The 48,333-nt window shown below is 63.5% G+C and carries 39 protein-coding genes and 1 tRNA gene (1 of these 40 running past the window's edge); 24 read left to right on the top strand and 16 right to left on the bottom strand.

Going from position 1 to position 48,333, the window contains the following annotated elements; genetic code table 11:
• Positions 1 to 228: 228 nt before the first annotated feature.
• On the bottom strand, positions 229 to 1,173 hold the full coding sequence (locus OKW20_RS25165; RefSeq protein WP_429176550.1) for a LysR family transcriptional regulator: 945 nt from the start codon (positions 1,171 to 1,173) through the stop codon (positions 229 to 231).
• Positions 1,174 to 1,495: 322 nt separating this feature from the next.
• Here OKW20_RS25165 and OKW20_RS25160 point away from each other — a divergent pair, with 322 nt between their 5' ends.
• Both OKW20_RS25160 and OKW20_RS25155 read left to right on the top strand, forming a co-directional pair.
• On the top strand, positions 1,496 to 3,091 hold the full coding sequence (locus OKW20_RS25160; RefSeq protein ID WP_429176548.1) for a GMC family oxidoreductase: 1,596 nt from the start codon (positions 1,496 to 1,498) through the stop codon (positions 3,089 to 3,091).
• A gap of 241 nt (positions 3,092 to 3,332) precedes the next feature.
• On the top strand, positions 3,333 to 4,334 hold the full coding sequence (locus OKW20_RS25155) for a Tim44 domain-containing protein (protein WP_429117316.1): 1,002 nt from the start codon (positions 3,333 to 3,335) through the stop codon (positions 4,332 to 4,334).
• Positions 4,335 to 4,396: 62 nt separating this feature from the next.
• Here the strand turns inward: OKW20_RS25155 and OKW20_RS25150 are convergent, their stop codons facing one another.
• Positions 4,397 to 5,305, bottom strand: coding sequence for a LysR substrate-binding domain-containing protein (locus tag OKW20_RS25150; RefSeq protein ID WP_429176546.1), 909 nt, complete (start codon positions 5,303 to 5,305; stop codon positions 4,397 to 4,399).
• Positions 5,306 to 5,414: 109 nt separating this feature from the next.
• On the opposite strand from OKW20_RS25150, the gene OKW20_RS25145 reads away from it, so the two are divergent.
• From OKW20_RS25145 to OKW20_RS25105, 9 genes are all read left to right on the top strand, one after another.
• Positions 5,415 to 5,903: a DMT family transporter gene (locus tag OKW20_RS25145; RefSeq protein WP_429117297.1), complete on the top strand. Its 489-nt coding sequence runs from the start codon at positions 5,415 to 5,417 to the stop codon at positions 5,901 to 5,903.
• A gap of 254 nt (positions 5,904 to 6,157) precedes the next feature.
• On the top strand, positions 6,158 to 7,363 hold the full coding sequence (locus tag OKW20_RS25140; protein WP_429176545.1) for an MFS transporter: 1,206 nt from the start codon (positions 6,158 to 6,160) through the stop codon (positions 7,361 to 7,363).
• Positions 7,364 to 7,466: 103 nt separating this feature from the next.
• Positions 7,467 to 8,945: an aldehyde dehydrogenase family protein gene (locus OKW20_RS25135; RefSeq protein ID WP_429176544.1), complete on the top strand. Its 1,479-nt coding sequence runs from the start codon at positions 7,467 to 7,469 to the stop codon at positions 8,943 to 8,945.
• Positions 8,946 to 9,063: 118 nt separating this feature from the next.
• Positions 9,064 to 9,984 carry a polyphosphate kinase 2 gene (gene ppk2 / locus OKW20_RS25130; RefSeq protein ID WP_043619495.1) on the top strand — a complete coding sequence of 307 codons (921 nt, stop codon included), beginning with the start codon at positions 9,064 to 9,066 and terminating at the stop codon, positions 9,982 to 9,984.
• Positions 9,985 to 10,106: 122 nt separating this feature from the next.
• The gene (locus OKW20_RS25125) at positions 10,107 to 10,949 is read left to right on the top strand and encodes a MurR/RpiR family transcriptional regulator (protein WP_429176543.1); all 843 of its coding nucleotides are present in this window, start codon (positions 10,107 to 10,109) and stop codon (positions 10,947 to 10,949) included.
• A 292-nt stretch (positions 10,950 to 11,241) separates the two neighbouring features.
• Positions 11,242 to 12,705 carry an MFS transporter gene (locus tag OKW20_RS25120; RefSeq protein ID WP_043619493.1) on the top strand — a complete coding sequence of 488 codons (1,464 nt, stop codon included), beginning with the start codon at positions 11,242 to 11,244 and terminating at the stop codon, positions 12,703 to 12,705.
• Positions 12,702 to 13,361 carry an aspartate/glutamate racemase family protein gene (locus tag OKW20_RS25115; RefSeq protein ID WP_429176542.1) on the top strand — a complete coding sequence of 220 codons (660 nt, stop codon included), beginning with the start codon at positions 12,702 to 12,704 and terminating at the stop codon, positions 13,359 to 13,361. The genes OKW20_RS25120 and OKW20_RS25115 overlap by 4 nt, the downstream gene beginning before the upstream one ends.
• A gap of 132 nt (positions 13,362 to 13,493) precedes the next feature.
• Entirely contained in the window at positions 13,494 to 14,084 is a 591-nt protein-coding gene (locus OKW20_RS25110) for an ankyrin repeat domain-containing protein (protein WP_429176540.1), read from the top strand.
• Between the two features lie 27 nt (positions 14,085 to 14,111).
• On the top strand, positions 14,112 to 14,615 hold the full coding sequence (locus OKW20_RS25105; RefSeq protein ID WP_429117278.1) for a YHS domain-containing (seleno)protein: 504 nt from the start codon (positions 14,112 to 14,114) through the stop codon (positions 14,613 to 14,615).
• 27 nt (positions 14,616 to 14,642) lie between these two features.
• Here the strand turns inward: OKW20_RS25105 and OKW20_RS25100 are convergent, their stop codons facing one another.
• Positions 14,643 to 16,862: an adenylate/guanylate cyclase domain-containing protein gene (locus tag OKW20_RS25100; RefSeq protein ID WP_429176537.1), complete on the bottom strand. Its 2,220-nt coding sequence runs from the start codon at positions 16,860 to 16,862 to the stop codon at positions 14,643 to 14,645.
• Positions 16,863 to 17,032: 170 nt separating this feature from the next.
• Between OKW20_RS25100 and OKW20_RS25095 the strand changes: the two genes are divergently transcribed.
• Genes OKW20_RS25095 through OKW20_RS25085 form a run of 3 tightly spaced genes read left to right on the top strand, consistent with a single transcriptional unit; the run spans position 17,033 to position 20,352 of the window.
• Positions 17,033 to 18,451, top strand: coding sequence for a DUF1254 domain-containing protein (locus tag OKW20_RS25095; RefSeq protein ID WP_429176536.1), 1,419 nt, complete (start codon positions 17,033 to 17,035; stop codon positions 18,449 to 18,451).
• Between the two features lie 16 nt (positions 18,452 to 18,467).
• Positions 18,468 to 19,490 carry a DUF1254 domain-containing protein gene (locus OKW20_RS25090; protein WP_429176534.1) on the top strand — a complete coding sequence of 341 codons (1,023 nt, stop codon included), beginning with the start codon at positions 18,468 to 18,470 and terminating at the stop codon, positions 19,488 to 19,490.
• A 34-nt stretch (positions 19,491 to 19,524) separates the two neighbouring features.
• Positions 19,525 to 20,352, top strand: a complete 828-nt coding sequence (locus OKW20_RS25085; RefSeq protein WP_429176531.1) for an alpha/beta fold hydrolase — start codon at positions 19,525 to 19,527, stop codon at positions 20,350 to 20,352.
• A gap of 48 nt (positions 20,353 to 20,400) precedes the next feature.
• Here OKW20_RS25085 and metH read toward each other — a convergent pair whose 3' ends face one another.
• The 4 genes from metH to OKW20_RS25065 form a co-directional block, all read right to left on the bottom strand.
• Positions 20,401 to 24,171 carry a methionine synthase gene (gene metH / locus OKW20_RS25080; RefSeq protein WP_429176529.1) on the bottom strand — a complete coding sequence of 1,257 codons (3,771 nt, stop codon included), beginning with the start codon at positions 24,169 to 24,171 and terminating at the stop codon, positions 20,401 to 20,403.
• Between the two features lie 164 nt (positions 24,172 to 24,335).
• Complete coding sequence (locus tag OKW20_RS25075) at positions 24,336 to 25,490, bottom strand: AGE family epimerase/isomerase (protein WP_429176577.1); 1,155 nt, start codon at positions 25,488 to 25,490, stop codon at positions 24,336 to 24,338.
• Between the two features lie 9 nt (positions 25,491 to 25,499).
• Positions 25,500 to 25,994, bottom strand: a complete 495-nt coding sequence (locus tag OKW20_RS25070; RefSeq protein ID WP_043614812.1) for a heme-degrading domain-containing protein — start codon at positions 25,992 to 25,994, stop codon at positions 25,500 to 25,502.
• Positions 25,995 to 25,999: 5 nt separating this feature from the next.
• Positions 26,000 to 26,896 (bottom strand): ROK family protein, encoded by an 897-nt coding sequence (locus OKW20_RS25065; protein WP_192450917.1) that lies wholly within the window; start codon positions 26,894 to 26,896, stop codon positions 26,000 to 26,002.
• A gap of 240 nt (positions 26,897 to 27,136) precedes the next feature.
• Between OKW20_RS25065 and OKW20_RS25060 the strand changes: the two genes are divergently transcribed.
• A tRNA-Arg gene (locus tag OKW20_RS25060) sits at positions 27,137 to 27,213 on the top strand.
• Between the two features lie 54 nt (positions 27,214 to 27,267).
• Positions 27,268 to 27,804, top strand: a complete 537-nt coding sequence (locus OKW20_RS25055) for a GNAT family N-acetyltransferase (RefSeq protein WP_429176525.1) — start codon at positions 27,268 to 27,270, stop codon at positions 27,802 to 27,804.
• Positions 27,805 to 27,811: 7 nt separating this feature from the next.
• Here OKW20_RS25055 and OKW20_RS25050 read toward each other — a convergent pair whose 3' ends face one another.
• Positions 27,812 to 28,714, bottom strand: coding sequence for a LysR family transcriptional regulator (locus OKW20_RS25050; protein WP_429176523.1), 903 nt, complete (start codon positions 28,712 to 28,714; stop codon positions 27,812 to 27,814).
• Between the two features lie 112 nt (positions 28,715 to 28,826).
• On the opposite strand from OKW20_RS25050, the gene OKW20_RS25045 reads away from it, so the two are divergent.
• Both OKW20_RS25045 and OKW20_RS25040 read left to right on the top strand, forming a co-directional pair.
• Positions 28,827 to 29,549 (top strand): SDR family NAD(P)-dependent oxidoreductase, encoded by a 723-nt coding sequence (locus tag OKW20_RS25045; protein WP_429176520.1) that lies wholly within the window; start codon positions 28,827 to 28,829, stop codon positions 29,547 to 29,549.
• A gap of 284 nt (positions 29,550 to 29,833) precedes the next feature.
• On the top strand, positions 29,834 to 30,103 hold the full coding sequence (locus OKW20_RS25040) for a hypothetical protein (protein ID WP_429176517.1): 270 nt from the start codon (positions 29,834 to 29,836) through the stop codon (positions 30,101 to 30,103).
• 41 nt (positions 30,104 to 30,144) lie between these two features.
• Here OKW20_RS25040 and OKW20_RS25035 read toward each other — a convergent pair whose 3' ends face one another.
• The 3 genes from OKW20_RS25035 to OKW20_RS25025 form a co-directional block, all read right to left on the bottom strand.
• Positions 30,145 to 30,513, bottom strand: a complete 369-nt coding sequence (locus OKW20_RS25035) for a VOC family protein (protein ID WP_429176514.1) — start codon at positions 30,511 to 30,513, stop codon at positions 30,145 to 30,147.
• A 125-nt stretch (positions 30,514 to 30,638) separates the two neighbouring features.
• Positions 30,639 to 30,800 carry a Thivi_2564 family membrane protein gene (locus tag OKW20_RS25030; protein WP_089044368.1) on the bottom strand — a complete coding sequence of 54 codons (162 nt, stop codon included), beginning with the start codon at positions 30,798 to 30,800 and terminating at the stop codon, positions 30,639 to 30,641.
• A gap of 155 nt (positions 30,801 to 30,955) precedes the next feature.
• Complete coding sequence (locus OKW20_RS25025; protein ID WP_429176511.1) at positions 30,956 to 31,678, bottom strand: META domain-containing protein; 723 nt, start codon at positions 31,676 to 31,678, stop codon at positions 30,956 to 30,958.
• Between the two features lie 208 nt (positions 31,679 to 31,886).
• Between OKW20_RS25025 and dxr the strand changes: the two genes are divergently transcribed.
• Positions 31,887 to 33,062 (top strand): 1-deoxy-D-xylulose-5-phosphate reductoisomerase, encoded by a 1,176-nt coding sequence (gene dxr / locus OKW20_RS25020; RefSeq protein ID WP_429176509.1) that lies wholly within the window; start codon positions 31,887 to 31,889, stop codon positions 33,060 to 33,062.
• 45 nt (positions 33,063 to 33,107) lie between these two features.
• Here dxr and hemA read toward each other — a convergent pair whose 3' ends face one another.
• From hemA to OKW20_RS25000, 4 genes are all read right to left on the bottom strand, one after another.
• Positions 33,108 to 34,322 (bottom strand): 5-aminolevulinate synthase, encoded by a 1,215-nt coding sequence (gene hemA / locus OKW20_RS25015; RefSeq protein WP_043614792.1) that lies wholly within the window; start codon positions 34,320 to 34,322, stop codon positions 33,108 to 33,110.
• A gap of 328 nt (positions 34,323 to 34,650) precedes the next feature.
• A complete protein-coding gene (locus OKW20_RS25010) occupies positions 34,651 to 35,448 on the bottom strand; it encodes an FAD binding domain-containing protein (RefSeq protein WP_043614790.1) in 798 nt (265 codons plus the stop codon).
• 10 nt (positions 35,449 to 35,458) lie between these two features.
• Positions 35,459 to 37,804, bottom strand: coding sequence for a xanthine dehydrogenase family protein molybdopterin-binding subunit (locus OKW20_RS25005; RefSeq protein ID WP_429176505.1), 2,346 nt, complete (start codon positions 37,802 to 37,804; stop codon positions 35,459 to 35,461).
• A gap of 100 nt (positions 37,805 to 37,904) precedes the next feature.
• Positions 37,905 to 38,393, bottom strand: a complete 489-nt coding sequence (locus tag OKW20_RS25000) for a (2Fe-2S)-binding protein (RefSeq protein ID WP_034802397.1) — start codon at positions 38,391 to 38,393, stop codon at positions 37,905 to 37,907.
• A 431-nt stretch (positions 38,394 to 38,824) separates the two neighbouring features.
• On the opposite strand from OKW20_RS25000, the gene OKW20_RS24995 reads away from it, so the two are divergent.
• The 4 genes from OKW20_RS24995 to OKW20_RS24980 all read left to right on the top strand — a co-directional run bounded on the left by OKW20_RS24995 (position 38,825) and on the right by OKW20_RS24980 (position 46,986).
• Positions 38,825 to 39,082 carry a glycine zipper domain-containing protein gene (locus OKW20_RS24995; protein WP_034802400.1) on the top strand — a complete coding sequence of 86 codons (258 nt, stop codon included), beginning with the start codon at positions 38,825 to 38,827 and terminating at the stop codon, positions 39,080 to 39,082.
• A 214-nt stretch (positions 39,083 to 39,296) separates the two neighbouring features.
• Entirely contained in the window at positions 39,297 to 40,526 is a 1,230-nt protein-coding gene (locus OKW20_RS24990; protein ID WP_429176502.1) for an MFS transporter, read from the top strand.
• Positions 40,527 to 40,790: 264 nt separating this feature from the next.
• The gene (locus OKW20_RS24985) at positions 40,791 to 42,704 is read left to right on the top strand and encodes an autotransporter assembly complex protein TamA (protein WP_429176499.1); all 1,914 of its coding nucleotides are present in this window, start codon (positions 40,791 to 40,793) and stop codon (positions 42,702 to 42,704) included.
• A gap of 103 nt (positions 42,705 to 42,807) precedes the next feature.
• Positions 42,808 to 46,986 (top strand): translocation/assembly module TamB domain-containing protein, encoded by a 4,179-nt coding sequence (locus OKW20_RS24980; protein WP_429176497.1) that lies wholly within the window; start codon positions 42,808 to 42,810, stop codon positions 46,984 to 46,986.
• A gap of 212 nt (positions 46,987 to 47,198) precedes the next feature.
• Here the strand turns inward: OKW20_RS24980 and OKW20_RS24975 are convergent, their stop codons facing one another.
• Positions 47,199 to 47,693 carry a MerR family transcriptional regulator gene (locus OKW20_RS24975; RefSeq protein WP_429176494.1) on the bottom strand — a complete coding sequence of 165 codons (495 nt, stop codon included), beginning with the start codon at positions 47,691 to 47,693 and terminating at the stop codon, positions 47,199 to 47,201.
• 233 nt (positions 47,694 to 47,926) lie between these two features.
• Here OKW20_RS24975 and OKW20_RS24970 point away from each other — a divergent pair, with 233 nt between their 5' ends.
• Positions 47,927 to 48,333 carry the 5' portion of an APH(3') family aminoglycoside O-phosphotransferase gene (locus tag OKW20_RS24970; protein WP_429176492.1) on the top strand. Its footprint extends 385 nt past the window's final position, so 407 of the gene's 792 nt are visible here — the first part of the coding sequence; its start codon is at positions 47,927 to 47,929; its stop codon lies beyond the right edge, outside the window.

Genomic DNA, 48,333 nt, shown 5'->3' with positions numbered 1-48,333 from the left:
AGCAGCGCCGCCGCCCTCGTCAGTGATCGGGCTTATAGACCCCCATCCCCGAACACGTCAACAGCAACCTTCAAAAAAACTTCAAAAATCGACAACTCACTGATTATAAACAATAATTCCAGCTGTTGATAAACTAGGTCGATTTTGATCCGCGAGACCACGGTCTTTCGGCTCGCAAATCACCGCCCTTTGGTTGTGGGATCTTATATCGCCACAATCTGGCAGGATTTAGGAGCGCGACAGGCGCCGAACGTCAGTCGTCGGCAGCGCCATTTCGCGGCTGAAATGACCGCGGTTTTCCCTGACACTCTGCATCAGGAATTCACGCACCGCCCTCACCCGCGGCACGGCCACCAGATCCCTATGGCAAACCAGCCAGTAGGTGCGCTTGAGTTCGATCTCTTCCGGCAGGACGATCTCCAGGTCCTCTTCCTGTTGCGCGATGAAGTGCGGCAAGACGCAAAGGCCCAGCCCCTGTCGCACCGCCTTCAATTGCGTCAGGATGCTCGAACTCTGGAAATGGGCATGCAGGCCCGGCTGCAGCTCCCCCAGGTAATCGAGACCGGGCGCAAAAATCATGTCCTCGATATATCCGACGAAGCGGTGGGCCGCGAGATCGTTGCGCCCAGTGATCGGCGGATGCTTCGACAGATAGCTGCGCGCGCCATAGACATGCAGCGTATAGGGGGTCAGCACCTCTGATTGGTAAGGCCCGGCCTTCGGCGCCGTCAGCGCCACCTGGATATCCGCCTCCTTGCGCGACAGCGACATGATCTGCTGGATCGCCAACATTTCCAGGGAGACGTTCGGATAGCGCGCCGCAAAGTCCGCCAGCCGATCGGCCAGGAAGAAATTGCCGAAGCCTTCGAGCGTGCTCAGCCGGACGACGCCGCGCTGTGCCGTCAGGCCGTCATTGATGTCGAGCTGCAACTGTTCGGTCTCGCGCTCGATCCGTTCGGCGGTTTCGACGAAGCGCTGGCCCATGCCGGTCAAGACGTAGCCGCGCGGATTGCGCTCGAACAGCTTGACCTTCAGCGCGAACTCCAGCCGGTCGATGCGACGCGACACTGTGGCATGGCTGGTCCTCAGGCGCCGCGCCGCCGTCGACAGCTGCCCAGTACGGGCCACTGCCAGAAAGAACTGCAGATCGTCCCAGGTGAAATTCGGATTCATGCTCACTCCCTGTCTGTCCGAAAATGAACAGATCCTGTTTCGCAATTTACGGTTCCGCACGCTTGCATCCAAGCGGTTTTTTCCCGATGGTACGTGCCAGAGCGGACATCTGAGGAGCATGTCTGGCCAAATATGAACAGAGCGAAACGAACGCCCCCGGCGGCCACCATCCGGCGCCGGAGCATTCCCGCGTTCATTCGCGACGGCTGGCGGTTTGGGAAGAGGGCAGGACGCGAAGGGATGCGGCGCCGGGGCGCGGCTGAAGGAGCGATCTCGCCCGAACCCGGATCTGAAGGTCGCGCCGTAGATATCGAGGGAGAACATGGACATATACGACTTCATCGTCGTCGGAGCAGGTAGCGCCGGCTGCGTGCTTGCCAACCGCCTTTCGGAAAACCCGCGGCACCGCGTGCTGCTGCTCGAAGCCGGCGGCCGCGACAACTACCACTGGATCCACATTCCCGTCGGCTATCTCTATTGCATCAACAATCCGCGCACGGACTGGTGTTTCACGACCGCAGCCGAAGAGGGCCTGAACGGCCGTTCGCTCGGCTACCCTCGCGGCAAGGTGCTCGGCGGCTGCTCGTCGATCAACGGTATGATCTATATGCGCGGCCAGGCGCAAGACTACGACCACTGGCGGCAGCTCGGCTGCACCGGCTGGGGCTGGGACGACGTGCTGCCGCTGTTCAAGAAATCCGAGGACCATTATCGCGGCGCGAACGCAATGCATGGCGCCGGCGGCGAATGGCGGGTGGAAAAGGCGCGCGTGCGCTGGGACGTGCTCGACGCATTCCAGAAGGCGGCAAGCGAAGCCGGCATTCCCGAGACGCGGGATTTCAACCGCGGCAGCAACGAAGGCTCCGGCTACTTCGACGTCAACCAGCGCTCCGGCATCCGCTGGAATACCGCAAAGGCGTTCCTGCGCCCGGCCCAGAAGCGCGGCAACCTGACGGTCCTCACCAAGGCGCATGTGCGCAAGCTGATCATCGAGGGCGATCGCGTCGCCGGCGTCGAATTCCAGCACGACGGCACAGTCAAGCGCGCCTCGGCCACACGCGAGACGGTGCTTTCCGCCGGCGCGATCGGCTCACCGCACATCCTCGAACTCTCCGGCATCGGTCGCGGCGACGTGCTGCAGGACAACGGCATCGCGCTTCGTCATGAGCGGGCCGGCGTCGGCGAAAACCTGCAGGATCATCTGCAGCTGCGCATGGCCTACAAGGTGACAGGCGTACCGACGCTCAACGAAAAGGCAAACTCGCTGTTCGGCAAGGCGTCCATCGGGCTTGAATATCTCTTGAAACGTTCCGGACCAATGGCGATGGCGCCGAGCCAGCTCGGCATCTTCACCCGCTCAGGGCCGGAAAAGGAAACGCCGGATCTACAGTATCACGTGCAGCCGGTGTCGCTCGAAAAGTTCGGCGAGCCGGTTCATTCCTTCCCGGCTATCACCGCCAGTGTGTGCAATTTGCGTCCGGAAAGCCGCGGTTCGGTGCATCTCAAAGGGCCGGACTTTGCCGCCGCACCCGACATCCGGCCGCGCTACCTGACGGCGGAGGCCGACCGAAACGTCGCGGTCAATGCCATCCGGCTAACGCGGCAGATCGTCAGGCAACCTTCCTTCGCCCGCTTCAACCCGGTCGAGTTCAAGCCGGGGCCTTCCTACGAGACCGAGGAGGACCTGAAGCGCGCCGCCGGCGACATCGGCACGACGATCTTCCATCCGGTCGGGACTTGCCGCATGGGCGCCGATCCCGACAGTGTCGTCGATCCGGAACTGCGTCTGCGCGGGCTCAAGGGATTGCGCATCGCCGACGCTTCGGTCATGCCGACGATCACCTCGGGCAACACCAATTCACCGACGATCATGATCGCCGAAAAGGCGGCGACGATGATCCTCGCGGCCAATCGCTAGGTGTCTGGCGCAAGAGCGGGCGGCGTTCGGGCGCCCGCCGAAGATGCTGATTCCACGCCGGATTCGGCCACGTAGCGGCGTCGGATAACGGTAAACTGGCCGAAAAACGACGCGAAAAGCTTAAATCTCAGGCGTCGAGCCCCTATATCAGGCCCTGATGGCTCGGTTTGAGCCCAAGCAAGATTTAGGGGTTGTGATGGCAATGCAGCGATTTGGGCGTTTTGGACGAACTCTGGCAATGATGGCGATCGGCATGGTCGTCGCGCTGACCGTTGTGGACGTCGCCGAAGCGCGGCGTTCGGGCGGCGGCTTCGGTAGCCGCGGCACCCGCACCTTCTCGCAGCCGGCAACCACCAACACCGCGCCGACGAGCGCGGCACCGATCAACCGTTCGATGACGCCGCGCCAGGACGCAGGCCCCGCCGCCGCCACTCCGGCAGCCGGCCAGACGCGTCCGAACGCCGCCCAGCCGAACGCCCGCCCGGGATTCTTCAGCGGCTTTGGCGGTTCGCTGCTCGGCGGCCTGATGGTCGGCGGCCTCATCGGCATGCTGATGGGCGGCGGCTTCGGCGGCGCTGCCGGATTCCTCGGCCTGATCGTGCAAATGCTGCTGATCGGCGGCCTGATCATGCTCGCCATGCGCTTCTTTAACCGCAACCGCCAGCAGACGGCCTATGCCGGTCCGTCCGAACGCTCGTCGGGCCAGCAGCCTTCGAACGGCATGCCGTCGTTCAAGATCCCGAGCATCGGCGGTGGCCAGGCAAGCGGCCAGCCGCAGGCGCGGCCCCAGGCTGCCCCTCAGGCAGCGCCCGTTGCCGACGGCCCGACCGATGAGATCGGCATCCAGGGCTCCGACCTCGAGCAGTTCGAAAAGATGCTGAAGGACGTACAGGCCGCTTATGCTGCGGAAGACTACGGCACGCTGCGTCGCCTGACGACGCCGGAAGCCATGTCCTACCTCGCCGAAGAGCTCAGCGACAACGCCACGAGCGGCGTCAAGAACGATGTGCGCGATGTGCACCTGGTTCAGGGCGACGTCGCCGAGGCCTGGTCGGAAAACGGAACGGAGTTCGCGACCGTCGCCATGCGCTACGAGAGCATCGACGTCATGCGTGACCGCACCACCGGCAAGGTAATCAGCGGCGATCCGGACAATCTGACGGAAGCCGTCGAACTCTGGACCTTCGTGCGCAAGCCGGGCGCCGAATGGCAGGTTTCGGCGATCCAAGGCGTCAGCCACTGACGCGCTAAACAAAGCCTATAAGAAAGGCCCGGTCGGCATCGCCGCACCGGGCCTTTTCGTTTTCACGCGTCACACGGCGGCGGGGCCGCAGTCGACGGCGCCAGAACACCGGCGATCAGGTCCCGCAGCCAGCGATGGGCCGGATCGCCGTCGCGCCGCCGGTGCCAGATCTGCCGGAAGGCGAAGGGTGGGATCGCGAAGGGCGGCGGGAAGATGGCAAGCTCCCCGGCCTTTTCGTCGCGGGGCAGGATACGGCGCGCAACCGTCAGCACGAGGTCTGTTCCGGCAACGAGACCGGGCGCCGCACTCCAATGGGGCAAGGCCAGCGCGATGCGGCGCTTGTGTCCGATAGCCGAAAGCGCGAGGTCGATCTCGTTGCCGGTATCGCCGCGCAGCGAAACGAGGATATGCGGCCGCTGCAGATAGGTGGAAAGATCCATCGTCGTTTCGCCACCGAGGCTCGCACAGTCGGCCAGGCAGGCGAAGTGCTCCTCAAACAGCAAGGATGTTCTCAGATCCTCGGCAAGCGTCGGGAAAACCCCGAGCGCCAGATCGATCTCCCCGTCGACGGCCTGCGCCATCATCACTTCGCGGCTCGTCTGGCTGACAATGAGATCGACGTTCGGCGCCTGCCGGCGCAGCACTGCCGTCAGTTGCGGCAGCAGCACAAGTGCGGCGTAGTCGGACATCGCCAGCCGGAAGACATGGCGCGCGCGCGCCGGATCGAACGGCAGAGACCCTATGAGCTGACGCATATGCGCAAGCGCTTCGGCAAGCTGCGGCGCGATCTCCAGCGCCCGCACCGTCGGCTCGAGCCGGCCGCCGTGGCGCACCAGCAACGGGTCGTCGAACAGTGCGCGCAACCGCGCCAGCGCATGGCTGACGGCAGGCTGGCTCTTGTTCAGCCGGATCGCCGCGCGCGAGACGTGGCGCTCCGCCAGGAGGGCGTCGAGCACCACGAGCAGGTTCAAGTCGATTGCGCCAAGATTATTCATCGCACGAATATAGCACGTGCAAAATTGGAATTTCCATTCTCAAGATAGATGGCGGAGGATTGCGGCAACAAAAAAGGAAAAAACAATGCCCAATCTCTCCTCCCTCCTGTTGCTTGCCGTGGCGATCTTCGCCGGCGCCGTCGTCCCCCTCCAGGCCGGCGCCAATGCCAACCTTGGCCGCCTCCTTGGCCATCCGCTCTGGGCGACGGTCGTCTCGCTCGGCGTCAGCCTCGCGCTCATCCTGCCGATGCTGATTGCCTTCCGGGCGCCGTTGCCCAACCTGGCTGCGGCATTCAAGGGTCCGTGGTGGGTCTGGATCGGCGGGCTCGCCGGCGTGATCTACATTACCGCGGCCCTCCTCCTTGCGCCGAAGCTCGGCGCGGCAAGCTTCATTGTTGCCGTCATTGCCGGCCAGATGGTCATTTCCATGCTGATCGACCACTACGGCCTGATGGGTTTTCCGCAAAAGCCAGTCAATGCGGCGCGGCTGACCGGTCTGTTCTTCATCGTCGGCGGCATGGTGATCACGCAGATCGCCAATGTCACGCCGGCCTTGGCCAACGCACCGCGATAGCGCAGAGCCGCCTATCAATCGCGGCAGCCATCACCATGAGGCTGCCGCTTGTCACCTGAGAAGCCCCCATGGTAGATGGCTGGCCATGTCGAGCGAACCCCATTTGATGGCCTGATTAGCCCCGCAAGGCGGGGCTTGCATCTGTGAGCCCAGAACCGTCCGCCTCTCGCGCGGGCTTATCCTGTTCGCGTCGATCTCATCAAACCTGCCAATGCAGCAGACCCGAGATCGATGGCGTCTCATCGGGCTCTCCTATGGAAATTTCCAATCTTTGGGGCGATGCCGCCTTCCGGCGCATCAGCCTCGTCCTCACCGTCGATTCCTTCTGCTCCTGGATGCTCGTCGCCGCGTTGCCGCTCGTCGTCGCAACGCGTTTCGGCGCCGGTGCGGAACTGGTCGGCAGTCTTGCCTTGCGCCTGTTGCCGAGCCTCCTGCTTGCGCCGATCGTCGCCGCGCTCCTGCGGCGGAGCGGCCCGAGGCTTCCGGTGCTGTGCTCCCTGTTGATGACCGCCGTCGCCATTCCCGGCCTTTCATTCGCGCCGGACGCGATGACAGTGCAGATGACCGTCCTGGTCATCGGCGCTGCGGATGCGGTGATCACACCGGGCCTCCTGATGCTGCGCGCCGCCGTCGTTCCCGCCGGCCGCAACATGGAGGCCAATACCGCCTTCCAGGCGATCGACCGCTTCGGCAAGATTTTCGGACCGCCGGCAGCGGGTCTCGCAGCCGCCTCCATCTCGATCGAGGCAACGCTTGCTGCGCTGGCGCTCGCCCAGATCGCAGCGGCCCTTCTGCTCGTGCTTCAACCACGCGATAAGCTGAAGCAAGAGAACGCGGCCCCCTCGCACGCTTCGGGCTTCGGACGGGAAATCCTTGCGACGTTCCGCGAAAACCCCGTGCTCTGGGCTTTGCTGCTACCGGCCTTCGGCTACATGGTCTCGCTCGGGGCGCTACAGCCGTTCCTGTTCTGGCTCAATCGTGACCAGTTTCATCTGGGTTCCGAGATGTGGACCTTGCTGCTGGCGGCGCAGGGTGCCGGCGCCCTGATCGGCGCCATCGTCTCGCATCGACTGGCAGGAGCTTTGACCAGCACGCAGGCGCTGCTTCGCGCCTATCTCATCTCCAGCCTGCTCGAGGGCCTTTCGACCTTCGCGCTGATTTTCGCGCCCAACTATCTGGTCGCGAGCGCACTGCTGATCGTCGGTGGCATACCGGAGATGATCGCCTTCGCCACCTACTTTACCCTCGTGCAGCGCTGCCTGCCTCTGGAGCGCCAGGCCGTGTTTTACGCCGTCAGCTTGCCACTCATGGATGCCTGCTTGATCGCCGGCATTGTCTCGGGAGCCTTGTATACCAGCGATCTCGTGACGCTCGGGCAGTTCTGGCTCTTTGCCAGCGCCTGCGCCGTGCTGCCGGTTTTGCCGTTCCTTGCGTGGCGCGGGTCGGCGACCAACCGTTAGAGCCGTCTCCCCGCGGGAAAAAGATCAACGCCAGCCGTAACTTACGGCTGGCGCGTTTCACTTTCACTGGCCATACTCGCACCGGGCTATAAAGGGGTATTGCATGCAGGACCGGTTGTTCATCGACGGAAAATGGGAAAAACCGCGCCGCGGCGGCACGCTCGACGTGATCGATCCGGCGACGGAAGAGGTCATCCATCGTGCACCTGCCGCAACCTACGAAGACGTGGACCGGGCCACAAAGGCGGCCCGCATCGCCTTCGACAGCGGTCCCTGGCCGAGACTGTCGGGAACCGAGCGCGCCGCCTATCTTCGCGCGATCGCTGCCAAGATCGAAGAGAAGCGCCACTCGCTGGCCCGGCTCGAAGTCGCCGACAACGGCAAGCCGCTGCCGGAAGCATTGTGGGACATCGACGATGCCGCCGGCTGCTTCCGCTATTATGCCGGGCTCGCCGAGGAACTGGACGCCAACCCGGAGGAGGCGATCACCGTTGGCGACAGCCGCTTCACGTCACGTGCCGTGCGCGAACCGCTGGGTGTCGTCGGCGCAATCACACCCTGGAACTATCCGCTGCTGATGGTGTCATGGAAGGTGGCGCCGGCGCTCGCCGCCGGCTGCACCATCGTGCTCAAACCGTCGGAGTTGACGCCGCTGACAGCGCTTGAGCTCGGCGTCATCGCCGAGGAAGTCGGACTGCCCGCCGGCGTACTCAACATCCTCACCGGCACGGGCCAGGACGCCGGCCAGCCGCTGACCGAGCATCCGCTGGTCGACAAGCTTGCCTTCACCGGCTCCGTGGTCACCGGCCGCAAGGTGATGATGGCCGGAGCCCAGGACATCAAGAACGTCAGCCTCGAACTCGGCGGCAAGTCGCCCTTCGTCGTCTTCGCCGACAGCGATATCGACAAGGCCGTCGAATGGATCATGTTCGGCATCTTCTGGAACCAGGGCCAGGTCTGCTCGGCGACCTCACGCGTGCTCGTCGAGGAGGCGATCTACGAGACCGTCGTCAAGCGCCTTTGCGAGGAGGTCAAGAAGATCACCATCGGCAACGGCATCGATGACGGCACCCTGCTCGGGCCGATCGTCTCCAAGGGCCAGTACGACAAGATCATGGGCGCGATCGACCGCGCCCGCCAGGACGGCGCCACCGTGGCTGCCGGCGGAGGCCGCCCGGCCGGCCTCAACAGCGGCTACTTCATCGAGCCGACGGTGCTCACCGACATGCGCGAGGACAGCTACGTCTGGCGCGAGGAGATCTTCGGCCCGGTGGTCTGCGTCAAGCCGTTTGGCGAAGAGGCAGACGCGATCCGCATGGCCAACGACAGCCGCTTCGGTCTTGCAGCCGCTGTCATGTCGGCCGACAGGGACCGCTGCGAGCGCGTCGCCCGCGCCTTTCGCGCCGGCATCGTCTGGATCAACTGCTCGCAGCCGACCTTCACCGAAGCGCCGTGGGGCGGCTACAAACAATCGGGCATTGGCCGCGAACTCGGCCGCTGGGGGCTTTCGAACTATCTGGAGACCAAGCAGATCACCAGCTTCGATGCCGACGAGCCCTGGGGCTGGTACATCAAGGGATAGTGCCGATCGGAGGGTGGAGGTACCAGCGTCAAATTCCCTTCATGCGGCTGTGAAATAAGCCGACTAACGATGGCATCATGCAAAGCTGTCGTGGAGCACACGGAATCCGGAGGGTCAGATGAACAGGTCGAACGACGAGATCGAAACGCAGGACTGGCTGGAAGCGGAACTGGCCGACACGCTCGACGAGGATTACGAACTCGAGCTTTCCGAGCCGGCGCTGTCGGAAGAGATCCGCAAGATCTACCGCAAGAACCATCCGCCATCGATCCCGCGCATCGACTACTTCCGCTCTCTACTCAGACTGCAATCAGAACTGATCAAGCTGCAGGACTGGGTGGTCCATCACAAGGAAAAGGTGGTGGTGATCTTTGAGGGCCGTGATTCCGCCGGCAAGGGCGGCGTCATCAAGCGCATTACCCAGCGGCTCAATCCCCGCGTCGTGCGCGTCGTCGCGCTCCCGGCACCGTCCGACCGCGAAAAGACGCAATGGTACTTCCAGCGTTACGTGCCGCACCTGCCGGCCGGTGGCGAGATCGTGCTCTTCGACCGCTCCTGGTACAACCGCTCCGGCGTCGAGCGCGTCATGGGCTTTGCCACCGAAAATCAGGTCGAGCAGTTCTTCGACGACGTGCCGGAATTCGAGCGCATGCTGGTTCGCTCGGGCATTCGCCTGGTCAAATACTGGTTCTCGATCACCGACGAAGAGCAGCAGATGCGCTTCCTCGTGCGCATCCATGATCCGCTGAAGCAGTGGAAGCTTTCGCCGATGGACCTGCAGTCGCGGGTGCGCTGGGAAGCCTATACCAAGGCCAAGGAAGAGACCTTTGCCCGTACCAACATTCCCGAAGCCCCGTGGCATATCGTCGAAGGCAACGACAAGAAGCGTGCCCGGCTGAACTGTATCGACCATCTATTGGCGCAGATCCCCTACGAGGACGTGCCCCACGAGGAAATCTCGCTGCCGGAACGCGTCTTCAACCCGGACTACGAGCGCAAGGTGCTGCCGCCGGAACTCTACGTGCCGTCCAAATACTGACGCGCGCGAGCAACTGCCCGCGTCGGCCGCAGTTGAAAGCGGGGCGGCATCCGCCCGCCTCGCTTGCAATATCCCCGCGAAAATCAGAGATTGCCGTGAAACGCCAGTTTCATGGACATCGCATGAGCCCGAAAGAACGTTCCTTCCTCACCCGTGTTCGCCAAGTGCTGCCGGAGCTGCATCCGGCCGAGCGGCGGCTGGGCGATTTCCTCTGCGATTTTCCAGGCGAGGTCGCCAGCTACTCCGCCCAGGAACTGGCGGCGCTGGCGCATGTGTCGAAGGCGACGGTGTCGCGCTTCATCCAGCGGCTCGGCTACGACAATTACGAGGAAGCGCGCCGGCATGCCCGCGCCGACAAGCAGACGGGGTCTCGCCTGTTTCTCGCGACCGCCACCGACAGCGGCGGCGAGCAGTCGCTCACCTCGCACGTGGCACAGGGCGTCGCCAACATCGAAGCGACGTTCCTCGCCATTTCCGAAACCCAGGTGACGGCGGCGGCCACCGCCATTCTCGGCGCCCGCAAGGTCTGGGTTATCGGCTTTCGCGCCAGCCATTCCTTCGCCACCTATCTGCAATGGCAGATGACCCAGGTGGTCGAGCACATATCGGCCATCCCCGGTGGCGGCCAGACGCTCGGCGAGCATCTGGTCAGCATCGGCAGCGACGACATCGTCATCCTTTTCGGCCTGCGCCGGCGCGTCACCTTGATCGAACCGATCCTTGCGCAGCTCGAAAAATCGGGCGCACGGCTGCTCTATATCACCGACGAAGGCGTTCCCTTCCTCAACCAGGCGGAATGGCACTTCCGCTGCCAGACGCTGGCGCCGGGGCCTCTGTTCAACCATGTCTCGGTGATGGCGCTCTGCCATCTGCTCACCACCCGATGCATCGAAATCGCCGGCCCCGCCGGCCGAAATCGCCTGCGCGGCATCGAGGCGATCAACGACGCGCTCGACGAACTGTGAGCGCCGATTGGGCATTTGCCTGAAACGGCAGAACATTTTTCAAGCAGACGAAATCTGAGTTTCAACCGCTCGTTCGAGCGCGATCTGTCGCCAAGCTTTTGACGGAAAACGAGAAACTCTCGTTTCTCGTAGGATGGCACGAAATCTGCTTTCCCTAACCTGGGTTGCGAACGGCCATTTCCTTTCGCAGCGCGTCATAGAATCTCCTATGAAACTGAGATTTCATGATGTAGATTTCATGAAACTGAGTTTTCACATTTTCACGTTGTTAAGCCATAAAGGGGAACGAACCATGGCAGCGGAAAATATGGTACCGTCCGGCAGGTCATCGCCGGTCATCAGACAGTTGGAATCAGCCTTCACCAAGATCGGCGTCACCGGCGCCCACAAGCAGATCCTCGCCCTCGTGCTCATCGGCTGCCTGTTCGACAGCTTCGAGCAGAACACCATCGGCGTCGCCGGCCCGATCCTGAAAGAACATTGGGGCCTTACCGGCACCGACATCGGCTTCCTCAACACCATCACCTTCGGCAGCGCCGCGATCGGCCGCCTGCTTTCCGGCATTCTTGGCGACCGCTACGGCCGCCGCGTAATGCTGACCATCAACCTCCTGCTCTTCACCATCGGCTCGGCCGCCTGCGCCATGGCGCCGAATTTCGCCACGCTCTGCTTCGCCCGCGCCATCGTCGGCTTCGGCGTCGGCGGCGAGATCTCGACGGCCGTCACCATGCTGTCGGAGTTCTGCTCGCCGAAATTCCGGGGCACGGCAGCCGGCCTCGTCAATGTCGGCGCCGGCGGCTTCGGCAACTTCCTCGCACCCGCCTTCGGCCTGATGATCTTCACCCTCTTCCCGGGTGAAAACAGCTGGCGCTGGCTGTTTGCCTCGCTCGCCTTGCCGGCCCTGCTCGTCGTCTTCTACCGCCGCTTCGTGCCGGAGACCCCGCGTTTCCTCGCTTCGCAGGGCAAGATCGACGAAGCCAACAAGGTGCTCTCCATCCTTGCCTCCGGATCGCTGCGCCCGCGCAATCTCAAGGTCCAGGAGTACCTCACCAAGGATCACCTGAAGGATGAGGAACCGGCCAAGAGCGACTGGAAGGAACTCTTCCGCGCCCCCTTCATCGGCCGCACGATTCCCGTCGCCATCGCCATCCTGATGAGCTATGGCGCCCAGCTTTCGGTGCTGACGCTGATGCCGATCATCTTCGTCTCCATGGGCTATACGCTGCAGGGCAGCCTGCTCTACAGCATGATCATCCAGAGCGGCAGCGTGCTCGGCGCCATCGCCGCCTCGATGTTCGGTTACTACTTCCCGCGCAAGAAGGTGCTGACGCTGGGTGCGGTCTTCGCCTGCCTCGCGGCAGTCTCGATCGCCTATCTCGGCACCAACATCTATCTGGTGCTGATGTTCGGCGCGATCTTCCAGTTCTTCGTGCTGCTGCTCAACACCTCGATCTGGATCTATGCGCCGGAACTCTTCCCGACCCGCATCCGCGCCTTCGGCGTGGCGCTGATCTTGGCTACCGGCTCGGCCGCAGGGTCCTTCGTCCCCACCATCGCCGGCGCCCTCTTCGACGTCTACGGCATGGTCGGTGTCTTCGGTCTTGCCGCCGGCATGTATGCCGTCTTCGCCTTCTGCATCCAGCTCGGGCCCGAGACCTACGGCATGTCGATGGAAGACCTCACCCAGCCTGCCGATGCCGACCTGGCGAAGGCTGACACTTCTGAAATCAAAGTCGGCGTGGAACTGAGAACGTGAGCGCACATATCCTTCTGATCAACCCGAACAGTTCGCGTGCCACCAGCGACATGATGGTCGCCATCGCACGCCGGGCAGCATCAGGACGCATGGCCGTGGCAGTTGCCACGGCCATGCGGAACCCGCCGATGATCGTCACACCGGAGCAGCTGGATGCGTCCGCTGCCGAGGTCGTCGAGATCGGCGAGAAGCATGAAGCCGGATGCCTCGGCATCGTCGTCAGCGCGTTTGGCGATCCCGGCCTTGCCGCCCTCAAGCACCGCCTCGATATCCCCGTCATCGGTATCTGTGAGGCCTCGATGATCGAGGCCTCACAGGGTGGCCGCAAGTTCGGCGTCGCCACAACGACGCCGGAACTGATCCAGGCGATCGACGACCGCGCCCGCGATCTCGGCGTCTGGGAGCAATATACCGGCATCCGCTGCACCTCGGGCGATCCGCTGGCGCTTTCCGCCCACCCGGATCGGCTGCTTTCGGCTCTCGGCGAGGCGGTCCGCCAATGCATCGAGCTCGATGGCGCAGACGCCGTCATCATCGGCGGCGGCCCGCTCGGCCAGGCGGCCGACGCGCTCCAGCCGATGTTCTCCACGCCGATCATCGCGCCCATTCCGAGCGCGATCGGCCGCATGCTCGACCTGATGCAGGTCGCCGCCTGACAGGCATTCCTCCTCGCAGACACCCAAAAGGAGTATGGATCGGGCGGCGCTAATGCCTGTTTCCGCCGGCCGCCCTGTGGTATTTTCGCCCTTCCTAATTGGCGAGACCGAAGCTGGGGCGGAGGTTACGCGATGAAATCTCTCTTTGCTTGCCTGGCCGCGGTGGCGTTCTTCGCCGCGGCGGCGAACGCGGGTCCCTTGCATGACGCGGCACGGGACGGCGACACGGAACGCGTCAAACAGTTGCTCGATCAGGGAACCGACATCACCGAGCCCGATGCGGCCGGTGAGCCGGCACTGTTGATTGCCGCACTCAAGGGCCGCGCCGAGGTCGTCGCCCTTCTCATCGACCGCGGCAACGACATCGAGATCCGCAACAAGGGCGGTCTGACCGCACTGCACGCCGCGGCCTATGGCGGCGATCTCGAAACCGTCAAACTGCTCGTCGCCAAGGGCGCTGACGTCAACGACGTCGCCAACTTCTACAAGATGTCGCCGCTGCATGCGGCAGCCGAAGAGGGCCACGCCGAGGTGGTCGCCTTCCTGCTTGCCAACAAGGCCGATATCGAAGCCAAGGAGCGCAACGGCTACACGCCGCTCACCCAGGCCGGCTGGCGATCCTATTGGCCGGCCGCCGAACTTCTGCTGAAGGCCGGCGCCACCTGCCAGAAGGCCGAACTGGTCGGCGACTGGCTCTACGGCGAATGCACGAAACGGCAGTAAATCAGATCCGGAAACGGAGGAAACGGCATGTCTCGACACTCCATACGATTTGCAATCGCGGCGACCGCGGTCCTGCTTGGCTTCGCCATGCCGTCGCTGGCGGAAGAGCCCGTCAACACCGGCTACTTCGGTGACGTCGCAATCAAGGGCTACGATCCCGTCGCCTATTTCACCGAGAACAAGGCGGTCGAAGGATCGCCGGAGTTCAGCTACCGCTGGCTCGGCGCCACGTGGCAGTTTGCCAGCGCCGAACACCGTGACCAGTTCATCAAGGAGCCGACCCGCTATGCGCCGCAATATGGCGGCTACTGCGCCGATGGTGTTTCCTTCGGCACGGTCACGACCAACATCGATCCCAAGGCCTGGCGCATTATCGAGGACAAGCTCTATCTCAGCTACGATCCGGGTGCGGCCGACGGGCTGGTGAAGAACCCGAACAAGGTGGTCGATTCGCGCAAGCACTGGTCCGAGGTCGAGCAGACGCTGCTGACCGAGAAGGCCAACATCAACTGGACGCAGCCCCGGCCCTGAAGGCCGGCGGCTCGACGATGACAACCGTCACTTCTCGATCGAGAAGAACTTCAGCGACTGCGGCGTGACATTGATGTAGTCCGCCGTGCGCTCGCCCTTGGCCGTATTGCGGTAGACGTAGCCGCAGACCATGCGGTCGAGGAAATAGCCGTCGTATTTCTCGCAGAGCTGGTTGCCCTTCACCTCGATGCGGCCGGTGATGTTGGTGTTGCTGGTCCGATAGGCGGTATTACCGTCCTTGTCGAAGAACTGCGCGAAGCTCGTGCCGTTCTTGTGGACCCCGACCCAGGACTTGTCGGTGGTCAGTTGCTTCAGTTCTGCCGGGCCGAGCCGATCACTGGCGGCACCGACAAAGCCGAAGGGCCATTCCGGTATGCCGGCGACACGCAGGCCGAAGAGATGCCGGTAGAGATCCTCCTCGCGCCAGTAATCGTAGAGATAGCCGTAATAGGTGAGGTTTGTATCCGGGAAGAGCTTCAGCAGTTCTGCCGCCTCGGCCGCCGCACTTTTCTGGTCGCCGCGCTGGGCATAGGCGGAAGCCAGATACTCGCGCACGCCTTCCGCCTTCGGCAGCGACTGGCTCGCCGCCTCGATCAACGGGATCGCCCGCTCCAGGCGGCGCGCCGTGTAATAGACGATGCCGGCCAGAAGCTGCAGGCTCGAGGATGGCGACGGATCGAGCCGCAAGGCCCGATCGATATCCTCTATCGCCTGCGCGTGTTCGCCGGTCTGGGCAAGTATCAGCGCGAGATTGGCCAGGGCTTCCGCATCGTTCGGCTGCGCCGAGACGGCCCGGAGTGCCGATTCCTTTGCCTCCAGGGCGCGGCCGTCGACGAGCTGCAGCAGCGCCAGCACCGTATGGGCGCGGGCATTGTTGGCGTCGAGCTTCAAGGCCTGGCCCGCCGCGTCATAGGCGATCTTGCGCGCCACGGCCGCCGACCAGAGATAGTTGTAGTCGTTTCGCCAGACGTCGACGGCGACACGCGCGATGCCGGCATGGGCGTCGGCGAAATCCGGATCGAGATCGATCGCCCGCTGATAGTAGGACAGCGTCTGGCGATAGGTATCGACATCGCGCCAGATCAGGCCCTGCTGTTCCGCCCGCATGTAGTTGTCATAGGCCTCGAGATTGTCCGTCGGGATGCGCGCCAGCTGGTCGCGTTCGCCCTCGCTGAGCTTGACCTCGAGGGCTGCGATAATCTTGCCGATCACGTCGTCCTGAACCGCGAACAAGTCGGTATACTGCCGGTCGTAACGTTCCGCCCAGAGCGAAAGGCCGCTCATCGCATCGATGAGCTTGACGTTGATGCGCAGCCGCTGATCGGCCCTCTGCAGCGTGCCCTCAAGCACGTAGTGCACGCCGAGTTCAGCAGCCACGTCCTGGATCTTGTCGGCACTGCCCTTCAGCGCAAACACGGAATGACGGGCGATGACGAAGAGGCCGGACACCTTCGACAGCTCGGTGATGAGATCGTCGGTCAGCCCCTCGGCCAAGTGGTCGTGGTCACTGTCGCCGCTGACATTGATGAAGGGCAGAACGGCGACGGATGGCTGGTCCGGCAAGGGATAGGCGAAGCGCTGTGCCGGCCCTTGCGACCCGATTAGCGTCCACGGCTGCCACCAGGCCATTGCGGCAATCAGCACGAGCGCTCCCAAGCCGATCGCCGCAGCTTTCAGCCGGCCGCCCGCACGCCGGTCGTTCGCGGTGATCGTCTTGCCGGCGGCGTTCGGTTCGAGCAGCACACGATAGACGCGGATCGGCTCAGAAAGCCCCTTCACCGATTGGCGTCCGAGCGAGGCAAAGCCGACCTTCAGCTTGGAAACAACCTGATCATAGGCCGTGCCGGAGATGGCGATGCCGCCCGGCTCCGCCAGTCCTTGCACCCGGTCGGCAATGTTGACGCCGTCGCCGTGGATGTCGTCGCCCTCGACGATGATATCGCCGAGATTGATGCCGATGCGGAAATCGAGCCTTTCGCCGTTGGCCCCCTTCTCGTTTTCCGCAGCCGCCTTGCGCTTCTGGATTTCGACAGCACACTGCGTCGCATCGACGACGCTGCGGAATTCGACCAGGAGACCGTCGCCCATCGTCTTCACCAGACGCCCGTGATGCTCGCGGAAAAGCGGTTCCAGGATATTGGAAAGGTCCGACTGGAAACGAAGGCGCGTGCCTTCCTCGTCCAGCCGGCTCAAGCGGCTGTAACCGACGACATCCGCGATCAGGACGGCAGCGAGACGGCGCTCCATCGACGAGCTCTCAGCGTACGACGTACTCCAGCGACAATGTTACCGCAGCTTGGCGGGCGGCGCCATCGGCGCGCATGGGCGACACGCTTCGCCCGCACCGTAACCGTTACGTACTTGCAGGACCTCGCTGAAGTGCCACGATTACAGGCGATCATCCGAGGGAATATGCCATGCTCAAAAGACGGTCACTACTGATGCTCGGCGCGCTTGCAACGGCACTGCCGGCACTCAGAATGACAGATGCGGGCGCTGCCGATAGCGGCCTCACGGCCGAAGAGGCGCGCGCCATCGCCAAGGATGCCTATATCTACGGTTTCCCGCTCGTCGACAGCTATCGGGTGCAGCATTCCTATTTCGTCGATCGCGGCGGTGCGGAGTTCAAGAGCGGCTGGAATACGCTCAACAACACCGCACGGGTTTACACGCCCGAGGACAAGGCGATCCAGACGCCAAATTCCGATACGCCCTACTCCTTCCTCGGCGCGGACCTGCGTGCCGAGCCGTTGGTCCTGACAGTGCCGGCAGTCGAGAAGGAGCGCTACTACTCGCTCCAGTTCATCGACATGTACACGTTCAATTTCGCCTATGTCGGCAGCCGCGCCACCGGCAGCGAGGCCGGCAGTTACCTGCTGGCGGGACCGGGCTGGAAAGGCGATACCCCGCCGGGGATAAAGGCGGTGATCCGTTCGGAAACGGAATTCGCTTTCGTGCTTTACCGCACGCAGATGTTCGATCCCGCCGACATCGAGAACGTCAAGAAGATCCAGGCGGGCTACAAGGTCGAGCCGCTGTCGAGCTTCCTCGGCCAGCCGGCACCGACGCCAGCCCCGGTCGTCGATTTCATCGCCCCGTTGAGTCCCGAGGAAGAGAAGACCTCCCCGGAGTTCTTCAAGGTCCTCAACTTCGTCCTCGGTTTCTGCCCGACAAATCCGTCGGAAACGGACCTGATGGAACGCTTCGCCAAGATCAATGTCGGAGCCGACAAGAGTTTTGATTTCGCAACCTTCCCCGCCGAGATGCAGCGGGCGATCGAAGCTGGCATGGCTGACGCCTGGGCCGCCTTCAAGGAATACAAGGAAACCGAACTCGACACCGGCAAGCGAACCAGCGGTGACAGCTTCGGCACGCGCGAGTATCTCAACGGCCGCTATCTCGACCGCATGTCGGGCGCGGCGCTCGGCATCTACGGTAACTCCAAGGACGAGGCGGTCTATCCCGCCTACTTCACCAGCGACGACAAGAAGCCGCTTTCGGGCGAAAACCGGTACACGTTGCGCTTCGAGCCCGGGCAACTGCCACCGGTCAATGCCTTCTGGTCGCTCACACTCTATGAGTTGCCAGCCAGCCTGCTCTACGCCAACCCGCTAAACCGCTACCTCGTCAACTCGCCGATGCTTGCGGGGCTGAAAAAAGATGCCGATGGTGGCGTGACGCTCTACATCCAGCACGACAGCCCTGGACCTGACAAGGAAGCAAACTGGCTGCCGGCGCCAAGCGGCCCGTTCTTCACGGCCATGCGGCTCTACTGGCCAAAGCCGGACGCATTGGACGGTAAATGGAAAGCGCCGCCGATGCAGCGCACCAACTGATCAAAGGAACCCGATAATGATGCACGCCCGTTCACTCTTCGCAGCCGGCGCGCTGCTGATCGCTGGAACAACCCCCTCCTCCGCCGCCGACCCGGTGACCGTCGGTGTCGACAACTTCATTCGCGCCGAAAGCGACATGTATGCGGCGAGCATGGTCAAGGACGGCGCCTTCGGCAAATTCCTGCACAGGCGCGAACCAGCCTCGATCGACAATCAGACCGTTATCCGCCTTAACCGCGACACACTCTATTCGTCGGCCGTGTTCGATCTCGATGCCGGGCCGGTCACCATCACCCTGCCGGACGCGGGAAAACGCTTCATGTCGATGCAGGTGATCAACGAGGATCACTATGTACCCGAGGTGGTCTACGGCGCCGGCGAAACGACGCTGACCAAGGAAAAGGTCGGCACGCGCTACGTGGTCGTCGGCATCCGCACCCTCGTCGACCCGGCCGATCCAAAAGACCTTGCCGAAGTCCATGCCCTGCAGGATGCGATCAAGTTCAAACAGGACAAGGAAGGCAAGTTCGAGATTCCCGCCTGGGATCCCGCCAGCCAGAAGAAAGTGCGCGAGGCGCTGCTGGTCCTCGGCTCGACCATGCCCGACTTCAAGAAGGCCTTCGGCACCAGGCAGGAGGTCGACCCGGTCCGCCACCTGATCGGCACGGCTACCGGCTGGGGCGGCAACCCGGACAAGGACGCGACCTATCTCAACATCACGCCCGCCAAGAACGACGGCAAGACCATCTACAAGCTCAATGTCAAGGATGTACCGGTCGATGCCTTCTGGTCGGTCAGCGTCTACGACGCGCAAGGCTTCTACGAGAAAAACGCTTACAACGCCTATGCGATTAACAACGTCACCGCGAAAAAGGCCGACGACGGCAGCGTCTCGATCCAGTTCGGCGGCTGCGATGGCAAGATCGCCAACTGCCTGCCCGTGGTCGATGGCTGGAATTACACGGTGCGGCTCTACCGGCCGCGCAAGGAAATCCTCGATGGCACCTGGCACTTCCCCGAGCCGCAGCCGGTAAACTAGACTTGGCGTGAATCGGGCAGCGGAGGCCACATGCATGGAACACAGCGATGACAACCTAGCGGCCTTCGCCGAGCATGGCGCAACGCCCCTGCCCGCAGCAACGGTTGAAGGCCATGTCGAGCGTGACGGCGCACGGATCTGGTATGCAACCTATGGATCGGGCGAGCCGGTGATCCTGTTGCACGGCGGCCTTGGCCACAGCGGCAACTGGGGCTTTCAGGTCCCGGCCCTGCTTGAGACTGGCCGCCGCGTCATCCTGATAGACAGCCGCGGCCATGGCCGCAGCACCCGCGACCGAAAGCCCTACACCTACGAACTGATGGCGGCGGACGTGCTTGCCGTGATGGACAGGCTGGATATTCAGAAGGCCGCCATTGCCGGCTGGAGCGATGGCGCCTGCATCGCGCTCACCCTCGCTTCACAGACGCCGGAACGCGTCAGCGGCGTCTTCTTCTTCGCCTGCAACATGGATCCAAGCGGCACCAAGGACATCGAGCCGAGCCCGGTGCTCGACCGTTGCTTCAGTCGCCATGCTGAAGACTACCGCGCGCTGTCGGCAACACCTGACGATTTCAGCGCCTTCGTCGATGCCGTCAGCGAGATGCAGAGGACTGAGCCGAACTACACGGCGGAAGATCTCGGCAAGATCCATGTGCCGGTCGTGATCGTCCAAAGCGAAAACGACGAGTTCATCAGGCACGAGCATGCAGACCATCTCGCCCACAGCATTCCCGGCGCCGCATTCATCCTTCTCGATGGCGTCAGCCACTTCGCACCGCTGCAGCGGCCCGATCGCTTCAATGCCGCGCTCACAGCTTTTCTGGTCGCGCTCGACGACGAGCCCGAAGGCAACGCGCAATGACGACAGTGACGAGCCCTTATCGGCTCGTCACCACGCCCTCCGGCGACGCTATTCGGCCGCTTCGGTCTCCGGCATCGGTACATAGTTGAGGATCGGCGACAGCCAGCGTTCGACCTCGCGCACCGGCATGCGCTTACGCTCGGCATAGTCCTCGACCTGATCGCGCTCGACCTTGGCGACACCGAAGTAATAGGCTTCGGGATGGCCGATATAGAGGCCGGAAACCGACGAACCCGGCCACATCGCATAGCTTTCGGTCAGGCTGACGCCGATCGTTGCTTCCGCGTCGAGCAGGCGGAAGAGCGTCGCCTTTTCCGTGTGATCGGGCTGGGCCGGATAGCCAGGCGCCGGACGGATACCGGCATAGGGCTCTCCAATCAGCTCCACGGGCGTAAACGTCTCGTCGGCCGCATAACCCCAGAGTTCCCTGCGCACGTATTCGTGCATGCGCTCGGCGAAGGCTTCGGCAAACCGGTCCGCCAGTGCCTTGACCAGGATCGACGAATAATCGTCGTTGGCGCGCTCGAAGCGCTCGGCGATCGCCACTTCCTCGATACCGGCCGTCACGACGAAGCCGCCGACATAGTCGCTGGAGCCGCTATCGGCAGGCGCGACGAAATCGGAGAGCGCCACGTTCGCGCGACCGTCGCGCTTCGAAAGCTGCTGGCGGAGCGTAAAGAAGGTCGCAAGCTCTGACGCGCGATCCTCGCCGGTAAACAGCCGGATGTCGTCGCCGACCGAACCGGCCGGCCAGAAGCCGACGACCGCCTTCGGCGCGAACCATTTTTCGTCGATGATCTTCTTGAGCATCGCCTGCGCGTCGTCGAACAGCTGCCGGGCCGCCGCCCCTTGTGCCTCGTCGTCGAGGATCTTCGGGTAGACGCCCTTCAGCTCCCAGGTCTGGAAGAACGGCGTCCAGTCGATATAGCGGGCGAGTTCGGCGAGATCCCAGCTTTCGAACACACGCGTGCCGAGGAAAGACGGCGCCTTCGCCTGGTAGCTCGACCAGTCGATCCGGTGCTGGTTGGCGCGGGCCTGCGACAACGGCAGACGGCGCTTTTCCGCCTCGTTGCGGGCATGGGCGTCGGCAACCTTGCGGTACTCGGCTCGCACCGTCTCCATGTAGCTGTCGCGCGCTTCCGGCGACAGCAGGCTCGAAACGACGCCGACGGCGCGGCTGGCGTCAGTGACGTAGACCGTTTGGCCGCGGTCGTAACGCGGATTGATCTTGACCGCCGTATGCACGCGGCTGGTGGTCGCGCCGCCGATCAGAAGCGGCACGTCGAAGCCTTCGCGCTCGAGTTCGGAGGCGACATGCACCATCTCGTCGAGCGACGGGGTGATCAGGCCGGAGAGGCCGATGATATCCACCTTCTGCTCGCGCGCCACTTCGAGGATTTTCGCCGAAGGCACCATGACGCCGAGATCGATGATCTCGTAATTGTTGCAGGCAAGCACGACGCCGACGATGTTCTTGCCGATGTCGTGCACGTCGCCCTTGACTGTGGCCATCAGGATCTTGCCGGCGCTCTGGCGCGCCTCGCCGCCATTGGCAAGCTTCTCCGCCTCCATGTGCGGCAACAGAACGGCAACCGCCTGCTTCATGACGCGCGCGGATTTCACCACCTGCGGCAGGAACATCTTGCCGGACCCGAAGAGATCGCCGACGACGTTCATGCCGGCCATCAACGGGCCTTCGATGACGTGCAGCGGCCGGGCGGCCGCAAGCCGCGCTTCTTCGGTATCGGCCTCGATGTACTCGGTGATGCCGTTGACGAGTGCGTGTTCGAGGCGCTTCTCCACCGACCATTCGCGCCAGGAGAGATCCTTCTCGCGGCCTTGAGCCCCGCCCTGGCCGCGATAGCGCTCGGCGATCTCAAGCATGCGCTCGGTCGAATCGGCGCGGCGGTTGAGCACCACGTCCTCGCAGGCCTCGCGCAGATCCGGATCGATCGCGTCGTAGACGGCCAGCTGGCCGGCATTGACGATGCCCATGTCCATGCCCGCCTGGATGGCATGGTAGAGGAACACCGCGTGCATCGCCTCGCGCACCGGCTCGTTGCCGCGGAACGAGAAGGAGAGGTTCGAGACGCCGCCCGACACATGCACATGCGGCAGGGTCTTGATGATCTCGCGCGTCGCCTCGATGAAGTCGACGCCGTAGTTGTTGTGTTCCTCGATACCCGTCGCAACAGCAAAGATGTTCGGATCGAAGATGATGTCTTCCGGCGGGAAACCGGCCTGCTCCGTCAGCAGCTTGTAGGCGCGGGTGCAGATCTCGACCTTGCGCGCCTGCGTATCGGCCTGGCCGACCTCGTCGAAGGCCATGATGACGACGGCGGCGCCATAGGCGCGGCAAAGCCGGGCGTGGTGCAGGAACGCCTCTTCGCCTTCCTTCATGGAAATGGAATTGACCAGCGGCTTGCCCTGAACGCATTTCAGGCCCGCCTCGATCACCTCCCATTTCGACGAATCGATCATCACGGGCACGCGGGCGATATCCGGCTCGGAGGCGACGAGGTTCAGGAACTCGACCATCGCCTGCTTCGAATCGATCAGGCCTTCGTCCATGTTGATGTCGATGATCTGGGCGCCGTTTGCGACCTGGTCGCGCGCGACATCGAGCGCTGCCGAGTAGTCGCCGGCAGTGATCAGCTTGCGGAACTTCGCCGAGCCGGTGACGTTGGTGCGCTCGCCGACGTTGACGAAGGGAATGTCAGAGGTGAGCGTGAACGGCTCCAGGCCGGAGAGCCGCATCAGCGGCTCGACCTTGGGGATCTCGCGCGGCGGATGCTTGGCAACCGCCCTGGCGATCGCGCTGATATGGGCGGGCGTCGAGCCGCAGCAGCCGCCGACGATGTTCAGCAGCCCATCGCGCGCAAACGCTTCCACCTGCGCCGCCATCTGCTCCGGCGTCTCGTCATACTGGCCGAACTCGTTCGGCAGGCCGGCATTGGGATAGGCGCAGACGAAGGTATCGGCAACGCCCGAGAGTTCGTCGATATGGGCGCGCATGGCATTGGCGCCGAGCGCACAGTTGAGCCCGATGGTGAAGGGTTCGGCGTGGCGCACCGAGTGCCAGAAAGCGGTCGGCGTCTGGCCCGACAGCGTGCGGCCCGAGAGATCGGTGATCGTGCCGGAGATCATCACCGGCAGGTCGATGCCCTTCTCCGCGAAGACTTCCTTGGTCGCAAAGATCGCCGCCTTGGCATTCAGCGTGTCGAAGATCGTCTCGATCAGGATGATGTCGGCGCCGCCGTCGATCAGGCCGCGGATCTGCTCGGCATAGGCGACGCGCAAATCGTCGAAGGTGACGGCGCGATAGCCGGGATTGTTGACGTCGGGCGAAATCGACGCCGTGCGGTTTGTCGGCCCGAGTGCGCCGGCGACGAAGCGGCGGCGGCCGTCTTCGGCCTCTGCGCGCTTGGCGGCGCGGCGCGCCAGCCGGGCGCCATCGCGGTTGAGCTCATAGACCATGTCCTCCATGCCGTAATCGGCCTGGGCGATGCGGGTCGAGGAGAAGGTGTTGGTTTCGAGGATATCGGCGCCGGCGATCGCATAGGCGTAGTGGATGTCCTCGATCGCCTTCGGCTGCGTCAGCGTCAGAAGGTCGTTGTTGCCCTGCTGGTGACAGGCGCAGCCGCCGAATCGGTCGCCTCGGAAATGCTGCTCGATGAAGCCGAGCTGCTGGATCTCCGTGCCCATCGCACCATCCATGATCAGGATGCGTTCGCGCGCAGCCTGGGCCAGCGCCCGCTTGATCTCGGAGCCATCCGGCTTGGAGGAAACATCGCCGAAAAGGGCGTCGATGGCGGACATGGGAAATCTCCCGTTCTGAAAACGACAAACACGAAGCCAAGTCAGTCACATAAAGATATCTTTATGTCAACATATGAAGCAATCACATTTGCCCCTCGGAGCAAAGAAAATGGCCCGCCGCAATTGCGACGGGCCACAACGAGAGCGAACTCTGGATCGGCAAATCAGAGCCGGGCCAGGCAGTCCTCGGTTTCATAAATGGCGCAAAGGATGTGGTAGAAGCTGCTCGCCGGCGCCGGCTCCTCGACGAAGCTGCCGTCGGCCTGCTGCTTGTCGCGCCAAAGGCCCGCAACCGGCGTCGCCAGGAACGTCTGGAGGGCCGCCGCTGCACGTGCGGCCGAAGCAAGATAACGCTCGCGCTCGGCACCGTTGGTGAGTGCGGCAAAGCGAACGGCCGCCTTCAGCCACTCGGTCTGCGGCCAGAGCCGCGCGATCGGATCGGCGACCGACAGGTCGTCGAGAAGCGTCATGATCGCAACGTTGCGGTTCGCACAGATGCCGTGCGCCTCGCCGATATCGAACAGCCGCCGCGCCTTGACGATCGCCTCGGCACTGCCGCGGCGTTCCGCCCAGCGCAAAAGCAGCCACGCCCATTCGAACAGGTGACCAGGCTCGACGATACGGCCCTTGTCGCCTGCCATCGGCGCCCAGTCATGATCGAAGAATTCACGCAAAACACCGCTCTCGGCATCGATGAAGTAATCCATCGCCAGATGCGCAATTTCATCGGCGAGGTTTGCCCAGCCCACCCGATCGAAGCCCTCGACCGTCTCGCTCGCCAGGCACGCCTCGAAGAGGTGCATATGCGGATTGGAGCAGAGCGGCAGGCGCGGAGGATTGTCTTCCTCGAAGCCGGCAACCGGATGCTTGACGTGCGCCTCTATCCGCGCGCGAAGGTCATTGCTGCGCTCGATCATCTCGGCTTTGCGGGCCGGCACGACCTCGCCCAGATAGGCGAAGGCGAGCAGCGCGAAAGCCTGGTTGTAGAGGTCGAATGACGGATCGAGCAGATTGCCGTCGGCATCGGCGAGCGCACCGTAAAAGCCGCTCGACTGCTTGAAAACGCGATCGAAATAGGCAAGCCCGCCTTCGGCGGCACCCCGCCAGTCGCCTGTCCAGCCGCGCCGGCCGGCTTCCGCGAAGCAGTAAACCTGCCGGGGCTGAACGCGCGCACGCCGGTTGGCGCGGGTCAGCTCGCCCGCCATATCGATCGTCTCGACGAAGCCGCCTGAATGATCCACGCCCTTGTCCCGCCAGAGCGGCAGAGCCTTGTCCGCCAGCCAATCCGACAGCACGCGTGATTGCGAAAGAATATCCAATGCCAATTCTCAGTCCTCGAGCTTCAATGCGCCGTGATCCTTGCCGAGCAAGGCCGAGAGCGCTTCGACCACCATGTTGTGGTCCTCGCGTTGCGGCAGGCCGGATACGGTGACGGCACCGATACAGCCGGTGCCCTTGACGACGATCGGGAAGCTGCCGCCATGCGCTGCATAATCGGCATCGGCCAATCCGAGCTTCGCCTGCAGATTGGTCTGTGCCTTGGCAAGCTCGCGACCGGTGGCGTAGCTGCTCTTGAACAGCCGGAACACGGTGTTGCGCTTGCGGCGCACCCAGTTCGGATTGTCAGGCGTCGCCCCGTCGAGCGCGGCATAAAACACCTGCATCGAGAAGAGCGTGATGTCGATGACGACGCCAAGCTTGCGCTCAGCCGCCATCTTGCGCAGCAGCGTGCCAAGCTCCCAGGCCGTATCGAGATCGAAGCGCTCGAACTGCAATTCCTGTTCCTGCCGCGCGATGCGGGCGAGGTCCTTGTCAATATTCATGGGGTTCAGTCCTTCCAGAGCCAGGCCGCGCCGCGCACGCCGGAGCTGTCGCCGTGCAAGGCCTTGCGAATGGGCGTTTCGAACGTGTCGCCGAAGAGGTAATTGACCACGCGCGGCGGAACGTCCTGATAGATCTCGTCGACATTCGACATGCCGCCGCCAAGCACGTAGACGTCCGGGTCGACGATATTGGTCAGCAGCGCCAGGCTGCGCGCCAGCCGGTCGACGAAGCGCTCATAGACGCCCGTTGCCACCGGGTCGCCCGCCCGCTTTGCCTCGATGATGTCGCGCCCGCGCTTTTCAACACCGGTCGTGAGACGGTAGTCCAGTTCGACGCCAGTACCGCAGGCATACATGTCGAGACAGCCGTGCTTGCCGCACCAGCATTTGTGGCCGGGATATTCGTCCTTCGTCATCCATGGCAGCGGATAGTGGCCGATCTCGGCGGCAACGCCCTGGTAGCCGGCATGCACCTTCTTGTCGATCGCAAGGCCGCCGCCATGGCCGGTGCCGACGATAACGCCAAAGACCACGTGCTCATTCTTGCCGGCGCCATCGACCGCCTCCGAGACCGCCAGGCAATTGGCGTCGTTGGCAAGCCGGACCGGGCGGCCAAGCGCCGTTTCGAGGTCGCGACCAAGCGGTTTGCCGTTGATCAGCACCGCATTGGAATTGCGCACGATACCGGTGCGCGGATTGGGGCTGCCGGGAATGCCGATGCCGATCGAGCCCTGTTCGCCCGCCGTCTGCTCGGCGGCGGCAACGAGATCGAGAACGGCGCGAATGCAATCGTCATAGCCGCTGGTCGGGGTCGAGACGCGATGACGGGCGCGCGTTTCGCCATCGCGGCCGAGCGCGATGACTTCCATTTTCGTGCCGCCCCAATCTATTCCGATGAACATATCTGGATCAGGTCTCTGATGAAGGTCTCAATGGGGAGCGCCAGCTTCCTCGGGCCGGCGCTTGCTTTGCTTAGCATTCGGAAGACGTGGAAGACCAGCCCCCGTTTCATCGTCGTTTTCAAGCCTGCCGGCGCATGCAACATCCCGCCCCGAGGAGACGGGGCCGCCCGCATTTCCTCGGGCACGCACGCAAAAACACTTGGCGAAGAGCCCTTGCTTTTGTATGGGTGCTATCCAAGTGGTCCCGTAGCTCAGCAGGATAGAGCACCAGATTCCTAATCTGGGGGTCCCGCGTTCGAATCGCGGCGGGATCACCATTCTCCAAGACCCCTGTTAATCGAACTGGACGCGGCGCGCGCCGTGCTGACGCCGTGGATGACATTAAAGCTACCCCCTCCGGAGAAAACACGGTCCAGCTGCTCGTGACCTATATGGAAATGCTCGAGCGCCCGGCGGGCGACGCGTTTCCGGCACCGATCGCGCACGCGGTGGTTACGTCCGAACGTCCGGATGCCGCCGCATTTCTTTCGCTCTATCGCGCCGTCGGCGAACCATTGCGCTGGGATCAGCGCCTGCGCATGCCCAAAGCCACTCTCGACGACTTTCTCAGCAGCCCCTCGACGAACCTCTACATCCTCCGGCTGGATGGCCGCGCGGTCGGGCTTTGCGAATTCGACCGCGCCGATACCAAGGATGTCGAGCTCACCCATTTCGGCCTGATCCCGGATGTTTACGGCCAAAGGCTGGGGCCATTTCTGCTCGATAGCGCGCTGCGCGCCGCCTGGGACCGTGGTGCAAAGCGGATCTGGCTACATACGGACGAATGGGATCATCCCAAGGCGCAGGCTACCTATCGCCGCGCCGGCTTCAGCATCTTTGCGCAGAAGTTCGAAGAGATCGTGCCCTAACGCACGCTCATCGAAGCGGCTGCCACGCCGGGCCGCGCCAGGCTTTGAGTTCCTGCAGAAACACCTGCAGCCGCGATGGCAGGAAGCGCCGCGTCGGATAGACCGCATGCACAAAGACATCCGGCGCCGACCAACCCGGAAGCACGCGCACGAGCTTGCCGCTCGCAAGCAGGCTGTCGCAGAAGATCGGCGGCAACCGGCCTATGCCGTGGCCACGCTCGGTCATGGCGCTCGCCGACTGGATGTCATGGACCGACACCGCTCCGCTCACACGCAGCCTGGCCGTTTCACCACCTTTGACCAGATGCCATTCTGCCTCGTTGCCCCGCGCATTGACCAGAACGCAGCGATGGCCGCTCAGGTCCTCGGGGCGCGATGGGGTGCCATGTTGGTCGAGATAGTCGGGCGCGGCCACCAGGAAGTGGGAGCTTCGGCCCAGGCGCTGCGCGACAAGCGACGAATCGCGCAATTCACCGAACCGCACCGCGACGTCGATGTTTTCGGCAACGAGGTCCATGAACATGTTGGTGACGAGCAGATCGACCTCGATCTCGTGATAGGTCTTCATGAATGCGGACAGGAAATCGAAGAAGGGCGGCTGCCCGAGGGTCATGGGAACAGTGACCCTCAGCAACCCCTCCGGCCTTCTCTGCGCCTCGCTCAGCACCCGCTCCGCATCGCGAAGCTGCTTCAGCGGTTCGCCGCATTCCGCATAATAGGCGCGGCCCTGCGCCGTGAGACTGAGCTTGCGCGTCGTGCGCTGGATGAGCGTGACGCCCAGTTGCGCCTCAAGGGTCGTGACCTTGCGGCTGACGGTGGAGACCGGCATGCCGAGCGAACGTGCCGCCCGGCTGAAACTCTCGAATTGGGCAACGGCGGCAAAGACCGCGATATCGTTCAGGTCGACCATTGGATGATTTTTGCATCGTTGGAAAAGTAATTCCAGATATTTCCGCCTAATCGCACAATCTGGCAGCAGCCATATTGATCTCACCGAAACCGTCCATCCACGGAGAGATCAGATGACAAACAAAGTCGCCATCATCACCGGTGCATCCCAGGGCATCGGCGCGGGCCTCACAAACGCTTTTCTGGCAGAGGGCTATAGCGTCGTCGCAACCTCGCGCAATGTCAGCCGATCGCGCGAAATAACAGAATCGGACCGGCTGGCGCGGGTCGACGGCGATATCGCCGATCCGGAGACGGCGAAACGCGTGGTGGAAACGGCGATCAACCGCTTCGGCTCGATCGGCGCGCTGGTCAACAATGCCGGCATCTTCTTCACCAAGCCCTTCGTCGACTACACCACTGACGACTACCGGCACCTGAGCGCCACCAACATCGAGGGGTTCCTCCACACGACCCAACTCGTCATCAAGCAAATGCTGGCCCAGAAAAGAGGCGGCAGCATCGTCAGCATCACGACGCCGCTTGCCGATCGCCCGATCGCAGGCATGAACGCCTCGGTCGCCATGCTGACCAAGGGCGGCATCAACGCCATCTCGAAGAACATCGCCATGGAATACGCAAGGGACGGAATCCGCGTCAACGTCGTGGCGCCGGGCGTCGTCGACACGCCACTGCACAAGGACAATCCGCGGGATTTCCTCAACACGCTTTCGCCGATGCACAGCATCTCCAGCGTCGAAGAGATCGTGGATGCCGTCCTGTTTCTGACCCGGGCGCCGCGCATCACCGGGGAGGTGCTGAACGTCGACGGCGGCGCGCATCTGGGCAAATGGTAAAGCGGTAGCACCCGCCGCTGGCGCAGAACAGCGCAGGGGAAAACAACTGCGCTGACGTCATGCGCCTGTCACGAACCCCAGCTAAACAATACTCACATCTTCCTGATGACCACGGATGAACTGGCATCGACGGAAGGTGATGAGGAAGGTCGGGTTTGCCCCGGCCTTTTTTGTTGGGCCGGGTTTTGCTCCCTCAGTCATGATCGCAAGATTGCCTTGCCGAAGCCGCCTGCTTGACAGGAGATGCAGTCTGCCTGACGGTGCGCGCATGACGGGAGGACACCATGGGTAAGCTTCTGCAAATCATCGGCATCGTCATCATCCTGGCCGCACTGGCCGCTGCGATCGCGCTGCTCGCTACCGATCCGGCAACGGCGCAGCTTCGGGCGCTGGTCGTGCTCCCTTGGGCCTTGAGCGCGATCCTGAGCGGCATCCTTCTCGCGGCTTTTGGCTCGATGCTGCGCCAGCTCAGCGCAATCCGCGCCGCGACCGAGCATCAGGCCGCCCTGTTCCAGGCCATCATTGACCGCAGGGCGCCGACCGCCGCGCAATAGGCGCTGCTATTCCGCGTTCGGCCCACCGAAACCTGATGATTTCAATCATCGGGCCTGCATACGCGCAGGCGATGACCATCGGGATCAAGCGCCACGAAGGTGCGGCCGAAGACCGCCGTCTTCAGCTCCTGCTCGATCGTGATCCCTTTGCTGCGCCACTCCGCGTAAAGGCGCTCGACCTCAGCATCGTCCTTCACCATGAAGGCGATTTCCGAGCGATGGCCGGTACCGGATGAGACGAAATCCCGCGCGCCGGTCGACCAGAGACTGAACGTCAGCCCGTTTTCGAGTTTGAAGGCGACATAGGCCGGGAAGGAAGCAACGGGTTCGCGTCCAAGGAGGCCGGTATAGAACGCGGCGCTTTTTGCCGGGTCTTCGACATAGAACAGGATGAGGTTCGGTGACAGCATCGTCGGGTCTCCTTTTCGAAGCCCGACCCTAGGCACTGCCGCTGTCAGATCCTGTCAGCATCGACCGGACAGCCAAAGGCCGCCGGGTCTTGCGATCCGGCGGCCTTTGGCTGGAAGGCGGCGCGTCAGAAGACGGCCAGGTATTTCAACAGAGAGATAATGCCGATGATGATGACGATGATCTGGACGATCTGCTTGGCGCGCGCGTCGAGCGGCAGACGCTGGACGAGATAGAGCACGAGCACGATGACGAGGAAGGTAATCAGAATTCCGATAAGCAGCCCCATGGAACACTCCCATTTTGCACACAACAGCGCCGCGATGGCGTCGGGATTGTAACTAGGACGCGAAGGAAAAAGTTCCAACCGAGGCGACAACTTATGCCACTGGTCCACCCGGGCGCAGGCCGCGCCTTGTGCTTCCGATCAGGCGAAAAGCCGGCTCAGGATGCCGGCTTGCAGGCGATGCCCTGATCCTGGTCACCTTTCGTCGCGTCGAAAAGCGTCGCCTCTTCGCCCTTCGTCCACCAGACATATTGCCCGCCGGCATATTTGGCTCCGGACGCAGCCATCACGTTTGAGGCGACGACGAATGTGCCGTCGATCGTGAAAGTCACCAGCGAAACCGGGCCGGCATTGATGTACTCCGCCTCAATCGCCTTGCCACCGCAATCGTAGCGGACCGATTGCCGGTCCACCGCATCCGCGCCGGGAACGCGGATCGTCACGTCGGCGCCTTCAGACGCTGCCGCCATCGACGCCAGTTTCAGGGCGGTGCCACCACCGGCCTTGCCAAGCACGAGCTTCGATCCTTCCACCGACCAGGAAAGCTCTGAACGCAGCGCTTCCAGGAACTTCTGCTCCTGGTTCATCACCGCCGGCACGCACATCTTGCGTGTCGATGCCGCCGGGCCGAAGGTGATCTTCGAGCCAGAGAGACTGAAAGTACCAGTGAAGTGGTTGCAGCCGGCCATGCCGCCATAGGTGCCGTCCTCGCGGATCTCCAGGGTCGACTGGAGATTGTCGATGACCCCACCTCCACCGATATCTTCGGCAAGCCAGGTGCCGACGATCTGCTGCGGCACGTTCTCGGCCGCGACCGGCTGCATCGAGGCCATCTCGATCGCCACGCAGGCGCAGGAAACGGCGGTCATGACTTTCAGCATCGCGAACTCCTTCGGCCCCGACTCAAGGCACCTGATTCTTAGCCCGCGGACGAGACGGAATGAAGACCGCGCCCTTGTTGCCGGCGGATTTCGCCTGTAGAGCCTAGCAAACAACATAAAAAACTCGGATCGATCTCGTGCAGATCATGCGCCCGCGGCCAAGGCTCAGCCGGGCATCCCGTCCGAAAAGAAGAACATGGGTATTGGCATGGCATCCCGCGACAGTGCGAAGCGCCGACTGACGATCCTCGGCTCGACCGGCTCGATCGGCACCAACACGCTCGACGTCATCGAGCGCCTGGGTGGTCGAGAGCGCTTCGACGTCGTCGCCGTCACCGGCAACGGCAACATTCCCCTACTTGCCGAGCAGGCCGTGAAGGCCGGCGCCGAACTCGCCGTCACTGCCAACGAGAGCCAGTACGAAAACCTGAAAGCGGCGCTTGCCGGCACCGGCATTCAGGTTGCTGCCGGCAGAAGCGGCCTGATCGAAGCGGCCGAACGCAATGCCGACTGGGTGATGGCCGCGATCGTCGGCAATGCCGGTCTCGCCCCGACGCTGGCGGCCGCGCGCCGCGGCGCCGACATCGCGCTTGCCAACAAGGAGTGCCTGGTTTCTGCCGGCAACCTGTTCATCGACGCGGTGAAGACGGGTGGCGGGCGGCTCCTGCCGGTCGACAGCGAACACAACGCCATCTTCCAGGTGCTGGAAGAACATCAGCGCCATGCGGTCGAGCGCATCATCCTGACCGCTTCGGGCGGCCCTTTCCGCACCAAGTCGCTTGAGGAGATGCGGCATGTGACGGCTGACGTCGCGCGCGCCCACCCCAACTGGTCGATGGGCCTGAAGATCTCGATCGACAGCGCCTCGATGTTCAACAAGGCGCTGGAGATGATCGAGGCGAAGCACCTCTTCGCGCTCAGGCCCGAGCAGGTCGAGGTGATCGTGCATCCGCAGTCGGTCATCCACTCGATGGTCGGCTACACCGACGGATCGGTGCTGGCCCAGCTCGGCTGCCCGGATATGCGCACCGCCATCGGTTATGCGCTCTCCTATCCGAGCCGCTGCAGCCTACCGATCGAGCGGCTCGATTTCGCCAAGCTGTCGCGCCTCGATTTCGAGGCGCCGGACGAAGTGCGCTTCCCGGCGATCCGGCTTGCCCGCCGGGCGATGGTCGAGGGTGGCGTGCAGGGTGCGGTGCTCAATGGTGCCAAGGAAACAGCGCTCGACGCCTTCATCGCCGGCCGCACCGGCTTTCTCGCCATGGCCGAGATCGTCGAAAAGGTGATGGACAAGCTCGCAAACCTGCCGGCCGCCGCGACGATGGACGACGTCTTTGCCGCCGACGAAAAAGCCCGGCACTTGGCGGCCGGGCTGCTTCAGTAATTCGGAGCTTTCCAACCGGCGCGCATGGCGCCGGCAAAAATGGCCTTACGCGACAGCGCGAGCCAGCGCACAGCGCGACCACAGCGAATGCAGCGCACCGACGAGATGGTCGATGTCGGCGTCCGAATGCAGCGGCGTCGGCGTGATGCGCAGGCGCTCGGTCTTCTTCGGCACCGTCGGATAGTTGATCGGCTGGACGTAGACGCCGAAGTTGTCGAGCAAGAGGTCGGAGATCCACTTGCACTTGGCGGCATCGCCCACCATGACCGGCACGATATGGCTGGGGTTCGGCATGTGCGGAATGCCGCGCTGGTCGAGCAGCGAGCGCAGACGACGCACGCGCTCCTGGTGCGCGAAGCGCTCGACCTGGCTTTCCTTCAGGTGACGGATCGAGGCGAGCGCGCCGGCGGCGAGCGTCGGCGGCAGGGCCGTCGTGAAGATGAAGCCGGATGCGAACGAGCGGATGAAATCGCACAGTGCTGCCGAGCCGGTGATGTAGCCGCCCATGACGCCGAAGGCCTTGCCGAGCGTGCCTTCGATCACCGTCAGCCGGTGCATCAGGCCTTCGCGCTCGGCAATGCCGCCGCCGCGCGGACCGTACATGCCAACGGCATGCACTTCGTCGAGATAGGTCATGGCGCCGTACTTGTCGGCGAGGTCGCAGAATTCCTTGATCGGCGCGATGTCGCCGTCCATGGAGTAGACGGATTCGAAGGCGATCAGCTTCGGCGCGCGCGGATCGGCAGCGGCGAGCTTGGCTTCGAGGTCAGCGACCGAATTGTGCTTGAAGATGACGCGTTCGCACTTGGAGTGACGGATCCCCTCGATCATCGAAGCGTGATTCCCGGCGTCCGAGAAGACGATGACGCCAGGAATCTTCGAACAGAGCGTGCCGAGCGCTGCCCAGTTGGACACGTAGCCCGAAGTGAACAGAAGCGCCGATTCCTTGCCGTGCAGGTCCGCGAGCTCGCGCTCAAGCAGGACGTGGTAGTGGTTGGTACCGGAGATGTTGCGGGTGCCGCCGGCGCCGGCGCCGCATTCGTCGATGGCGCGCTTCATCGCCTCGGTGACGACGGAATGTTGGCCCATGCCGAGATAGTCGTTCGAACACCAGACGGTGACGTCCTGAACGCCCTGAGCCGTGTGGCGCGCGGCCTTCGGGAATTGGCCGCGATGACGCGCGAGGTCTGCGAAAACCCGGTAGCGGCCTTCCTGATGCAGCCCGTCCAGCTCGTTCTTAAAGAAATTTTCGAAATCCATCATTTTCTCCAGTGCCCGGCCGCTTTTCTTCAATCAAAGCGACCTGGGGTCAACCTCGGAATGCCCGGCATCTGCCAACTGCGGCAAAAGGCCCTTGAAGCGCTGCCTGCCCAGTAAGTGCATCCGAGATGATCTAGCATTTTTGAGCCTGAGCATCTTCGCTGCTTTCACTGAAACCGTTTCAACGGGAACAGCCCTAGTTTTGAAACATTCCAAAGAAAGCCTTAGTGCATGTTCATCACGTCAAGCTTGATCGAAGTCAAGCAAGGAAGAAAAAAGGACGGCCGAGGCCGCCCTTTTTCGATATTTGTATGGCGGCAAAGGCCGGTCATGCCGCAGCCACGGCGCGTTTGGCCATGACCTTCACCAGGTTGGCGCGATAGGCCGCATCCGCGTGAAGGTCGGAGAGCAGGTCCGACGCACTGACATTGATGCCAGCGAGCGCGTCCGGCGACCAGTTGGCGGAAAGTGCGGCCTCCATCTCCGCCTGACGGAAAACGCCGTCTGCGCCCGCACCGGTGACCGCGACCCGGACCTCGCCATTGTCGCGCTTGGCGACGAAGACACCGGTCATAGCGTAACGCGAGGCCGGGTTGGCGAACTTCTGGTAGGCGGCCTTGGCAGGCGCGTCGAAGGTAACGGCGACGATGATCTCGCTGTCTTCCAGCGCCGTTTCGAACAGGCCGGTGAAGAAATCGTCAGCGGCGATCTCCCGCCGGTTGGTGACGATCGTCGCACCGAGCCCGAGCATCGCCGCCGGATAGTCGGCGGCCGGGTCGTTGTTGGCGATCGATCCGCCGATCGTGCCCATATGGCGCACATGCGGATCGCCGATATGGCTGGCAAGGCTGCAGATTGCCGGACAGACAGCTTTGAGTGCGGCCGACGAGGCCACCTCGTAGTGGGTGGTCGCCGCCCCGATCCGCACCGATCGGCCGTTGACCGAGATGCCCTGCATCTCGGCGATATGGCGAAGGTCGATCAGGTCGCTCGGCGACGCCAGCCGCTGCTTCATCGTCGGGATCAGCGTCATGCCGCCGGAGACATATTTGCCTTCGCCGGCCGCTTCCATTCGGCTGACGGCGTCCTGAACCGAGGACGCCCGGTGATATTGGGTCTCGTACATGATGTCCTCCTCAGTTGGCCGCGTTTGCCGCCGCCCACACCTTGTGCGGTGTTGCCGGCATGGTGAGCGCATTGTTGCCGATGGCGTCGGTGATGGCGTTGATCAGCGCCGGTGGCGAACCGATGGCGCCCGCCTCGCCGCAGCCCTTGATGCCCAGCGGATTGTTCGGGCAGGGCGTGTTCGAGGTCGAGACCTGGAACGACGGGAGATCGTCGGCGCGCGGCATGGCGTAGTCCATGTAGCTCGCCGTCAAAAGCTGGCCCGAGGCATCGTAGTGCACGCCTTCGAGCAGCGCCTGGCCGATGCCCTGCGCGATGCCGCCATGCACCTGTCCCTCGACGATCATCGGGTTGATGATGTTGCCGAAGTCGTCGGCGGCGACGAACTGGATGATCTTGGTCCGGCCCGTTTCCGGATCGACCTCCACCTCGCAGATGTAGCAGCCGGCCGGGAAGGTGAAGTTGGCCGGGTCGTAGAAGGCCCCTTCCTTCAGCCCCGGCTCCATGCCGGCAGGCAGATTGTGAGCGGTATAGGCGGCGAGCGCCATCTGGAACCAGGGCACCGCCTTGTCGGTGCCGGCGACCTTCAGCTCGCCGTTCTCGATGACGATGTCGCTCTCGTCCGCCTCCATCAAATGGGCGGCGATCTTCTTCGCCTTGGCTTCGACCTTGTCGAGCGCCTTGACGACAGCCGACATGCCGACGGCACCGGAGCGCGAACCATAGGTGCCCATGCCCATCTGCACCTTGTCGGTGTCGCCATGCACGATGTTGACGCTGTCGAGCGGCACGCCGAAGCGGTCGGCGACGAGCTGGGCAAAGGTCGTCTCGTGCCCCTGGCCATGGCTGTGCGAACCGGTCAGCACCTCGATCGTGCCGACGGCATTGACGCGCACCTCGGCCGATTCCCAAAGGCCGACGCCGGCGCCGAGCGACCCCACGGCTGCCGACGGCGCGATGCCGCAGGCCTCGATGTAGCAGCTCATGCCGATGCCGCGCTTCATGCCGCGACCGGCCGCTTCCGCCTTGCGGGCGGCAAAGCCGTTCCAGTCGGCTGCCTTCATCGCCGCTTCGAGCGAAGCGTCGTAGTCGCCGGCGTCATAATTCATGATCACAGGCGTCTGGTGCGGGAAGGAGCGGATGAAGTTCACCCGGCGCAATTCGGCAGGCGAGACGCCGAGTTCGCGCGCCGCCGTCTCCATCGTGCGTTCCAGGAGATAGGTCGCCTCCGGCCGCCCGGCACCACGATAGGCGTCGACCGGCGCCGTGTTGGTGTAGACGGTGCGCACATTCGCGTGGATCGCCGGGATATCGTACTGCCCTGACAGCAGCGTCGCATAGAGATAGGTCGGCACAGCCGACGAGAACAGCGACATATAGGCGCCGAGATTGGCGACCGTGTCGACCTTCAGCCCGATGATGCGGTTGTTCGCGTCGAAGGCCATCTTCACCTTCGACACATGGTCGCGGCCATGGGCATCGGTGAGGAACGCTTCGGTGCGGTCCGACGTCCATTTGACCGGCACGCCGGTGCGCTTCGACGCCCAGAGACAGACGATCTCCTCTGGATAGATGTAGATCTTCGACCCGAAGCCGCCGCCGACATCGGGCGCGATCACCCTCAACTTGTTTTCCGGCGCGACATTATAGAAGGCGCTCATCACCAGCCGGGCCACATGCGGGTTCTGGCTGGTCGTGTAGCAGGTGTAGTGATCGTCGCCGGCGTCGTAGATGCCGAGCGCCGCGCGCGGTTCCATCGGGTTTGGCGAGAGCCGGTTGTTGTGGATGGTGATCTCGGTGACATGCGCCGCCGCGCCGATCGCCTTGTCGGTTGCCGCCTCGTCGCCGATCTGCCAATCGAAGATCAGGTTACCAGGCGCTTCCGGATGAAGCTGCGGCTGTCCCGCCTCCAGCGCCTTCGACGCATCGATGACGACGGCAAGCTCCTGGTACTCGACGACAACGGCCTCGGCCGCGTCACGCGCCTCAGCGACGCTGTCGGCAACGACGATCGCCACCGCATCGCCGACATAGCGCACGGTCTCGTGCGCGAGCGGCCGCCAGGCGCCCATCTTCATCGGCGATCCGTCCTTGGAATGGATCATCCAGCCGCAGATCAGGTTGCCGATACCGTCAGCGAGCAGCTGCTTGCCGTCGAGCACGCCGATCACACCCGGCATGCCTTTGGCCGCCGACGCATCTATCTTCACGATCTTCGCATGCGCGTGCGGGCTGCGCACGAAGACTGCATATTTCATCCCCGGCACGGACATGTCGTCCGTATAGCGGCCCTTGCCGGTCAGGAACCGCTTGTCCTCCTTGCGCGCCACGCGCGCGCCAATGCCTTCAACGCCCATTGCCTATCTCCTCCCGAGATATCCAGCGACAGTCCCGACGGCCATGCATCGGTCCTGGGTGACATGCGTCAGGGGCGAGGTCCCGCCCCTCGATCTACCGCTATTCTGCGGCCACGCGGGCGCCGCTCATCTCGGCGGCGGCGGCAAGGATCGCTTTCACGATGTTGTGGTAACCGGTGCAACGACAGATGTTGCCTTCGAGCTCGGCGCGCACAGTCGCCTCGTCCAGCTGGCCCTGGTGCCTGCGGATCATGTCGACGGCGGTCATCACCATGCCGGGCGTACAGAAGCCGCATTGCAGGCCGTGATTGGCCTTGAAGGCCGCCTGCACCGGATGCAGCTCGCCGTCAGCCGCCAAGCCTTCGATGGTGGTGATCGTGGAGCCTGCCGCCTGGGCGGCGAGGATGGAACAGCTCTTGACCGATTTTCCGTCCATATGGATGACGCAGGCGCCGCACTGCGAGGTGTCGCAGCCGACATGGGTGCCGGTCAGTCCAAGATTTTCGCGTATGAATTGCACCAGCAATGTGCGGTCGTCGCAATGACCGCTCACCTGACGGCCGTTGACCGTCATTGTTACTTTCGCCATTTCGCTCCTCCGGGGTCGGTCAATGCCAACACGAGCGCGGCCGGAAAGTCGGGTGAGATGGTTCACGCGACTAAGGTACGCGCCAACTGATATCGATGCCCTTCGCCCACGGATCCGCTCCTCCGGATTTTGCGGGCTTGTTTGTATCATTTGTCTTTTTTTGGAATGCCGCAACCGCCCCCGCCCGCCGGACGATAAAATTTTTCTACACCGGTTGTATCGCGGGGAACTGAGCCTTCATGTCCCGTTCAGGAACGATATCATTATCTTGCCGCCAGGAAGAAACCGCAGCGCTCCCGTAGACTTTCGATGGGGACCGCGTATTTTCCGAACCGCAAGTTCAGGTGGAGCGGGATGTTCCCGGCTCCGCCATCATCCACGGGACGGACTGAGCGCAAGGCTTGAGATCCGTAGAGATCGGAGAGAACAACATGAAGAAAGCCATCGCACTTGTGCTGGTCGCCCTGGCGGTCGCAAGCTGCACCCAGACGGAAAAAGGCGCCGGCATCGGTGCCGTTTCCGGCGCGATCATCGGCGGCGCTGTTACCGGCGACGTCCGTGGCGCTGCAGTCGGTGCAGCAATCGGCGGTGTTTCCGGCGCAGTCATCGGCAACGTCACCGAGCAGCCTGGCCAGTGCTACTACCGCGACCGCTACGGCCGCCGCTACATCGACTCCTGCCCGCGCTAAGCCGCAGCAAGAAGATCGTCCCTCGGCGTCGCGCAAGCGCGCCGACCGAATGGTTCCCCCTCATGGCAATCGCCCTGAGGGGGTTTTTCGTTGCAACAGGCAGCAAGAAAAACGATGCACGCCTCACCAAAATGACAGGGCGTGCGCAAACCGGGTGGCTCTGCGTCACGCAATTCCGTTTCGTGGCCTCGACCTATCATGATCGAGGCTTCCCATGTCGAAACCAGAAAACACGCCCCTTCCCCCGGCCTTCAAGCGGATCGGCTGGTCCAACCTCTTTGCGCAATTTTCAGAGCAGATGGCGCTGGCCGCCGCTCCTCTGGCCGCCGTGCTTTTGCTCGCCGCAGGCCCTGCGGAAACCGGCTGGCTGCAGATGGCGCAGACGCTGCCGTTCCTGCTGCTCTCCATTCCAGCCGGTCTCGTTGCCGACCGCGCATCGCGGCGCGGGCTGATGGTCAGCTCGGAAATGCTACGCGCGCTGTCGCTGGTCGCCACGCTGTTGCTGATGCTCAGCGGCCTGCTGTCGCTGCCGTTGCTGGCCGTCATGGGCTTCGTCGGCGCCATCGGCACGGTCTGCTACAATGTCGCCGCACCTGCCCTGATCCCGGCAATCGTTCCGCGTGCGCAGCTGGCCGATGCCAACCGCTGGATGGAGCTTGCCCGCAGCCTCGCCTATTCCGGCGGACCGGCAATCGGCGGCGCGATCGTCGCATGGACGGGCGCATCGCTCGCCTATGTCGCTGCCACCTCCCTGTCGCTTCTCTCCGTCGTCCTGCTCGCCGGCCTTGGCGATCACCACCAGCCAAGCAGCCCCAAGCGCAAGCTTCTCCAGGACCTCGCCGAAGGTGCCCGTTTCCTTGCCGGCCACGCGCTATTGAGGCCCATTCTGGTGACCGCCATCGTCTTCAACACGGCCTGGTTCGTGCTGCAGGCGGTCTACGTCGCCTATGCCATTCAGACCCTTGGCCTGACGGCGACCGGTGTCGGCGTCACGCTCGGCATCTATGGTGCCGGCATGATGATCGGCGCCTTCGCAGCACCCGCCATTGCGCGCCATATCCCTTTCGGCGTGATGATCGCTCTTGGCCCGCTGGGCGGGCTGACTGCCGCGGCCGTCATGCTCTCCACTATCTGGGTTCCCTCCGGTCTCCTCGCCGGCCTCAGCTTCTTCCTGTTCGGCGCCGGCCCGGTGCTCTGGTCGATCGCCACCCTCACCTTGCGACAGGCCGTCACGCCCAATGCAATGCTCGGGCGCGTCTCGGCCTTCATCACCACCGCCACCTTCGGCGCACGGCCGATCGGCGCGGCGCTCGGCGCCGTCGTCGCCACGCGCTTCGGCGTGGAGGCATGCCTTGCCGTCGCAGCCGTCGGCTTCCTGATTCAGTTCCTCGTGATCATCGCTTCCGCCGTGCCGCAGCTGCGGGAACTGCCCGAGGCAGCCTAGCAATATGGCACGTCGGGCGAGGCCTGTGGCTCCGGCGAAGGCCGGGCGCATGCCTGGTTGTCGACACCGCAGAGCCGGCGGTTGTGCTGCGCCGACAACATTTCCGCGCTTTTTCGACGAAATCGACACCGAAATTCGGCATCAGGGGTGGATGCAACGGATCGTCATCGTTAACAGATGGAAAACCTTAGGCATGCAATAGTGACCCGGCCGCATAAGCAGGCAGTTTGTATTGGGTCGCCTGAAGACGGGATGCGGAAGCGAATGTCCCCACCACGGTCGAGTATTGCGTACTGGAAGGCAGCGACTGCGCTTGCTGTTGCCTTTACGTGCGCGCTCGGCCCGCTTTCCGCCGAGAAGGCCTATGCCTTCAAGCTCTTCGGCATGAAGTTTTTCGAGAGCGACGAGGAAGAGGCACCGGTCATCGACCCGGTCAACTACACCCTCACCTTCGACGCCGGCACCGACGACGATGAACTGAAGGAAGCGCTGGAAAACAGCTCGCAGCTCGTGCAGGGCCAGGAAAAGCCGGTCTCCGGCGATCTTGGGCTCGCCATCCGGGCCCGCGACGACCGCGACCGGCTGCTGGCCGCACTCTACGAAAAGGCCCGCTACGGCGGCACCATCGCGATCCGTGTCAACGGCCAGGACATCGACAGCCTGCCGCCGGATCCGTCTTTCCCGGATGGCAAGCCTATCCCGGTCACCGTCACCGTGACCCCGGGTCCAGTCTTCAACGTCGGTTCCGTCAAGTTCGAAGGCGACGCGGCAAGCTTCAGTCCCGCCGATTACGGCCTGCCCGCCGGCGCGCGCGCCGATTCCACCCTTATCATCAAGGCCGGCGAAAAGGTCGTGAACGACCTGCGCGAGCAGGGCCGGCCGATGGCCAAGCTCACCGAACGCAGCGCCGTCGCCAACCACGCCAATTCGACCGTCGACATCGTCATCGGCGCCAGCGGCGGCCCCGTCGCCCAGGTCGGCGAGGTCACCGTCGGCGGGACGAAGACCGTCGATCCCGGTTTCGTGCGCGACTACTCCCGCCTCAACGAGGGCCGTCCCTATTCGCCGGAGGACATCCGCAAGGCCTCCGAGCGGCTGCGCCAGCTCGGTGTCTTTTCAAGCGTGACGATCAAGGAAGCCAACACGCTTTCGCCAGACGGGTCGATCCCGATGAAGATCGAGGTCTCCGAAGGCAAGCACAAGTACTTCGGCTTCGGCGCCCAGGTTTCGACGACCGACGGCCTCGGGCTTTCGGGCTATTGGGGACACCGCAATCTCTTCGGCCGCGCCGAATCGCTGCGCATCGAGGGCTCGGTCGACCGCATCGGCGAGACCAAGGAACTGGACAAGCTCGACTATTCGGTGGGCATCCTCTTTGCAAAGCCGGGCGCCTTCGGCCCCGCCTCGACCTTTACCGCCAGCCTCAAGGCCAACATCCAGGACCCGGACGCCTATCGCGCCAAGATCCTGACGGGTGCCGCCGGCGCGACCTTCGAACTCTCGCCGACCGACACCTTCTCGGGCGGCGGCGAATTGAGCTGGGCCAACATCGACGACGCCTTCGGCTCGAATTCCTATCTGACGGCCGCGGTCCCGCTCGAATATGTGCGCGATACCCGCAACGACAAGCTGAACGCGACCGAAGGCTATCGGGCGATGATCAACGCCAAGCCGAGCTACGAGATCAAGGGACAGACCTTCTTCTCGTCCTTCGAAGCGTCGGCCTCGGGCTACCACGCACTTGGCGACGAGAAGCGCTTCGTGCTTGCCGGCAAGATCGGCGCCGGCGTGCTCGTCGGCGGCAGCGGGCTCGAGGACATCCCGGCCAACCGCCGCTTCTATCTCGGCGGTGGCGGCTCGGTGCGCGGCTATTCCTACCAGGAAATCGGCCCGCGCAATTCCGACGACCGCGAGACCGGCGGGCGCTCCTATGTCAACGCCTCGCTCGAAGCCCGCATCGCGGTCACCGACACCATCGGCGTCGTGCCCTTCATCGACGCAGGTACCGTCTCGGCCAAGACCACACCCGATTTCTCCGACATTCGCGCCGGCGCCGGCATCGGCCTGCGCTATGCCACGCCCTTCGGTCCGATCCGCCTCGACTTCGCCGTACCGCTGAACAAATATCCGAACGGAACGAAATACGGCATCTATGCCGGCATCGGCCAATCCTTCTGATTCAGGCCGTTTCTCCCGCAGGAATCGGCAAATCGCCGTCATTGCGCGATAGTTTCTCCCCGCGGCGATTCCGCTGCCGCGCAACTTGCGTTATGGGTAGATCATGAATCAGGTCGTCCGTTTCCTTCGCGCGACGCTGCGCTATGGCCTTCGTGTGCTTGGCGTGCTTGCGGTCGTTGCCCTCCTTCTCGTCGCCTTCGTGGGCTTCACCACACCCGGCGCCCGGCTCGTCGCCTGGGCAATCGAGAAATATGCGGCAACCCCCGACCAGATCGTGCGGATCGCCGATCCGAGCGCGCTTTTGACCGGCAAGTTCACGGCCGGAAGCATCACGCTGTTCGATGGCGAGGGCATCTATGCCGAAGTGCGCGACGTCAATCTCGACTGGTCGCCCGCTGCCCTCCTCTCCTTCCGCTTCGAAGCCGCAGCGCTCTCGGCAGGCTCGATCCGCGTCGAGCGCCTGCCGATCCCCTCCACCGAGACCAAGGAAGTCCGCTCAACCTTTGCACTTCCCGTCGACGTCAAGATCGACGCGATCGATCTCAAGGAGATCATCATCGGCAAGGCGATCGCCGGCGAGGACCAGTTCCTGACCGCCAGCGGCAAGGTGAACGCGACCAACGAAAGTATCGCCCTTCAGCTTGCGGCCGCCCAGCGCGACCGGCCGGAAGCACGCGCGGTCGCCGACATCGTCTTCAATCCGGCGGGCAACGAGCTGAAGCTTGAAGCGACCGTGGACGAGCCGAACAACGGCGTGCTGGCAAAGCTGCTTCGCCTGCCGAACGAGCCCTCGGTCAACATCAAGCTGACCGGTGAAGGCCCGCTTTCCGACTGGAGCGGCAGCGCTACGGCAGCACTCGACGGCAGCGAAATTCTGAAGCTCGACGGTCGCCACGTCCAGACGCCTGACGGAATGCACCGGCTGACGGTCGACGGTGGCGGCGGCTTCGGCTCGCTGATGCCGCCGGCGCTACGCCCGATGTTCGAAGGTGAGACCAGGATCGACATCGCCGCCGCGTTCAACGACCAGGGGCTGGTTCAGGTCGACAAAGCTCATGTGACGACCGGCGCGCTCTCCTTTGCCGCTTTCGGAACCTACGACAGCAAGGGCGAAAACAACCTCAAGGCCAGGCTTGCCGGCACCAACGGCCCGGTCGACTTCCGCTGGCCGCTGCAGAAGGGTGAGGCACAGGCCAAGATCAATGCCGTCGACTTCTCGCTCATCGGCGACGCGCAAGCCGCAATCCTCGATCTCGCCGCAGACGTCACCTCCGTGGCGCTGCCCGACGTGGCGCTCGGCGCAGTCAAGCTTTCGGCGCGCAGCGACGGCTTCAATGTCCAGGCGCAATCCGGTCTGGTGAAGGCGGCAATCGAAGTGGGCGAAGCCGGCTTCAACGATGCAAACCTCGCCCGCCTGGTGCAGGTGCCGATGAAGATCGACACCAACCTGTCCGTGACGAAGGAAAGCATCGCCTTCAATCCGGTAACCATCGAGAGCCCAGGCGTTGGCGGTTCGCTCACCGGCGCCTTCTATCGCGACGAGAATACCGTTTCCGCCGCCTTCAAGCTCTTTGCCGTTCCGGGCGCGCTACCGCCGGCAGCCGCAGCGAAGTTCGACGGCACGATCGCACTCTCGGGCGAGGTGAAGACGGCAAGCGACGGCGGCGTCACCGTGGAGGGTATCGAGCTCAAGTCGGGTACGATCGAGGCGGCCGGCACCGTTGCACTCGCGCAGAGCAACCTGACGGCCGATCTCAAGGGCACCCTGCCCGATCTCGGCAAGGTGCTTGCCGATGCCAAGGGCAAGGCCGAATTCACCGCCGCCGTGACCGGCCCGCTCGCCGAACTTGGAATCAAGGCCGAGCTGACCTCGAGCGGCGCGACATTGGCCGGGCGCACGCTCAGCGACCTCAACGTCAAGGCCGACGCCAAGGCCAACCCATCGAGCCCGCAGGCAAGCCTGACGGCAACCGGTGCGCTCGACGGCCAGGCGATCGACGTCAAGGCCGACGTCGTCTCGAAGGATGGCCAGACCGCAATCCCGGTGCTCGAAGCCAGGATCGGCGAGAACAAGCTGACCGGAGCGATCAGCTTCACCCCCGATTTCAAGCCGGACGGCACGGTCAGCTTCGACCTGCCCGATCTCGGCCTGCTTGCCGCCATGGCCGGGCAGAAGGCATCCGGCGACCTCAACGGTTCCGCTGCCATCAAGACCGCAAACGGCATCACCTCCGTCGTCGTCAAGGCCGGCGGCAGCGGCATCAAACGCGATCAGCTGACGATCTCCAAGCCGACCGCCGACATCACCATCGCCGACCTTGCTGCCCTTGCGATCAAGGGCAGCATCCGCGCCGAAACCGTGGCGCAGGGCGAAAACCGTGTTTCCGGTTTGGCCGTCGATTTCGAGCAACAGGCCGGCCGCACCGGCTTTGCCGTCGACGGCAAATATGACGGCGGACCGCTGACGGTGAAGGGCGACCTTGCGAGCGCGAAGGGTCGCACGGAAATCCGCCTCTCATCCCTTGGCGCAACGCCGAAAGGCATTGCCCTGAAACTGGCGCAGCCGACGGTGATCGCGATCGAAAACGGCACCGTCCGTCTCAATGCGCTGACGATCCAGGCGTCGAAAGGCACGATCGCCGTCAACGGCACCGCTGGCGAAAAGCTAGACATCACGGCGAAGCTCAACGCCCTGCCCGCAGCACTGGTCAACGCCTTTGCGCCGGACCTCGGCGCCGAGGGCACGATCGCCGGCACCGTCGATGTCGAGGGTGCCGCGTCTGCACCGGTCGTCGCCTACGATCTCAAATGGTCGGGCGCCTCGCTCGCAGCAGCCCGCACGGCCGGCGTTGCGGCTTTTGACGTGACGGCAGACGGCAAGTTCGCCAACAACAAGGTGACGCTCGATACGACGCTTTCGGGCGCCGGCGGCCTTTCCTTCAAGGGCGGCGGCAATGTCGATATCGGCGGCAACATGCCGATCGCGATGAAGTTCAACGGCAACGTCCCCTTCGCGCTCATCGCCAACCTGATGGCGGAGAAGGGCTTCACGCTGACCGGCCAGGCGACTGTCGACGTGGCCATATCCGGCTCGGCAAAGGCGCCGCAGATTGCCGGCACCGTCACCACATCTGGCGGGCGCCTCGTCGACGTGCGCCGCAACCTGGCGCTCAACGACCTGACCGCCAATGTTGCGCTCGACGGCAAGCAGGCAACGATCTCGAAACTCTCGGCCAATCTCGCGACCGGCGGCTCGGTCGAAGCCAGCGGCACCGTCGGCACCGTGCCGGGCTCAGGCTTCCCGGCCAACCTGACGATCAAGCTGAACAACGCGACCTACGTCGACGGCACGCTGTTCAACGCCAATGTCGCCGGCGAGATGACGCTGACCGGCCCCCTGGTCGCGACCCCGACGCTCGGCGGCAAGGTGACGATCCGCAAAGCCTCGATCACCATTCCCGAGAAGCTGCCGACCTCGCTGTCGGCGATCGACATCAAGCACAAGAATGCGCCGCCCAAGGTGCAGAAGATGGTCAAGGACCTGCGCAAGGACGAAGTGCCGGCCGCCGGCGCCAATGCCAGCGGCGTGATCGCCTTCGATCTCGGCGTCAATGCGCACCAGATCTTCGTGCGCGGTCGCGGCATCGACGCGGAACTCGGCGGCGACCTGACAATCCGCGGCACCGCCGTGCAGCCGGTCATTTCCGGTGGCTTCGAGATGCGCCGCGGACGGCTTGAAATCCTCGGCAAGCGCCTGACCTTCACCGACGGCAATATCGGCTTTGGCGGCGACCTGATCCCGACGCTCGATCTGAAGGCCACGTCCAGCGTCGGCGCGACCACCATCACCGTCTCGGTTGCGGGCCTCGCCAACAATCCGCAGATCGCCTTCTCGTCCTCCCCGGCCCTGCCGCAGGACGAAATCCTGGCGCAGCTGATCTTCAACCGTTCGCTGTCGAACCTCTCGGCCTTCCAGATCGCGCAGCTCGCCTCCGCCGTCAGCCAGCTTGCCGGTGGCGGTTCGACCTCGCTGCTCGACGGCCTGCGCAACAAGCTCGGCGTCGACGATCTCGACGTCACCACCGACGAGAATGGCGGCGCGTCCGTGCGCGCCGGCAAGTATCTCAACGACCGCACCTATATCGAGCTGCAGCAGGGCTCCGATTCCGCGTCCAGCAAGGCGGTCATCAATCTCGATGTCGGCAAGGGCGTGAAGCTCAAGGGCTCGGCCGCCGGCGACGGTTCGGCCTCGGGCGGTGTCTTCTTCGAAAAGGAATATTGAGCGGCGCCCGGCGAAAATACGCCTGCCCTGCTCAGCAGTGAGCATGAGAAAGCCCGCGGACCGGTCGCGATCCGCGGGCTCATCTCTCTTCACGAAGACCGCCTCGACGGCGAGGTCCGCCGCAATCCTTCAAATGCACCAGCCGCGTTTCGAGCTTGGGCTCTGCCGCATGTCATCAGCGCAGAACCGCGCGCATTCCTGCACGACCTGTTTCAGGCCCAGCCGCTCTCGGGAACGAAGGAGGCTTCGCGGCGCGGGCGCGTCTGCTCGTAGCGGTTCCATGCGACGGCGTCAGGCGACAGGCCGGTCATCTCGGTTTTTCGGGCAAGCGCGACGAGTTCGTCGATAGAGAGAGCATCGTCGCGCTCGATCTTCCGGAGCGCCGCATCGATCAAGGACAGGCCGTGTTCGACACGGTCGCGCAGGTCCAAGAATGCCGATTGCTGGACGGCAAGCGTTTGCCCGAGGGCCGGCGCGGTACCGGCAAGCATTTCGGTAATCCGGGTGAGGCTGAGGCCAAGCCGCCGCAGCGCCAGGATTTCGGTCAGCCGCGCGATTTCGACCGCACCATAAAGCCGCCACTTCTTTTCCGTCCGCCGCGGCGCGATCAGGCCGCGATCCTCATAGACCTTGAGAGCGCGGATGGTTAGGCCAAGGCGGTCGGCGCATTCGGCAGCCGACAGCAGTTCATCGTGGTTCACGCCCATGAGCACCTCTTCGAAACACGTTCAAAAAAGATGACTTTGCGGTCAGCCCAAGCGGGCTTTGCGAAGCTTTGATGGAGATTTGGCGAAGACGCACCGTGAAAGGCGATTTGCGATCAGGCGCTGTCGAAAACTTCCGGGATCGCTCCGTGGAATTGCCACTTTGCCGAACCTACATCGGTGTCGGCGCGCGACCGCACGCCCCATTTGTTTCATTCCTTTTTCAGGTGATTGCCTTGCCCTCTTCTTTTCCGCATCCCGAACTGCCCGCCCAATTCCACCCCTTCGTCGCCGGCTATCAGTGGAACCGTGATCTGCTCGGGCAATCCGACTCGAGCATCTTTCTCCTCAAGGCGCCCGATCGTCCCATGCTGGTTCTGAAGCTCGAGGAAGCCGGCCCGTTCAACGAGTTCGTCGACGAGGCGGCGCGGCTTGATTGGCTGGCATCAAAGGACGTGCCCTGCCCGCGAGTGATCGCCCGCGCCTTCGGCGCGCAAACCAACTGGCTGCTGCTGCAGGCCGTGGAAGGGACAGACCTCGCCTCCACGACATTGTCGCCCAAGGACCAGATCGTCATCCTTGCCGACGCCCTGAAGCGACTGCATGCGCTGGATATCGCCAACTGCCCCTTCGATCATCGGAT

Source organism: Ensifer sp. LBL (assembly GCF_050435225.1).
Taxonomy (GTDB): domain Bacteria; phylum Pseudomonadota; class Alphaproteobacteria; order Rhizobiales; family Rhizobiaceae; genus Ensifer.
The sequence above is the reverse complement of the archived record's forward strand: the minus strand, read 5'-3'. Positions and strand labels throughout refer to the sequence as shown.

Coding starts and splice junctions, on each gene's coding strand:
- OKW20_RS25165 (WP_429176550.1), bottom strand. CDS start 1,173: ATGAATCCGAATTTCACCTGGGACGATCTGCAGTTCTTTCTGGCAGTG.
- OKW20_RS25160 (WP_429176548.1), top strand. CDS start 1,496: ATGGACATATACGACTTCATCGTCGTCGGAGCAGGTAGCGCCGGCTGC.
- OKW20_RS25155 (WP_429117316.1), top strand. CDS start 3,333: ATGGCGATCGGCATGGTCGTCGCGCTGACCGTTGTGGACGTCGCCGAA.
- OKW20_RS25145 (WP_429117297.1), top strand. CDS start 5,415: ATGCCCAATCTCTCCTCCCTCCTGTTGCTTGCCGTGGCGATCTTCGCC.
- OKW20_RS25140 (WP_429176545.1), top strand. CDS start 6,158: ATGGAAATTTCCAATCTTTGGGGCGATGCCGCCTTCCGGCGCATCAGC.
- OKW20_RS25135 (WP_429176544.1), top strand. CDS start 7,467: ATGCAGGACCGGTTGTTCATCGACGGAAAATGGGAAAAACCGCGCCGC.
- ppk2 (WP_043619495.1), top strand. CDS start 9,064: ATGAACAGGTCGAACGACGAGATCGAAACGCAGGACTGGCTGGAAGCG.
- OKW20_RS25125 (WP_429176543.1), top strand. CDS start 10,107: ATGAGCCCGAAAGAACGTTCCTTCCTCACCCGTGTTCGCCAAGTGCTG.
- OKW20_RS25120 (WP_043619493.1), top strand. CDS start 11,242: ATGGCAGCGGAAAATATGGTACCGTCCGGCAGGTCATCGCCGGTCATC.
- OKW20_RS25110 (WP_429176540.1), top strand. CDS start 13,494: ATGAAATCTCTCTTTGCTTGCCTGGCCGCGGTGGCGTTCTTCGCCGCG.
- OKW20_RS25105 (WP_429117278.1), top strand. CDS start 14,112: ATGTCTCGACACTCCATACGATTTGCAATCGCGGCGACCGCGGTCCTG.
- OKW20_RS25100 (WP_429176537.1), bottom strand. CDS start 16,862: ATGGAGCGCCGTCTCGCTGCCGTCCTGATCGCGGATGTCGTCGGTTAC.
- OKW20_RS25095 (WP_429176536.1), top strand. CDS start 17,033: ATGCTCAAAAGACGGTCACTACTGATGCTCGGCGCGCTTGCAACGGCA.
- OKW20_RS25090 (WP_429176534.1), top strand. CDS start 18,468: ATGATGCACGCCCGTTCACTCTTCGCAGCCGGCGCGCTGCTGATCGCT.
- OKW20_RS25085 (WP_429176531.1), top strand. CDS start 19,525: ATGGAACACAGCGATGACAACCTAGCGGCCTTCGCCGAGCATGGCGCA.
- metH (WP_429176529.1), bottom strand. CDS start 24,171: ATGTCCGCCATCGACGCCCTTTTCGGCGATGTTTCCTCCAAGCCGGAT.
- OKW20_RS25070 (WP_043614812.1), bottom strand. CDS start 25,994: ATGAATATTGACAAGGACCTCGCCCGCATCGCGCGGCAGGAACAGGAA.
- OKW20_RS25065 (WP_192450917.1), bottom strand. CDS start 26,896: ATGTTCATCGGAATAGATTGGGGCGGCACGAAAATGGAAGTCATCGCG.
- OKW20_RS25050 (WP_429176523.1), bottom strand. CDS start 28,714: ATGGTCGACCTGAACGATATCGCGGTCTTTGCCGCCGTTGCCCAATTC.
- OKW20_RS25045 (WP_429176520.1), top strand. CDS start 28,827: ATGACAAACAAAGTCGCCATCATCACCGGTGCATCCCAGGGCATCGGC.
- OKW20_RS25040 (WP_429176517.1), top strand. CDS start 29,834: ATGGGTAAGCTTCTGCAAATCATCGGCATCGTCATCATCCTGGCCGCA.
- OKW20_RS25035 (WP_429176514.1), bottom strand. CDS start 30,513: ATGCTGTCACCGAACCTCATCCTGTTCTATGTCGAAGACCCGGCAAAA.
- OKW20_RS25030 (WP_089044368.1), bottom strand. CDS start 30,800: ATGGGGCTGCTTATCGGAATTCTGATTACCTTCCTCGTCATCGTGCTC.
- OKW20_RS25025 (WP_429176511.1), bottom strand. CDS start 31,678: ATGCTGAAAGTCATGACCGCCGTTTCCTGCGCCTGCGTGGCGATCGAG.
- dxr (WP_429176509.1), top strand. CDS start 31,887: ATGGCATCCCGCGACAGTGCGAAGCGCCGACTGACGATCCTCGGCTCG.
- hemA (WP_043614792.1), bottom strand. CDS start 34,322: ATGGATTTCGAAAATTTCTTTAAGAACGAGCTGGACGGGCTGCATCAG.
- OKW20_RS25010 (WP_043614790.1), bottom strand. CDS start 35,448: ATGTACGAGACCCAATATCACCGGGCGTCCTCGGTTCAGGACGCCGTC.
- OKW20_RS25005 (WP_429176505.1), bottom strand. CDS start 37,804: ATGGGCGTTGAAGGCATTGGCGCGCGCGTGGCGCGCAAGGAGGACAAG.
- OKW20_RS25000 (WP_034802397.1), bottom strand. CDS start 38,393: ATGGCGAAAGTAACAATGACGGTCAACGGCCGTCAGGTGAGCGGTCAT.
- OKW20_RS24995 (WP_034802400.1), top strand. CDS start 38,825: ATGAAGAAAGCCATCGCACTTGTGCTGGTCGCCCTGGCGGTCGCAAGC.
- OKW20_RS24990 (WP_429176502.1), top strand. CDS start 39,297: ATGTCGAAACCAGAAAACACGCCCCTTCCCCCGGCCTTCAAGCGGATC.
- OKW20_RS24985 (WP_429176499.1), top strand. CDS start 40,791: ATGTCCCCACCACGGTCGAGTATTGCGTACTGGAAGGCAGCGACTGCG.
- OKW20_RS24980 (WP_429176497.1), top strand. CDS start 42,808: ATGAATCAGGTCGTCCGTTTCCTTCGCGCGACGCTGCGCTATGGCCTT.
- OKW20_RS24975 (WP_429176494.1), bottom strand. CDS start 47,693: ATGGGCGTGAACCACGATGAACTGCTGTCGGCTGCCGAATGCGCCGAC.